General features: G+C 69.1%; 52 protein-coding genes and 1 tRNA gene (2 of these 53 only partly in view). 37 read left to right on the top strand and 16 right to left on the bottom strand.

Features of this window, described 5'->3' with window-relative positions; genetic code table 11:
- The 5 genes from cmk to ACIBG5_RS07465 all read left to right on the top strand — a co-directional run.
- On the top strand, positions 1–158 hold the end of the coding sequence (gene cmk / locus ACIBG5_RS07485) for a (d)CMP kinase (protein WP_396390689.1). It extends 523 nt beyond the left edge of the window; only the last 158 of its 681 coding nucleotides appear in the window; its start codon lies off the left edge, out of view; its stop codon occupies positions 156–158.
- The gene (locus tag ACIBG5_RS07480; protein ID WP_396390688.1) at positions 155–883 is read left to right on the top strand and encodes a lysophospholipid acyltransferase family protein; all 729 of its coding nucleotides are present in this window, start codon (positions 155–157) and stop codon (positions 881–883) included. Before cmk ends, ACIBG5_RS07480 begins: the two co-directional genes overlap by 4 nt.
- Entirely contained in the window at positions 876–2,255 is a 1,380-nt protein-coding gene (der, locus tag ACIBG5_RS07475) for a ribosome biogenesis GTPase Der (protein WP_396390687.1), read from the top strand. Before ACIBG5_RS07480 ends, der begins: the two co-directional genes overlap by 8 nt.
- 81 nt (positions 2,256–2,336) lie before the next feature.
- A tRNA-Pro gene (locus ACIBG5_RS07470) sits at positions 2,337–2,410 on the top strand.
- 4 nt (positions 2,411–2,414) lie between these two features.
- Positions 2,415–3,230 (top strand): group I intron-associated PD-(D/E)XK endonuclease, encoded by an 816-nt coding sequence (locus ACIBG5_RS07465; protein WP_396390686.1) that lies wholly within the window; start codon positions 2,415–2,417, stop codon positions 3,228–3,230.
- Positions 3,231–3,269: 39 nt separating this feature from the next.
- Here the strand turns inward: ACIBG5_RS07465 and ACIBG5_RS07460 are convergent, their stop codons facing one another.
- Entirely contained in the window at positions 3,270–5,441 is a 2,172-nt protein-coding gene (locus ACIBG5_RS07460; protein WP_396390685.1) for an MMPL family transporter, read from the bottom strand.
- A gap of 82 nt (positions 5,442–5,523) precedes the next feature.
- Positions 5,524–6,069 (bottom strand): TetR/AcrR family transcriptional regulator, encoded by a 546-nt coding sequence (locus ACIBG5_RS07455; RefSeq protein ID WP_396390684.1) that lies wholly within the window; start codon positions 6,067–6,069, stop codon positions 5,524–5,526.
- Between the two features lie 118 nt (positions 6,070–6,187).
- On the opposite strand from ACIBG5_RS07455, the gene ACIBG5_RS07450 reads away from it, so the two are divergent.
- The gene (locus ACIBG5_RS07450; protein WP_396390683.1) at positions 6,188–7,120 is read left to right on the top strand and encodes a S1C family serine protease; all 933 of its coding nucleotides are present in this window, start codon (positions 6,188–6,190) and stop codon (positions 7,118–7,120) included.
- A gap of 77 nt (positions 7,121–7,197) precedes the next feature.
- Here ACIBG5_RS07450 and ACIBG5_RS07445 read toward each other — a convergent pair whose 3' ends face one another.
- Positions 7,198–7,743 (bottom strand): GNAT family N-acetyltransferase, encoded by a 546-nt coding sequence (locus ACIBG5_RS07445; RefSeq protein WP_396390682.1) that lies wholly within the window; start codon positions 7,741–7,743, stop codon positions 7,198–7,200.
- A 22-nt stretch (positions 7,744–7,765) separates the two neighbouring features.
- On the opposite strand from ACIBG5_RS07445, the gene ACIBG5_RS07440 reads away from it, so the two are divergent.
- Positions 7,766–8,401 (top strand): tetratricopeptide repeat protein, encoded by a 636-nt coding sequence (locus ACIBG5_RS07440; protein WP_396390681.1) that lies wholly within the window; start codon positions 7,766–7,768, stop codon positions 8,399–8,401.
- A gap of 53 nt (positions 8,402–8,454) precedes the next feature.
- On the opposite strand, the gene ACIBG5_RS07435 is transcribed toward ACIBG5_RS07440, so the two are convergent.
- The 3 genes from ACIBG5_RS07435 to ACIBG5_RS07425 all read right to left on the bottom strand — a co-directional run bounded on the left by ACIBG5_RS07435 (position 8,455) and on the right by ACIBG5_RS07425 (position 11,031).
- The gene (locus ACIBG5_RS07435) at positions 8,455–9,480 is read right to left on the bottom strand and encodes an NAD(P)/FAD-dependent oxidoreductase (protein WP_396390680.1); all 1,026 of its coding nucleotides are present in this window, start codon (positions 9,478–9,480) and stop codon (positions 8,455–8,457) included.
- A gap of 155 nt (positions 9,481–9,635) precedes the next feature.
- The gene (locus ACIBG5_RS07430) at positions 9,636–10,235 is read right to left on the bottom strand and encodes a hypothetical protein (RefSeq protein WP_396390679.1); all 600 of its coding nucleotides are present in this window, start codon (positions 10,233–10,235) and stop codon (positions 9,636–9,638) included.
- A 136-nt stretch (positions 10,236–10,371) separates the two neighbouring features.
- The gene (locus ACIBG5_RS07425) at positions 10,372–11,031 is read right to left on the bottom strand and encodes an MBL fold metallo-hydrolase (RefSeq protein ID WP_396390678.1); all 660 of its coding nucleotides are present in this window, start codon (positions 11,029–11,031) and stop codon (positions 10,372–10,374) included.
- Positions 11,032–11,280: 249 nt separating this feature from the next.
- Here ACIBG5_RS07425 and uvrA point away from each other — a divergent pair, with 249 nt between their 5' ends.
- From uvrA to ACIBG5_RS07385, 8 genes are all read left to right on the top strand, one after another.
- Positions 11,281–14,295 carry an excinuclease ABC subunit UvrA gene (gene uvrA, locus ACIBG5_RS07420; protein ID WP_396390677.1) on the top strand — a complete coding sequence of 1,005 codons (3,015 nt, stop codon included), beginning with the start codon at positions 11,281–11,283 and terminating at the stop codon, positions 14,293–14,295.
- 211 nt (positions 14,296–14,506) lie between these two features.
- Positions 14,507–14,845, top strand: a complete 339-nt coding sequence (locus ACIBG5_RS07415) for a hypothetical protein (RefSeq protein WP_360446933.1) — start codon at positions 14,507–14,509, stop codon at positions 14,843–14,845.
- A 14-nt stretch (positions 14,846–14,859) separates the two neighbouring features.
- Complete coding sequence (locus ACIBG5_RS07410; RefSeq protein ID WP_131356880.1) at positions 14,860–15,162, top strand: hypothetical protein; 303 nt, start codon at positions 14,860–14,862, stop codon at positions 15,160–15,162.
- A 103-nt stretch (positions 15,163–15,265) separates the two neighbouring features.
- Positions 15,266–15,634 (top strand): DUF6507 family protein, encoded by a 369-nt coding sequence (locus tag ACIBG5_RS07405; protein WP_396390676.1) that lies wholly within the window; start codon positions 15,266–15,268, stop codon positions 15,632–15,634.
- Positions 15,631–15,912 (top strand): hypothetical protein, encoded by a 282-nt coding sequence (locus ACIBG5_RS07400; protein WP_360446937.1) that lies wholly within the window; start codon positions 15,631–15,633, stop codon positions 15,910–15,912. Before ACIBG5_RS07405 ends, ACIBG5_RS07400 begins: the two co-directional genes overlap by 4 nt.
- An 80-nt stretch (positions 15,913–15,992) precedes the next feature.
- Positions 15,993–22,958, top strand: a complete 6,966-nt coding sequence (locus ACIBG5_RS07395; RefSeq protein ID WP_396390675.1) for a toxin glutamine deamidase domain-containing protein — start codon at positions 15,993–15,995, stop codon at positions 22,956–22,958.
- A complete protein-coding gene (locus tag ACIBG5_RS07390) occupies positions 22,955–23,479 on the top strand; it encodes a hypothetical protein (protein WP_396390674.1) in 525 nt (174 codons plus the stop codon). The genes ACIBG5_RS07395 and ACIBG5_RS07390 overlap by 4 nt, the downstream gene beginning before the upstream one ends.
- A 1-nt stretch (position 23,480) precedes the next feature.
- The gene (locus ACIBG5_RS07385) at positions 23,481–23,762 is read left to right on the top strand and encodes a hypothetical protein (protein ID WP_131356895.1); all 282 of its coding nucleotides are present in this window, start codon (positions 23,481–23,483) and stop codon (positions 23,760–23,762) included.
- A gap of 6 nt (positions 23,763–23,768) precedes the next feature.
- Here the strand turns inward: ACIBG5_RS07385 and ACIBG5_RS07380 are convergent, their stop codons facing one another.
- Positions 23,769–24,617: a hypothetical protein gene (locus ACIBG5_RS07380; RefSeq protein WP_396390673.1), complete on the bottom strand. Its 849-nt coding sequence runs from the start codon at positions 24,615–24,617 to the stop codon at positions 23,769–23,771.
- 134 nt (positions 24,618–24,751) lie between these two features.
- Here ACIBG5_RS07380 and eccCa point away from each other — a divergent pair, with 134 nt between their 5' ends.
- The 6 genes from eccCa to ACIBG5_RS07350 all read left to right on the top strand — a co-directional run bounded on the left by eccCa (position 24,752) and on the right by ACIBG5_RS07350 (position 33,580).
- Positions 24,752–28,771, top strand: a complete 4,020-nt coding sequence (eccCa, locus tag ACIBG5_RS07375; protein WP_396390672.1) for a type VII secretion protein EccCa — start codon at positions 24,752–24,754, stop codon at positions 28,769–28,771.
- The gene (locus ACIBG5_RS07370; protein ID WP_396390671.1) at positions 28,768–29,151 is read left to right on the top strand and encodes a hypothetical protein; all 384 of its coding nucleotides are present in this window, start codon (positions 28,768–28,770) and stop codon (positions 29,149–29,151) included. Before eccCa ends, ACIBG5_RS07370 begins: the two co-directional genes overlap by 4 nt.
- A gap of 1 nt (position 29,152) precedes the next feature.
- The gene (locus ACIBG5_RS07365; protein ID WP_396390670.1) at positions 29,153–30,202 is read left to right on the top strand and encodes a DUF6177 family protein; all 1,050 of its coding nucleotides are present in this window, start codon (positions 29,153–29,155) and stop codon (positions 30,200–30,202) included.
- 28 nt (positions 30,203–30,230) lie between these two features.
- Positions 30,231–31,553: an EsaB/YukD family protein gene (locus ACIBG5_RS07360; protein WP_360446951.1), complete on the top strand. Its 1,323-nt coding sequence runs from the start codon at positions 30,231–30,233 to the stop codon at positions 31,551–31,553.
- A gap of 12 nt (positions 31,554–31,565) precedes the next feature.
- Complete coding sequence (locus tag ACIBG5_RS07355) at positions 31,566–32,840, top strand: MinD/ParA family protein (protein WP_396390669.1); 1,275 nt, start codon at positions 31,566–31,568, stop codon at positions 32,838–32,840.
- A gap of 164 nt (positions 32,841–33,004) precedes the next feature.
- The gene (locus ACIBG5_RS07350) at positions 33,005–33,580 is read left to right on the top strand and encodes a Rieske (2Fe-2S) protein (RefSeq protein WP_360446955.1); all 576 of its coding nucleotides are present in this window, start codon (positions 33,005–33,007) and stop codon (positions 33,578–33,580) included.
- 54 nt (positions 33,581–33,634) lie between these two features.
- Here ACIBG5_RS07350 and ACIBG5_RS07345 read toward each other — a convergent pair whose 3' ends face one another.
- Both ACIBG5_RS07345 and ACIBG5_RS07340 read right to left on the bottom strand, forming a co-directional pair.
- Positions 33,635–34,858 (bottom strand): S8 family peptidase, encoded by a 1,224-nt coding sequence (locus ACIBG5_RS07345; RefSeq protein ID WP_396390668.1) that lies wholly within the window; start codon positions 34,856–34,858, stop codon positions 33,635–33,637.
- A gap of 149 nt (positions 34,859–35,007) precedes the next feature.
- Positions 35,008–35,463: a DUF6194 family protein gene (locus ACIBG5_RS07340; protein ID WP_396390667.1), complete on the bottom strand. Its 456-nt coding sequence runs from the start codon at positions 35,461–35,463 to the stop codon at positions 35,008–35,010.
- An 82-nt stretch (positions 35,464–35,545) separates the two neighbouring features.
- Between ACIBG5_RS07340 and uvrC the strand changes: the two genes are divergently transcribed.
- The 3 genes from uvrC to yvcK are packed head-to-tail and all read left to right on the top strand — an operon-like array spanning position 35,546 to position 39,467.
- Positions 35,546–37,576, top strand: a complete 2,031-nt coding sequence (gene uvrC / locus ACIBG5_RS07335) for an excinuclease ABC subunit UvrC (protein WP_396390666.1) — start codon at positions 35,546–35,548, stop codon at positions 37,574–37,576.
- Positions 37,576–38,442 carry an RNase adapter RapZ gene (gene rapZ, locus ACIBG5_RS07330; RefSeq protein ID WP_131515931.1) on the top strand — a complete coding sequence of 289 codons (867 nt, stop codon included), beginning with the start codon at positions 37,576–37,578 and terminating at the stop codon, positions 38,440–38,442. The genes uvrC and rapZ overlap by 1 nt, the downstream gene beginning before the upstream one ends.
- Positions 38,443–38,498: 56 nt before the next feature.
- Positions 38,499–39,467, top strand: a complete 969-nt coding sequence (gene yvcK / locus ACIBG5_RS07325) for a uridine diphosphate-N-acetylglucosamine-binding protein YvcK (protein WP_396390665.1) — start codon at positions 38,499–38,501, stop codon at positions 39,465–39,467.
- A gap of 1 nt (position 39,468) precedes the next feature.
- On the opposite strand, the gene ACIBG5_RS07320 is transcribed toward yvcK, so the two are convergent.
- Both ACIBG5_RS07320 and ACIBG5_RS07315 read right to left on the bottom strand, forming a co-directional pair.
- Positions 39,469–40,254, bottom strand: a complete 786-nt coding sequence (locus ACIBG5_RS07320; protein ID WP_396390664.1) for a hypothetical protein — start codon at positions 40,252–40,254, stop codon at positions 39,469–39,471.
- On the bottom strand, positions 40,251–40,760 hold the full coding sequence (locus ACIBG5_RS07315; RefSeq protein WP_396390663.1) for a SigE family RNA polymerase sigma factor: 510 nt from the start codon (positions 40,758–40,760) through the stop codon (positions 40,251–40,253). The genes ACIBG5_RS07320 and ACIBG5_RS07315 overlap by 4 nt, the downstream gene beginning before the upstream one ends.
- Before the next feature lie 134 nt (positions 40,761–40,894).
- On the opposite strand from ACIBG5_RS07315, the gene whiA reads away from it, so the two are divergent.
- The 8 genes from whiA to ACIBG5_RS07275 all read left to right on the top strand — a co-directional run bounded on the left by whiA (position 40,895) and on the right by ACIBG5_RS07275 (position 47,804).
- Positions 40,895–41,878, top strand: coding sequence for a DNA-binding protein WhiA (gene whiA, locus ACIBG5_RS07310; RefSeq protein ID WP_131515928.1), 984 nt, complete (start codon positions 40,895–40,897; stop codon positions 41,876–41,878).
- 206 nt (positions 41,879–42,084) lie between these two features.
- Positions 42,085–43,092: a type I glyceraldehyde-3-phosphate dehydrogenase gene (gap, locus tag ACIBG5_RS07305; RefSeq protein WP_396390661.1), complete on the top strand. Its 1,008-nt coding sequence runs from the start codon at positions 42,085–42,087 to the stop codon at positions 43,090–43,092.
- Between the two features lie 87 nt (positions 43,093–43,179).
- Positions 43,180–44,382, top strand: a complete 1,203-nt coding sequence (locus tag ACIBG5_RS07300; RefSeq protein WP_396390659.1) for a phosphoglycerate kinase — start codon at positions 43,180–43,182, stop codon at positions 44,380–44,382.
- Positions 44,383–44,387: 5 nt separating this feature from the next.
- Positions 44,388–45,194: a triose-phosphate isomerase gene (gene tpiA / locus ACIBG5_RS07295; RefSeq protein WP_360446973.1), complete on the top strand. Its 807-nt coding sequence runs from the start codon at positions 44,388–44,390 to the stop codon at positions 45,192–45,194.
- Positions 45,191–45,424, top strand: a complete 234-nt coding sequence (gene secG / locus ACIBG5_RS07290; protein WP_131356951.1) for a preprotein translocase subunit SecG — start codon at positions 45,191–45,193, stop codon at positions 45,422–45,424. The genes tpiA and secG overlap by 4 nt, the downstream gene beginning before the upstream one ends.
- A 16-nt stretch (positions 45,425–45,440) precedes the next feature.
- Positions 45,441–45,800 (top strand): RNA polymerase-binding protein RbpA, encoded by a 360-nt coding sequence (locus ACIBG5_RS07285; RefSeq protein WP_131356954.1) that lies wholly within the window; start codon positions 45,441–45,443, stop codon positions 45,798–45,800.
- A gap of 102 nt (positions 45,801–45,902) precedes the next feature.
- The gene (locus tag ACIBG5_RS07280) at positions 45,903–46,883 is read left to right on the top strand and encodes an SMP-30/gluconolactonase/LRE family protein (protein ID WP_396390655.1); all 981 of its coding nucleotides are present in this window, start codon (positions 45,903–45,905) and stop codon (positions 46,881–46,883) included.
- Between the two features lie 66 nt (positions 46,884–46,949).
- Entirely contained in the window at positions 46,950–47,804 is an 855-nt protein-coding gene (locus tag ACIBG5_RS07275; RefSeq protein WP_396390653.1) for an LLM class flavin-dependent oxidoreductase, read from the top strand.
- A gap of 80 nt (positions 47,805–47,884) precedes the next feature.
- Here ACIBG5_RS07275 and ACIBG5_RS07270 read toward each other — a convergent pair whose 3' ends face one another.
- A complete protein-coding gene (locus ACIBG5_RS07270) occupies positions 47,885–48,088 on the bottom strand; it encodes a cold-shock protein (protein ID WP_012921273.1) in 204 nt (67 codons plus the stop codon).
- 436 nt (positions 48,089–48,524) lie between these two features.
- Between ACIBG5_RS07270 and ACIBG5_RS07265 the strand changes: the two genes are divergently transcribed.
- Positions 48,525–48,800 carry a protealysin inhibitor emfourin gene (locus ACIBG5_RS07265; RefSeq protein WP_396390651.1) on the top strand — a complete coding sequence of 92 codons (276 nt, stop codon included), beginning with the start codon at positions 48,525–48,527 and terminating at the stop codon, positions 48,798–48,800.
- 18 nt (positions 48,801–48,818) lie between these two features.
- Here ACIBG5_RS07265 and ACIBG5_RS07260 read toward each other — a convergent pair whose 3' ends face one another.
- The 3 genes from ACIBG5_RS07260 to ACIBG5_RS07250 are packed head-to-tail and all read right to left on the bottom strand — an operon-like array spanning position 48,819 to position 52,269.
- Positions 48,819–50,276, bottom strand: a complete 1,458-nt coding sequence (locus tag ACIBG5_RS07260) for a beta-N-acetylhexosaminidase (protein WP_396390770.1) — start codon at positions 50,274–50,276, stop codon at positions 48,819–48,821.
- A gap of 42 nt (positions 50,277–50,318) precedes the next feature.
- Positions 50,319–51,092: a fructosamine kinase family protein gene (locus ACIBG5_RS07255; RefSeq protein ID WP_396390650.1), complete on the bottom strand. Its 774-nt coding sequence runs from the start codon at positions 51,090–51,092 to the stop codon at positions 50,319–50,321.
- Positions 51,052–52,269 carry an MFS transporter gene (locus ACIBG5_RS07250; protein WP_396390648.1) on the bottom strand — a complete coding sequence of 406 codons (1,218 nt, stop codon included), beginning with the start codon at positions 52,267–52,269 and terminating at the stop codon, positions 51,052–51,054. The genes ACIBG5_RS07255 and ACIBG5_RS07250 overlap by 41 nt, the downstream gene beginning before the upstream one ends.
- Before the next feature lie 51 nt (positions 52,270–52,320).
- On the opposite strand from ACIBG5_RS07250, the gene ACIBG5_RS07245 reads away from it, so the two are divergent.
- Together ACIBG5_RS07245 and ACIBG5_RS07240 are read left to right on the top strand one after the other, a co-directional pair.
- Positions 52,321–52,977, top strand: a complete 657-nt coding sequence (locus tag ACIBG5_RS07245) for a CGNR zinc finger domain-containing protein (protein WP_396390647.1) — start codon at positions 52,321–52,323, stop codon at positions 52,975–52,977.
- A 191-nt stretch (positions 52,978–53,168) separates the two neighbouring features.
- A complete protein-coding gene (locus ACIBG5_RS07240) occupies positions 53,169–53,585 on the top strand; it encodes a VOC family protein (protein WP_396390646.1) in 417 nt (138 codons plus the stop codon).
- Positions 53,586–53,638: 53 nt separating this feature from the next.
- On the opposite strand, the gene ACIBG5_RS07235 is transcribed toward ACIBG5_RS07240, so the two are convergent.
- Entirely contained in the window at positions 53,639–54,385 is a 747-nt protein-coding gene (locus ACIBG5_RS07235; protein WP_396390644.1) for a phytanoyl-CoA dioxygenase family protein, read from the bottom strand.
- A gap of 69 nt (positions 54,386–54,454) precedes the next feature.
- On the opposite strand from ACIBG5_RS07235, the gene ACIBG5_RS07230 reads away from it, so the two are divergent.
- A complete protein-coding gene (locus ACIBG5_RS07230; RefSeq protein ID WP_396390643.1) occupies positions 54,455–55,297 on the top strand; it encodes an AraC family transcriptional regulator in 843 nt (280 codons plus the stop codon).
- A gap of 58 nt (positions 55,298–55,355) precedes the next feature.
- On the top strand, positions 55,356–57,059 hold the 5' portion of the coding sequence (locus tag ACIBG5_RS07225; RefSeq protein ID WP_396390641.1) for a BTAD domain-containing putative transcriptional regulator. Its footprint extends 1,119 nt past the window's final position; the window shows 1,704 of its 2,823 coding nt (coding positions 1–1,704); it begins with the start codon at positions 55,356–55,358; its stop codon lies off the right edge, out of view.

Below are 57,059 nucleotides of genomic sequence, written 5' to 3'. Positions count from 1 at the left end.
TCGTCCGCCGGGACGCCGACGACGCGACCGTGTCGGAGTTCCAGGTCGCCTCCGACGGCGCGGTCACCATCGACTCGACGCACCTCTCCCTGGAGGAGGTCATCGACGTGATCAGCCGGCTCGCGAAGGAGGCCGAGGCCGCGCGCCGGGAGTCATGACAGCCGAAGTCACCGGGCACCTGGAGTTGCCCAGCACCGCAGACCTGCGCCCGTTGCCGTACCGGCTCGCGTCGCCGCTGCGCAAGGTCGCCAGGCCCTACTTCCGGCGCAAGTACAAGCTGACCGTCCACCACGAGGACCGGTTCCCGCTGACGGGGCCGGTGCTGATGACTCCGAACCACCTCAGCCTGCTGGACGCACCACTGCTCGGGGCGATGGCGCCCCGGATGCTGCACCAGCTCGGCAAGATCGAGGTGTTCGGTGGCCTGCAGGGCTGGTTGCTGCGCCGGATCGGGCAGATCCCCGTCGACAGGTCGTCGTACGACCCGCTCGCGGTGCGGAAGTCGATCCAGGTACTGCGAGACGGTCGGGTGCTGAACATCTATCCAGAGGGGACCCGTGGGGCGGGCGACTTCGGCCGGATCCGGGGCGGGGTGGCGTATCTGGCCATGGTGACGGGGGCGCCGATCCTGCCGGTGGCGCTGCTCGGGACCCGGCTGCCGCACGGCGATGTGGAGGGCTTCCCACCGGCCGGGAGCCGGATCGATGTCGTCTATGGCGAGGTGTTCGCGGTTGACCGCGTACCATTTCCCCGGAGGCACTCCGACGTACGAGCGGTTGCCGACCAGATCGGCGACGTGCTGCGAGCCCATATGAAGGCGGCCGTCGAAGCCACCGGCCACCCCCTCCCGGGCGAGCCAGACAAGAAGGACCCTGATGAGTGACCTGCCCACCGGCTACGACTTCGCCGAGCCAACGCACGAGCGCGAGGACACCGGCCCGCTGCCGGTCCTCGCGATCGTCGGCCGGCCGAACGTGGGCAAGTCCACGCTGGTGAACCGCATCATCGGCCGCCGCGAGGCCGTCGTCGAGGACACCCCGGGTGTCACCCGCGACCGCGTCTCGTACGACGCGAACTGGGCCGGCCGGGGCTTCACCGTCGTCGACACCGGCGGCTGGGACCCGGACGCGGTCGGGATGGCCGCGCTGGTCGCCGCCCAGGCCGAGGTGGCCATCAACGCCGCCGACGCGGTCCTGTTCGTGGTGGACGCGACGGTCGGAATCACCGACGCCGACGAAGCGGTCGTCCGGGTACTGCGCAAGTCCGGCAAGCCGGTCGTGCTGGCCGCGAACAAGGTCGACGACCAGCGGATCGAGTCCGAGGCGATGAACTTGTGGAGCCTCGGCATCGGCGAGCCGTTCCCGGTCTCGGGTATGCACGGCCGCGGCACCGGCGACATGCTCGACGCCGTCCTCGCGGCGTTGCCCGAGGCGCCGCCGGAGCGGGACGGCGAGGCCGGCGGACCGCGCCGGATCGCGATCGTCGGCAAGCCGAACGTGGGCAAGTCCTCGCTGCTGAACAAGGTGGCCAAGGAGGACCGGGTCGTCGTCAGCGACATTGCCGGTACGACGGTCGACCCGGTGGACGAGCTGATCACGCTGGCGGGCAAGGAGTGGCGGTTCATCGACACCGCCGGCATCCGGCGCAAGGTGAAGAACGCCCAGGGCCACGAGTACTACGCCTCGCTGCGGACCAACGCGGCGATCGAGCGGGCCGAGGTCGTCGTGGTCGTGGTGGACGCGTCGGAGACGATGTCGGAGCAGGACATCCGGATCATGAACGCGGTCGAGGAGGCCGGCAAGGCACTCGTGATCGCGTACAACAAGTGGGACCTGGTCGACGAGGACCGGCGCTACTACCTGGAGCGCGAGATCGACCGCGACCTGGTGCAGTTCCGCTGGGCGCCGCGGGTGAACATCAGCGCGCTGACCGGCCGGCACATGGAGAAGCTCGTCCCGGCCATCGAGGCGGCGCTCGAGGGCTGGCAGACCCGCGTCCCGACCGGCCAACTGAACGCCTTCCTCGGCCGGCTGGTGGCGGCGCACCCGCACCCGGTCCGGTCCGGCAAGCAGCCGAAGATCCTGTTCGGCACCCAGGCCACGACGATGCCGCCGACGTTCGCGATCTTCACCTCCGGCCAGATCGAGCCGTCGTACCAGCGCTTCATCGAGCGCCGCCTCCGCGAGGACTTCGGCTTCGTCGGCAGCCCCGTCCACGTCCAGATCCGAGCCCGCCAGAAGAAGTCCAAGCGCTGAACCCAGCTCCGACAAACCCGGTAAGAACCACCCCCACGAATGGGGTAAGGTTTACCCCGGCTCGCTCCTAGGAGCGACTCGCGGGCTGTGGCCTAGTCAGGTAAGGCGCTTGTCTGGGGGACAAGAGATCCCGAGTTCAAATCTCGGCAGCCCGACCCCATGAGGGGCACCGACATTGTCGGTGCCCCTCATTACGTTGACACCATGGGGGATCGACGAAGCTGGAACGACAACCAACTGCGTGAGGCAGTCGAGAGCAGCAGCTCCTGGCGTGCTGTTGCCCGCGCCCTTGGACTGAAGGGCACGTCCGCGGGAGTCATCCGAACGGTGCAGCGGCACGTTGCACGTCTCGAACTGGACACATCGCACTTCACCGGGCAGCGCCGCTGGTCCGACCAACTGCTACGTGAGACGGTCATCGGGGCGAGCTGTTGGGCCGATGTGCTTGCTGGCCTCGGGGTCATCGACAACGGTGAGAATCGGGTTCGGGTCAAGGGACATGCGGTCCGGTTGGGTCTGGATTGCATGCACTTGAAGAAGCTGGACCTCTCGGCGACAGCAGAAGACGTCTTCGTCGAGCCGGTCCGGCTGGAGTCGCTCCGTACTGCGGCATCGGCGCTGGCGATGGCCTGGTTCACCTTGCGCGGATGTGCGGTTGCGCTGCCCGTCGAGCCTCAGGAATATGACCTGCTGGTGACGACCTCCAAGGGTATTCAGCGGGTACAGGTGAAGACCTGTGCCTCACGCAACGGCAGGGGTTACTGGTATGTCGGGGTCGGACGCCGCCCGTACGTGCTCGACAAGTCCGCCGGCAAGATGCCTTACGATCCCGAGTCGATCGACCTGTTCTTCATCGTTCTCGGCGACGGCAGCATCTACGTCATTCCGAGCAGTGTCCTGGCCGGCCGGGTAGGCATCTCCGCGGAAAGCTACGCCGCCTACCGGGTCGGGGATGCGTCGAGTTTGTTGCGGTGAGGGGCATCGGGGTTGGGTCGGCCGATGCCCTCAGGGTGTTCAGTGGATGCCGGCGAGTTTCTTGGGGTCGGGGTTTTCGTCGATGCGGAGGGACTCGCCTTCGATGTCGACCTTCGGGGTGATGCGGTCGAGCCACTTCGGGAACCACCAGGCGCGGTCGCCGAGCAGGCTGAGTACGGCCGGCACCAGCGTCATCCGGACCACGAAGGCGTCGATCAGTACGCCGATCGTCAGGCCGAAGCCGATCGCCTTGATGATCGGGTCGTGGACCAGGATGAACCCGGCGAACACCGACGCCATGATGAGCGCAGCCGCGGACACCACCCGAGCGCCGTGCCCGATACCTTCGATCGTGGCGTCGGTCGCGTGCCGCCCGTGCACGAACTCCTCCCGCACCCGGGACACGATGAAGACTTCGTAGTCCATCGCCAGCCCGAACAGCACGCCCATCATGATGATCGGCAGGAAGCTGACCAGCGGTCCGGGGGAGTCCACCCCGACCAGGCCGGCCGCCCAGCCCTGCTGGAACACGGCGACGGTGATGCCGAACGTCGCCCCGATCGTCAGCACGAATCCGAGCGTCGCCTTCAGCGGCACCAGCAGCGACCGGAACGCCAGCAGCAACAGCAGGAACGAGAGCCCGATGACCACGAACAGGTACGTCGGCAATGCGTCGGACAGCTTGTTCGACACGTCGACCCCGACGGCCGTGTTGCCGGTCACCGAGATACTCGCGTCGCCGGTGGCGAGCGGCTTGACCGCAGACCGCAGGTCCTTCACCAGGTCCGCGGTCGCTTCGGTGGCCGGTCCGCTCTGCGGGATGATCTGCAGCAACCGAGTCGATCCGTCCTGGCTCGCCGGGCCGGGCTGCGCCGCGACCACATCATGCATGCCCTGCGTCTTCGCGAGCACCTGCTGGACCAGCGCGCCGGACCGCGCCGGGTCGTTGCTCTTCACAACCACGACGAGCGGACCATTGGCGCCTGCTCCGAATACCTCAGCGGTCAGGTCGTACGCAACCCGCTGGTTCGACCCGGCCGCGGCCGATGCACCGTCGGGCAGCGCGAGCCGCATGTCCTTGGCCGGAATCGCCAGCAGTCCCAATCCGATGATGCCGATGGCAACGATCGGAACGCGGAACCGGGTGACCAGCCGCCCCCAGCGGAAGCCGGCGCCCTCGACCGGCGCAGTCGCCGGCGCCTTGCGGATCTTGCGGGGGAGGATCCGGTTTCCGACGAACCCGAGCATCGCGGGCAGCAGCGTGAGCGCGACCAGTACGGCGGTCAGCACCGTCGCGGCAGCCGCGAATCCCATGGCCGTGAGGAACGGAACGCCGACCACGGACAGACCGGCCAGCGCGATCACGACGGTCGCACCCGCGAACAGCACCGCCGATCCGGCGGTCGCCGCCGCCCGGGCAACGGACTCCTCGGGATCCATCCCCTCGGCGAGCTGGCTGCGGTGCCGTGAGCTGATGAACAACGCGTAGTCGATACCGACAGCGAGCCCGAGCATCAGTGCCAGGATCGGTGCCGTCGACGACACGTCGGTGAACGCGGTCACGATGAACAGGCCGGCCATCCCGGCCAGCACCCCGAGCAGCGCCGTCAGCAGGGTCATCCCGGCCGCGACCAGCGAACCGAACGTGACGACCAGGACGATGCCCGCGACGACCACGCCGATCACCTCGGTCGCGCCGATCTCGGGTACGCCGCCGACGACCTGGCCGCCCGGGACGACCTTGAGGTCTCCGGAGCTGAGTCCGCTCAGGCCGTCGTACGCCTCGGTGCTCTGTTTGGAGAGCTCATCGGCCGGCTTGCTGAACTGGACGCTGATGAGGCCGGTGGTGCCGTCCGGGCTGATCGCCTTGCTGGTGAACGGGTCGATCGCGCCGATGACCTCAGGCACCTTCGCGACCTTGGCGACGGTCGTGCCGACGGCGGCCTTCACGGTCGGGTCGGCGAGGGTCTTGCCGTCGGGTGCCTTCACCACGACCGTGGCCGACGCGCCGCTGGCCGCAGGCAACTCCTGCTTGAGAGCGTCGAGCGCTCGCTGCGACTCGGTGCCGGGGATCGAGAACGTGTTCGCGGTCTTGCCGCCGAGAGTCAGCGCAGCGACCCCCAGCGCAACGAGGAAGACCGCCCAGACGGCGGCGACGAGCCGCCGGTGCTGGTAGGAGAACCGGCCGAGCCGGTACAGCAGATTGGCCATCGGGTAGGCGTCCGTTCGGGTCGTACGGGCGGGCAGAGGAGCGCGGCGTCCGGGGCGGAGGCCGGGGCGATCGGAGTCGAGGTCAGGCGGATCTGAGGATTCTGCGGAGGGCGATGTCGCAGAGCTTGCGGAGTTCGTCGTCGGTGCGTTCACCGGGATGGCGGCACTCGCCGAGCAGGCCGTTGATGGCGAACTTGGCCAGATCCCGCTCGAGGGGGTCGTCGCTCCCGGCCAGCAGGTCGGTCAGCCTGATGCCGTCAGCAACCAACTGGGCGATCTCGGGCACCTCGTCGATCACCGGCAGGATGTCCTGCAGTACGTCGATCACACCGCGGTACCGGACCGCGAGGTCGGTGAACTGCTGGATCGCGAACTCCTGGGCGTCGGTTTGCGACAGCCCGGCGGCGGAGTCCATCAGCCCGGCCAGGTCCGCGGCGGCCGGCTCGAGCACGGCGGCGAGGACGGCGGGCTTGCCGTTGAAGTGGTACAGCACCGTCGCCTTGGAACAACCGGCGGCGGAGGCGATGTCCTGCAGGGATGTGGCGTTGTAGCCCCTGTCCTGGAACAGGTGCATCGCCTGCCGGACGATCTCGTGCCGGGTGCGCTCCCGGACCGGGGTGGCTGCCATGAAAGCCATCTTTCCTGACCGATCGGCCAGTTTTCAACCGATCGGTCAGATCTGTGCTGCGGCTCACGTCTGGTGCGCTGGGTTGATTGCGGTGTAATGCTGTAATCAGGAGGCGGAGATGGCGGAGGACGACGTACTGGACGCGTACTCCCGGGTGGTCTCGGGAGTGGCGGAACACTTGATCCCGCGGGTCGCGAGCCTGCGGATCCGGAGCCGGCGGGGCGACTCGTCCGGATCGGCAGTGGTACTGACCGAGGACGGGCACCTGCTGACGAACGCCCACGTGGTCGGCGAGGGCGAGCACGCGACCGCGGAGTTCGCCGACGGGACCTCGGCCGAAGCCCGGGTGATCGGCGTCGACCGGTTGTCGGACCTCGCCGTACTGCGCGCCGACCGCGACATCCCGGACCCGCCGGAGTACGGCGACGCGGACGGCCTGAAGGTCGGGAACCTGGTGGTTGCCGTCGGCAACCCACTGGGCCTGGCTGGCAGCGTCACCGCCGGCGTGGTCAGCGCACTCGGCCGGTCACTGCCGGTACGCAGTGGGTCCGCGCAACGGATCATCGAGGACGTCATCCAGACCGACGCCGCGCTGAACCCCGGCAACTCCGGCGGAGCCCTTGCCGACGGCAACGGACGGGTCATCGGCATCAACACGGCCGTCGCCGGCATCGGTCTCGGTCTCGCCGTCCCCGTCAACCCGACGACTCGCCGGATCATCTACTCGCTGTTGCATGACGGGCGGGTACGCCGTGCGTACCTGGGGCTGGTAACGACGCCCGCACCCCTGCGGCCCCAGTTGGCTGAACGCTTCGACCAACGCAGTGCGCTGCGCGTCGTCGAGGTCATTGCGGGCAGCCCCGCCGCACAAGCCGGCCTCCGTCAAGGTGACCTCGTCCTGGCCGTCGACGGCGCACCCCTCCGCGACGCCCAATCCCTCCAACGCCAACTCTTCGCCGACGCCATCGGACGACGTACCGAGATCACAGCCATCCGCAACAACGCCCTGGTAGACGTAGTAGCCCACCCAACCGAACTAACCGACAGATAGCGTCACCAGTGCCGAGTCGTGGATCCGGGTTCGGGAAACCGCTCGGGGCCGACGTTTGTTCACGACTGAGTGACAGCTCAGTGGTCCTTCGTGAGTGGGGCTCGAAGTAGTACGCCGGTGCCGGGTTTCAGGGGGTTGCCGGGGAAGGTGAAGTCTCGGGTCAGCTCCGTGAAGCCGAGGCGGGCGTGGAGGTCCAGGGTGGGGCCGTTTGCGAGGTTGGCGAAGTAGTGGATGGTGTCGGCGCGCTCTGCAGTCCACCGCATGCGCTCGATTGTCAGGAGTTCGCCGATACCGTGCCGGCGCCAGGCCGGTGACACGATCAGGCCGACCAGGTAGTACCCGGTCGGTGCCGTCGTCGGTGGATCGGCGGAGGTGGTCTCATGCCAGATCACACCGCCGTAGCCGACCACCTCGTCACTCACGCACGCGACCGCGGAGTACCGACGTGGATCCTGCAGATCGCCGAGTAACCGTCGGCGGCGGCCGTCGACCGACCCGCCCGTGCGGGCCACGATCAGCCGCGCGCAGGCATCGAGATCGGCCTCCTTCGCCGGTCGTGTCTGTACCTCGGCACCTAACGCCCGGCGGTCAGTCTCCGGCTCGTAGTCCGCGAACCCGCTCATTACGTCAGCCTAGAATCCACCGATGGACGAGCGAATGGTGCGTGCCGCGGAGCTTTGCGAGCGAGCGATCTTCAACGGGGAGTTCGAGGAGCTGACCGCGGCCGAGCGGGAGCTCGATGGTGTGCGGGCGGATCTCGCACTCGCTCGCGGGAAGGTGTTGCATGCGCGGTTCCTGGACAACCGCGTTGAGGACGCGCAGGAGCTCACGCTGTTCGAGCAGGCGGCCGAGTTCTGCAAGGCGCTGGGTGACCGCCGCGGCGAGGCAGAGGCGCAGTTCTGGATCGGGTGCTTCCACCAGGTCGTGCGCGACGACATCGCGGCCTCGATTCAGCCGCTGACGACGTCGCGGGACCTGGCGAGGGCGGCCGGGGACGACATGACGCTGTCCTATGCCCTCCGGCACCTCGGCATCGCGGCGCACATCTCCGGCGATCTCGACGGCGCCCGTGCGCTCCTCGAGGAGTCGACAGCACTCCGTCGTACCCTCGGCTTCACCGCAGGTGTCGCCGCCAACCTCGTCGGCCTCATCTACGTAGCCATCGCCCAGGACCGCCCAGGCGACGCCTGTGCCTTGGCCGACGAGGCGCAGGAGCTAGCGGCGTCAGCCGGAGCCGCCAAGGTCAGCGAGCAGATCGAGGCTGCCCGTTCCGGCATCTAGTGTCCCGCGTCTGAATCTCGTTCACGGATGGCGTCGGACAGGACGCACAACCATCAGAAGCGGCCCGGGCGGCAACCTGACAGGGCCGACTCGACGGTTCCCTCGACCAACTCCCGCGCGATCAGGCGGCCCACGGCCGCGGCGAGCGTGACCGCCGAGTGCATCACTGCCACGTAGAGGCCGGGGACCTCGGCGACCGGGCCGACGATCGGGTCACCGTCGGCCGGCATCGGACGCACTCCGAGTCGGGTGCTGAGCAGCTCGACGCTCCCGGCGCCACGGAAAGTGGACCGGACGGCGGCAAGGGTCCGTTCGGGCGAGTCCGCGGCGGCTATCAGCCGGTCCGCGGCGACCTGCCGAAGATCGAAGTCCTCGGTGTTGACCACGCCGCGGACCAGACCGGCCGGGGCGCGGAGCCGGAACAGCGGGCACGGCGACGGTTCGACCGGGACGTGCACGCCGAGCGGCGCGGCCAGCGCAGCCGTGGCAACTCCGGCCGCCAGCACCACCGTCGCACCGGAGAGGGGTCCGGCTGCCGTCTCAACCCCAGCAATCCGGCCGGCCGTATCCCGGCGGACCGCGGTAACCGGCGTGTCCAGGTGTACCCGAGCTCCATGGGTGCGAGCGCCCGCGACCAGCCGCTCGGTCACGCCCACCGAGTCAACAGCGCCATCAGCCGGCGCCCAGACTGCCCACTCCGGAGGCTGCCGAACGGTGGGCTCGAGCGTCGCCACGGTGGCCGCGTCCACGATCGTCTGCCCAGGCCGGGCGTCCGGCGCACTGTCCTCCCTGGTCCAGCTCAGCGAACCGGACCAGCTCACCGGGAGTCCCGGCAACTCGACGCCGAGTCGGTGGTACTCCGCCGTCGCGGTGGCCCGCAGCCCGGCGGCCGGACCCTTGTGCACGCCAGACGCTCCGCTCGGCCCGGCGAGCGTGACCCAGGCGAACGAGTCCGCCGTCACGCCGGCGCCTGGCCTCCCGGCGTCGACCAACGTCACGCTGGCGCCCGCCCGGGCGGCGTGATAGGCCACCGATGCGCCGACAATGCCGGCGCCGACGACGACCACGTCCCTACTCACCGGTGAGCTCGACACGTTCACGACCCTAGCGTCCGCACCGACCACCCGCGCGGCCTTTTGGCCAACGCCCGCTGACCGACGGCGGCCTGGAGGAACCGTTCCGCAAGCTGGCCGGGACCTGGCGCTACACCATCGTGTCCCGTTCTGAGGTTGTCTCAGGTCGTGACGGGCGGTGAGACCCCGGCGGCGTTCGCCTGCTCCGCTGCCGCGGCCCGGCGGGCATGGCGCAGGCCCAGCACGCCGAGAACCAGCAGGATGATGGCGACGATGTACGCACCGATTGCCGCGATGCCGGCGATGGTGCCCATCGTCGCGAACGCGTAGCCGTAGAGGAGCAGGCCGCGCAGCGTGTTGCCTTGGAACAAGGTCTCGCGCAGTCCGGCGAGCGCCTGACCCTGCGGGGAAACCTTCTCTGCGGGGCTCATGGCCAGGTACGCGCCGCTGACCTCCTGGTAGGTGCGGCCGTTGGAGGCGGCGTTCATGTGCACGAGGATGTAGTGGTCGGCGTAGGCCTTGGCCTCGGGGCCGGTGTCCATGGGGCTGCCGGCGTACTGGTCGAGCGCGTCGCGGTCGTCAGGGGGCAGCGACTCCAGCGCCTGACCCTCAGGCATCGTGATGCCCTGGATGGACAGCTGACCCTCGACCTCGTTGTTGATGAAAACGTACGCCCAGGTCAGCAGACCGCCCGCCAGCAAGAGTGTGGCGGCGAGCAACAAGCCGGTCCACGAGATGAGTTTGTCGAACGAGGAACGCATCCGAGGCTCCCTTTCCCGTGCGCGGCCATCGCGCCATTGCCTCGACGATAGGATCCTCCGCACCGGCGCGCATGATCCGCTGTGGGTGATTTCACGGCGACGCGCCGTCACGCAGGATCGTCAACGCCGAACCCTCTCACCAACCGCGTGCTCGCCACTCGCCTAGCTTCGGGCGCTCGGCGCCGAGAGTGGTGTCGGCACCGTGGCCCGGGTAGACCCAGGTCTCGTCGGGGAGCGTGCCGAAGAGTTTGGTCTCGACGTCGTTGATGAGCGAGGTGAAGCGCTCCGCGTCGCCCTGCGTATTGCCGACGCCACCGGGGAACAAGCAGTCGCCGGTGAACAGGTGAGGTGGGCCGTCCGGGTCGTCGTACACGAGGGCGATGGAGCCGGGCGTGTGGCCGACCAGGTGGATGACGCGCAGGCTGCAGTTGCCGACAGAGATGTGGTCGCCCTCGTCGACGAGTTGGTCGGTGGGGACCTCGATGCCTTCGGCGTCGTACCGGCCGGCCACCGTGGTGGCGCTGGTCCGGGCGACGACCTCGGCGAGGGCCTGCCAGTGGTCCTGGTGGCGGTGGGTGGTGACGATGCGGGCCAGGCCGCCGTCGCCGATCAGCTTCAGCAGCGTGCCGGCCTCGTTGGCGGCGTCGATCAGCACCTGTTCGTCGGTCTGCCGGCAACGCAGCAGGTAGGCGTTGTTGTCCATCGGCCCGACCGCGACCTTGGTGATCATCAACTGGGCCAGCTCGTGCGTCTGCGCTGGTCCGCCGACCTTGACGTTTCCGTGGTACTCCGGCATGCGCCCTCTCCCTGGATGTCGGTGATACCGCCGATCCTCGCACCCCGGAGGCGTTCCGGTCATGTCCGGCCCGGGTTGCGCGAACCACCCGTCACGATCGAATATACTTTCGAAGCGGCCGGGGGACAGCACCGGTGTCCCGGCCCTTCCGGTGCCTCCGCCACAGCGCCGGAAGTTTTTGTCGGTGGGCCTCGTTAGCATGACGGGGCATGTCCCCGGTAACCCTCGAGAACGGCTGAGAGTGAGCTTGTGTCTGACCGTCTGATCGTGCGCGGAGCACGCGAGCACAACCTGAAGGACGTCTCGGTCGACCTGCCTCGGGACTCCATGATCGTCTTCACCGGACTCTCGGGGTCCGGTAAGTCCAGTCTCGCCTTCGACACGATCTTCGCCGAGGGCCAGCGGCGGTACGTCGAGTCACTGTCGGCGTACGCGCGGCAGTTCCTCGGCCAGATGGACAAGCCCGACGTCGACTTCATCGAGGGGCTGTCGCCGGCCGTTTCGATCGATCAGAAGTCGACTTCGCGCAACCCGCGGTCGACCGTCGGCACGATCACCGAGGTGTACGACTACCTCCGTCTGCTGTTCGCCCGCGCCGGTCGGCCGCACTGTCCGGAGTGTGGCGAGCCGATCGCGCGGCAGACGCCGCAGCAGATCGTCGACCGCGTGCTGGAGCTCGAGGAGGGCACCCGGTTCCAGGTGCTCGCGCCGGTCGTCCGCGGCCGCAAGGGGGAGTACCTCGATCTGTTCCGCCAGCTGAGCGGTCAGGGGTTGTCGCGGGCCCGGGTGGACGGCGAGACGATCCAGCTCACCGACCCGCCGAAGCTCGACAAGCAGAAGAAGCACGACATCGATGTGGTCGTCGACCGGCTCGCGGTGAAGAGCTCGGCGAAGCAGCGTCTGACCGACTCGGTCGAGACCGCGCTCGGCCTGGCCAGCGGTCTGCTGGTGCTGGACTTCGTCGACCTGCCGGAGGACGACCCGCATCGCGAGCGCCGCTTCTCCGAGAAGCTCGCCTGCCCGAACGATCACCCCCTGGCGATCGACGAGCTCGAGCCACGGTCGTTCTCGTTCAACTCGCCGTACGGCGCCTGCCCGGTGTGCACCGGTCTGGGCACCCGGATGGAGGTCGACCCGGAGCTGCTGGTCCCGGACCCGTCGAAGTCACTCGACGAGGGAGCGATCCAGCCGTGGTCCGGAGCGAACGTCTCGCAGTACTTCGAGAGACTGCTCGCGGCGCTGGCCAAGGACCTGAAGATCAAGACCACCACGCCGTTCGGCGAGCTGCCGGCGAAGGCGAAGAAGTCGCTGCTGACCGGGCACGACAAGCAGGTCCACGTCTCCTACAAGAACCGGTACGGTCGCGAGCGGTCGTACTACACCACCTTCGAGGGCGTGATCCCGTACGTCGAGCGCCGGCACGCCGAGGCGTCCAGCGACACCGGGCGGGAGCGCTTCGAGGAGTACATGCGCGAGGTGCCGTGCCTGGCCTGCAACGGCGCTCGGCTGAAGCCGATCTCGCTCGCCGTGACGATGGGTGGCAAGAACATCGCCGAGGTCAGCGCGATGTCGATCGACGAGGTGCACGCGTTCCTCGTGGACATGGAGCTGAGCCCGCGGGAGAAGCAGATCGCGGAGCGGGTGGTCAAGGAGATCGGCGAGCGGCTGCGGTTCCTGCTCGACGTCGGTCTGGACTACCTGGCGCTGAACCGCCCGGCCGGCTCGCTGTCCGGCGGCGAGGCGCAGCGGATCCGGCTCGCGACGCAGATCGGCTCCGGCCTGGTCGGCGTGCTGTACGTGCTGGACGAGCCGTCGATCGGTCTGCACCAGCGCGACAACCGGCGGCTGATCGACACCCTCGTGCGCCTGAAGAACCTGGGCAACACGTTGATCGTCGTCGAGCACGACGAGGACACCATCGACCACGCCGACTGGGTGGTCGACATCGGCCCCGGCGCCGGCGAGCACGGCGGCCAGGTCGTCGTCTCCGGCACGGTCGACGACCTGCGCAACCACCCGGACTCGATCACCGGCGCGTACATCTCCGGCCGCCGGGAGATCCCGATGCCGGCGGTCCGCCGGCCGCTGACCGAGGGCCGCGAGCTGACCGTGTACGGCGCCCGGCAGAACAACCTCAAGGACATCGACGTGACGATCCCGCTCGGGGTCTTCGTCGCAGTCACCGGGGTGTCCGGCTCGGGCAAGTCGACGCTGGTCAACGACATCCTCTACACGTCGCTGGCGCGGCACATCTACGGCGCCCGCACGGTGCCGGGGCGGCACACGAAGATCTCCGGCATGGAGTTGGTCGACAAGGTCATCCATGTGGACCAGTCGCCGATCGGCCGGACGCCGCGATCCAACCCGGCGACGTACACCGGGGTTTGGGACCACATCCGCAAGCTGTTCGCGGACACCCCGGAGGCGAAGGTCCGCGGATACCAGCAGGGCCGGTTCTCGTTCAACGTCAAGGGCGGCCGGTGCGAGGCGTGCTCGGGTGACGGCACGCTGAAGATCGAGATGAACTTCCTCCCGGACGTCTACGTGCCCTGCGAGGTGTGCCACGGCGCGCGGTACAACCGCGAGACGCTCGAGGTGCACTACAAGAGCAAGACTGTCGCCGACGTACTGGACATGCCGATCGAGGAGGCGTCGGAGTTCTTCGCTGCGATCCCGGCGATCTCGCGACACCTGAAGACTCTGGTCGAGGTCGGCCTCGGGTACGTCCGGCTCGGGCAGCCGGCGCCGACGCTGTCCGGTGGTGAGGCGCAGCGGGTGAAGCTGGCGTCGGAGCTGCAGCGGCGTTCCACCGGCCGGACCGTGTACGTGCTGGACGAGCCGACGACGGGTCTGCACTTCGAGGACATCCGCAAGTTGCTGGGCGTCCTCGGCGGCCTGGTGGACAAGGGCAACTCGGTCCTGGTCATCGAGCACAACCTCGACGTGATCAAGACCGCGGACTGGATCATCGACCTCGGACCCGATGGTGGGCGTCGCGGCGGGACGCTGGTCGCTGAAGGTACGCCGGAGGAGGTCTCGGAGAACCCGGCGTCGTACACGGGGGAGTTCCTGAAGGAGATCCTGGCCGGTCGCGCGGCCAAGCCGAATGTGAAGCAGGCGGCCGCAGTGAAGAAGGTGCCCGCCAAGAAGGCGGTCGCCGCGAAGAAGACGGCAGCCAAGAAGACGGCGGCGGCGAGGTCCAGCGCGGCGAAGAAGGCGACGGCTGTGAAGAAGACCGCGGCAAGGAAGCGCGTCGCGAGCTAGTTCCTGCGGCCGGCCGGCCCTCAGCTCATATCGGGCTGGGGGCCTCGGCGTTCCCGGAGACAAGTTGGCTAAGGCAACGAGTTCCGGGCGTTGCGCGATCGCTCTGGTCGACGTGAGCCGAAAGTGACGGTCTGCCGACAAGGTTCGCCGAGTGACCCGCTCCGACCACTAACCTGACGGTGCGGCGCAACGACACTGCGAAGGAGAGACTGTGAGCGGACGCTGGGACATGGGCCAGGACACCCTGGGCCAACTGGCCAAGAAGACCACGACCGGAACGCAGGACCTCGGCGGCTTGGTGAAGCAACTGGTCGCCGCGGCGCAACCGCTGGAAGGCAAGATGAACGGCTCCGGCAAGCAGGCGTTCATGGCCTTCAAGGCCAACGTCGACAGCATTGCGGGCGACCTGAATGCGGGCCTCGCGGCGATCAACCAGGGCCAGTCGGGGATGGACACCGCCTTCCGCGGCGGTGACACGGAGATGGCCGACACCGCGAAGAAGAACCAGGGCGGCGCGGACTTCAACGCCGCCAAGTTCGGCAAGCGCTGAGAGAGGAACTGACGATGGCGAACCGCAACAGCTACGACACTGCCGCCTCCGGCGAGGTGCAGACGACCATCAAGAACCTCTCCGGCCAGATCGAGGGTCTGATCGCGGCGCACAAGAAGAACGTCGCCGCCGCGCTCGGGGACGCCTCGGCCACCGACGTGACCGAGAAGTACCGCGGTGTCGAGGCGCGCTTCGACAAGGCGGCCGCGTCGACGCTGGCGATCATCAAGTCGCTGCAGGACACCATGTCGGCGAACGACGCCACCGCCGCCGCGACGCTGAAGAAGGCGTCCGCCGCGGTCGACGGTATCGGCTGACGCACCGTCGGATCCGCACGGTCCCGGACGCCGGCCAGCGACTGGCTGCGTCCGGGCCGGTTTGTGAGCCCAAGTTGGCCCCCGACCCCTCGGAGGAGCAAGAGTGGACTGGGATATCGATGTCGCCGGCACCAGCAAGGTCCTCACGGACACACAGACGGCGGCCGAGCCGTTCAACAAGCTGTCGAAGGACTACGGCGACAAGCTGACCAACCTGATCACCCCGTTGAAGTACGACGCCTTCGCGGTCGTCGCGGTCGCGATCGGGGAGTACGCCCAGCACTGGCAGCCGACGATCGAGGCCGCCGCCAAGCAGGTCGGCTCCTCACTGACCGGCGCGTCGAACGCGGTCAAGGCCTACATGAACGGCCAGCACGACATGGTCCTGAACGCGCAACAGGCCGCGGGGCGGGGCGAGATCCCGAAGCCGCCCGGCTCGACCCGGCGGACCGCAGGGAGCAGGGCGGAATGAGTGAGCAGCAGCCGGCCGAGGTGCCGGCCGAGGTGATCGAGGCGGGCCGGGTCCGGCTGGCCGAGTGGCTGACCGCGCAGGCGCCGTCGCCGGATCTGGGCGCGACGCCGGAGGATCTGGCCGACTGGCAGGCGCGACCCGCCGAGGAGTTCCTGGTCTTCGTGCCGCCGGGCTACGCCAACCAGGTGTTCCTGGTGGCCGAGCACGGTGTCAGCTCGTTCGCCCCGAGCGAGCAGTCGCTCGAAGAGGCGATGGCCGCGGCTCGGCCACGGGCCTGAGCGTACGTCGCCGTACCCGGTAGGCCCCCCGGCGGAACCAGCATCCTGTTGACCCAGCGCGACCGAGGAATTGAACCGACATGATCGAACCGAACGGCATCCCGATCGAGAAGATCTCGACCGTGGTCACGGCGCTCGAGCAGAACGTGCCAGGACTCAGCGGCCTCGGGCAGAAGTTCACCGACCTGGGCAACAACGTCCACAACACGTTCCAGCGCCTGAACGGCGTGTACCACGCGCCTGAGCGTGAGGTCCTGGTCAACTCGACGAAGAAGATCCAGACGAACCTGACCGAGTTCGGTCCGAGTCTGCCGGCCATGTCGCGGCATCTGACCAACCTGACCGGCGACGTCCGGGGCAAGCTCGGCACGCTGAAGGACATCCGGGAAGAGGCCTACGAGTGGCATCGGCGGAAGAACCGCAACCCGGAGTGGAAAAACGATCAGGACATGATCGACGACAACAACCGGATGGTCGAGGACGTCCGCCGGATCGTCCGGGAGGAGATTCCGAACCTCTGTTTCTCCGCCGCCAACGAGATCGTCAAGCTGCACGGCGGTAAGCCCTGGGACTCGAAGACCGGTGTGCGCGAGGGCGAGAAGCCGCCGGAGCAGAAGGAGCAGGACGGCGATCCGCCGCCGGAGGCATGGGGAACGTCCGAGGAGCGGGACAAGCCGCTGTGGCAGGACTGCCTCGAGTTCCCGGTGAACTTCGTCGTCGGTGTCGCCACCGTGGTCGGTGAGACGCTCGAGGGTCTGCTGACCCTGATCCCGGTGCTGCCCGCGATCGCCAGCATCCCCGGTGTCCGGGACTGGGCGAAGGACAAGCTCGGGTGGGACATGCCCACCTGGGAGGATGCGGGCAACGCCTGGAAGGGCCTGGGCCTGATGGTCGCCCATCTTGCGACCGCGCCCATCGAGCTCGCCTGGTGGGGCTTCGATCAGCTCACCGGCCTGGACACCCGGCCTGACGCGGTCAAGTCGTACAGCGAGCAGGGCGCCCAGATGGGTCTGGGCATGGTCAAGGGCTTCGTCGCTTGGGACGAGTGGGCGAAGAACCCGGGCAAGGCGTTCGGCATGGCGCTCACCAACGTGGTCGCGACCGTGGCCAGCGGTGGTAGTGCCGGTGCGATCAAGACCGCGGCGATGGCCGGCAAGTTCGGCGCGGCGAGCATGGCGGTGGCGAAGGTCGCCAAGGTGGCCGAGTTCGCGCAGGGGACCAGGATCGCCATGCACGACGGCGTCCTCGGCGCGGTGACGAAGATCCCGAAGGTCGGCGACGTGGTCGGCGGCCTGTCGAAGATCCCGATCGTCGGCGACACCTTCAAGCTGCAGGGCGTCCCGAACATCGACGTACCGTCGACGCACACTCCGGACGTCAGTTCGTCGGACACCCCGGACGTCAGCACGCCGACGCACACCCCGGATGTCAGCACGCCGGCGGCCCATGCGAATGCACCGACGGTCGACAGTCCATCGGTGGACACGCCTGCGGTACACGACACAGGCGGCACGCCGCAGAGTCCGGTCAGCGATGCCCCGTCGGCTCCGCTGTCTCACGCCGACCCGAGTACGACGTCGCCCGCCGCGCACTCCGGCCCCGGCACCACCACACCCGGCGGCAACTCCCCGGCCCCGACAACCCAAATGTCGGCGCCAACCACTCACGCCCCGGACACCCAGCCCACGCCGGGCACCTCGCGCGCACCGGAGTCCGGTACGCCGAGCACATCGCGCGGCCCGGAGTCGAACACGCCGTCTACGTCGCGTGCACCGGAGTCGACCACGCCGGGGACGACGCGCACTCCTGACGGGCAGACGACGCCGGGCACGTCCCGCGGGCCGGAGTCCTCGGCACCTGGTTCGACCCGCGCGCCCGACTCGACCACGCCCAGCGGCACCCGCACGCCGGATTCCACGTCGCCGAGCACCACGCGTACCCCGGACTCCACCACGACCCCGGGAACCACACGCACGCCCGAGCCGTCTACGACAAGCTCGCACACGCCGGGGACCAGCCACACGCCGGACTCACCCGGCACGCACACCCCGGAGTCAGGGACGCCAGGCCCGACCCGCACGCCGGAGTCGACCACTCCAGGCCGCACGCCCGAGCCGTCTACGCCGAGCACGCACACGCCGGGGACCAGCCACACGCCGGACTCACCCGGCACGCACACCCCGGAGACCCCCGGTACACGCTCCCCGGAGACCCCCGGCACGCACACTCCGCGCATGCCGGAAAGTGGGACTCCGCATACGCCGGAATCGACCACCCCGGGTCGCACACCTGAGTCGACGACACCGAGCACGCACACCCCGGAGACGCCTGGCACACGCTCCCCGGAGACCCCCGGCACACGCTCCCCGGAGATCCCCGGTACGCACACGCCGGAGACGCCCCGCACGCCTGAGCCGGGGCCGGCGCGGGCGCCGGACGTGGCACCTGCGGCGAGGAACGCCGACCCCATGGTCCAGCCGTTCATGCCGGTGCACCCCGGCATACCAGGGCACGTCGGCGCACCGCACGGCACACCGAACGCCCCGCACTCCAACACCCCCGGCACGCCGAATGCCCCGCATTCCAACGCCCCGGGCACGCCGAATGCCCCGCATTCCAACGCCCCGGGCACGCCGAACGCGCCGCACTCCAACGCGCCGGGTGCGCCGAATCGGCCGCATGACGCGGCGAACGATCCGAAGTGGGACGACCCGCTGCGCCGGCAGGTCGAGCTCGACCGGTTGAAGCCGGACTATCTGCGTCCGGAGCCGGGAAAGCCGCGCTCGATGGTCGACCCGCACCAGCACATTCCGGCGCGGCGGGAGGACCCGCGCTGGGGCGAGCTGAACGATTCGGTCGGCGACCCGCCGGTGAGCAACGTGCCGGACTGGGTGGGCCGGGTCAATCCGGACCATGACCTGAGCCCGCACTACCGGATGAACTGCCCGGACATCTCGCGGAACGTCGCCGACATCCTGAACGGCGGTGAGCCGCGGCTGGCGTCCGGGAACGCGTTCAAGAGCGGCGAGGATCCCGAGGGGACCCTCGAGTGGATGGACCTGGACGACTTCCGGCCGGAGCACAAGATGGCGGCGCCGCAGGGCCCGCACAACCCGGCGGACTTCACGAATGCGGCGTACCGCCGGGTGTACGACGCGCTGACCGGTAAGCCGCCGGGCACGCACGCGAACATCTTCGTGACCTGGAAGGGCGGTACCGGCGGGCACGTCTTCAACGCCTTCGTCGACGAGGGCGGCCGGGTCAAGTTCCTGGACGCGCAGCCTCCGGGCGGCAGGCTGGTGGACTCGTTCCCACCCGGCCACACGTCCCCGCACCCGGTGAACCCGTACCACGACGCCAACGGCCGGCCGGTGGATATCGACTCCATTATGTTCGCCACCCGTGAACCAGGCGGACGCTGGGACGGCATCCCGCGCTCGCCGAACACCCCGCCGGCGTCCCAGCTGCGCTTCCAGCGCGACGTACGTCCCGTCTCGGGCGCTCCCGACGTACCCAACGCGCCCACGTCCATCGCGGACCGCCTCAACCCACCAGACGCGCCAGCCCGCACCCCGGACCCGGCGTCACCAACAGCCTCACGCCCCGAGGGGCGTGCACCAGAGTCCGGTACGCCGAGCTCGCGGTCCGACGCTCCGCAGTCCGAGACGCCCCGTCACATGGATCAACCGGAATCCCGCACTCCGGAGCAGCCACACCACGCCCCGGACACGCATGCACCGAACGCCCACACGCCAGACCCGCACGCGCCGGAGGGGCGTACCCCGGCGGGGCGTCCCCCGGGGGCCGACGGGCGTACGCCGGATGGGCACACTCCGGAGACGCGTGCGCCGGCGGGTCGTGCGCCGGATCGGCACGCGCCGGAGGGTCGTACGCCGGAAAGGCACACCCCGGCGGCGCGTACGTCGGGGGCCGACGGCCGTACGCCGGATGGGTACACTCCGGAGACGCATGCGCCGGAGGGTCGTACGCCGGAGCCGCGTGCGCCGGAGGGTCGAGCGCCGGAGACGCATGCGCCTGGCGGGCGTACCGCGGAAACGCACACCCCGGCGGGGCGTACCCCGAGGGTCGACGGGCGTACTCCGGGGGTCGACGGGCGTACGCCGGATGGGCGCACTCCGGACGCGCGCACGCCGGATACGCATGCGGCAGAGACGCGTGTGCCGGCGGGGCGTACTCCGGGTACGCATGCGGCAGAGACGCGTGTCCCGGACACGCACACTTCCGGCACGCATGCGCCGGAGGGGCGTGGGGCTCAGCAGTTCGGGGCTGGGCGGGCGGACGATGGCGGACCGTTTGCGGGATCGGAGTTGGCTGATCGGGGGTTCCGGGCTTCGGCGCAGGACGAGGCGGCGTACCGAGCCACGTTGCGGTCGATCGACCGGGCCAAGATGGCCGAGCACCGGGGGCGTGGGCGAGCACAGCTCGGGGATCAGATCGACGATCTGTCGGACGTCGAGCTCAATGCCATGGAAGAGATGCTCGGGATGCCCCATCAGGACATCAACCGAGCGTTCCGTGCAGGCGACCCGAATGTCGAGCGGATGCCGCTCGTCCGTGTGGCGACGTCGGCGATGAACAGACTGCCGGACCACGTGGGGGAGATCCATCGAGGGATCACATTCGACACACCCGGCGAACTGCAGGCGTTCCTGGACCGGTACACACCGGGCAGCACCGTCCGGGAGCCGGCGTTCACGCACTCGGACAAGGATCCAGCCGGCGCCGAGATCTTCAGCGGCGGGCGGTACGCGCCGGCTCGGGTGGTCATGCACATCGATGCTCACCACGGCAAGGACATGTCGTTCCTGCGTGATCCGCACCTTGGTGTGGACGAGGTCATCCACCCGCCGCACACATCGTTCTACCCGACGAAGCTGGAGTTCGATCCGGAGACCAAGACGTGGCACGTGCATGTGCGTGACCACGGCGGGCCAGCCGACGCGCCCGTCGGCGAAGCGCCGCGGGTTGCGGTGGAGCCTGACAACACGAGTTCGTACTGGCGGCAGCAGGCGGAGAGCCGCTACCCGTCGCCGCAGCACCCGCCGCAGCCTCCGGTAGACCTGTCCGTTCCCGGCCAGCCTGTGCACCCGACGGCACCGTTCGGCCCGGGCCAGCCGCACCAGCCAGCCGACCCGTTCGCCCCGAGCCAGCACCAGCAGCCCTACGGCCCAGGCCAGCCGAACTACGGCCCGCCCCAGCCCGGGCAGTCGTTCGGTCCGGGTCAGCCGGACTATGGGCCGCCTCAGCCGGGGCCGTCGTTCGGTCCGGGCCAGCACCAGCCGGGTGAGTCGTACGGACCTGGGCAGTCGCATCAGCCGGGTGAGTCGTTTGGGCCTGGGCAGCACCAGCAGCCTGACTACGGTCCGCCCCATCTGGAGCCGGACTACGGGCCGCAGCAGCCGGGGCAGCCGCATCAGCCGTACGGGCCACCGCATCAGCAGCCGCATACGCCGAACCAGCCGGGCCAGCCGGAGTTTGGTCCAGGGCATCGGCAACCGGAGCAGCCGGGCTACCCGGGGCATCAGCAGCCGAACGGGCCGCAGCGGCCGGGAGAGCCGGGGTACCCGGGGCAGCAGCCCCATCAGCCGTACCCGGGGCATCAGCAGCCGGGGCAGCCGCACCAGCCGTACGGGCCACCGCATCAGCAGCCGCATGCGCCGAACCAGCCGGGCCAACCCGGGCAGCCGGGGTTTGGTCCAGGACATCGGCAACCGGGGGAGCCGGGGTTCGGTCCGGGGCATCGGGAGCCGGAGCAGCCGGGGTACCCGGGCCAGCAGCCGCACCAGCCGTACCCGGGGCATCAGCAGCCGGGCCAGCCGCACCAGCCGTACGGGCCACCGCATCAGCGGCCGCCGTACGGGCCGGGCCATCAGCAGCCGCATGCGCCGAACCAGCCTGGGCAGCCGCATCCGCCGCAGCCGGGCCGGCCCCCGCACCACCCAGGGCAGCCGCCGGGGCAGCCGCCGTATCACCCAGGGGAGCAGCCGGGGCAGCCGCCGTATCACCCGGGGCAGGAGCCGTTTGGGCCGGCGGGGCATGATCCGTATGGGCCTCCGCGTCAGCCGGAGTCGCCGTACGGGCCGCCGCAGCAACCGCATCAGCAGCCCTACAACCCGCAGCAGCCGCACAACCCGCAGCAGCGGCCGGGGTACTCGCCGCAGGAACACGGGCCGTACGCCCGCCACGACCAGCCGCCGCGGCAGAGCGGATACGGATCCGCGCCGGACGGTCCGCAGCCGGACTACTCGTCACACGCCGGCCACGGCGAGCAGCCGACGCACGGCGAGCAGCCGACGCACGGCGAGCAGCCGGCGCACGGTGAGCGGCCGGCGCACGGTGAGCGGCCGGCGCACGGTGAACGGCCGACGCACAGTGAACAGCCGGCGCACGGGACCGCGCCGGAGGGTGCCTCGCCGGCGGCCCAGCGGAACGCGGAGTATCCGGTGCGCGACCCGGACCACAACGAGTTCGTCGAGAACGACACCCCGAAGGCGGAGGCCGGGTTCCGCGACATCCGGAACATGACGGATGACGTTCCGAACGTCGCCGCGGCGGCGAACCTCGATCCGTCGCTGGTGGACACAGCGAGGCGGAACCTCTTCGTGAACACCCACGATGTCGCGATCGGCCCTGGCGATGTCCGGCACGGGAACTTCAGAGCGGACGAGGTGATCGCCGACCTGTGGAAGGAAGCGGCGTCGGGGAAGCAGTTGTCCCGCGACAAGGTCAACATGCTGCGGTCACTGATCGCCCACGAGGTCGTGGAAGCCAAGCTGATCGAGGCCGGGGTACCGTACAACTTCGCCGAACCGAAGCTGTGGGGACCGGACAAGTACTACGACTTCAGTCGCGAGCACGCGGGCGCGCATCAGGTGGCACCCCGGTCGTTGCAGAGCTGGGACGAGGCGGACTTGCTGAAACACTGGAGAACGCTCGGGCTGACCCCTCCTCCCGGTGGGATCGCGCCTGATCTGTCGAACCTGGACGAGGTCGTCCGAGCTGCGATCGAGGGGATGGGATGGTGACCGACACGACCGCCGCGGAGCGCATGGTCGACCGCCTCCTCGCCGTGAAGTGGGACGACGACATCGCCTATCAGCGGCGCCGCTCCCGCGCACGGCTGGCGAGCGAGTTCCTGCGACGGACGGCGCAGTGGGCGCTGGCCGTCGGAGCGATCGAGAGTTGGCCGTTCGGCGATCTGGCCGGCGCCGTGGATCCGGCGGTCGCTGTCGACCCGGCGCTGCAGGCCAGGCTCGCGCTCGACGCGGCGACCGCGGGCGAGTTTCCGGTCCGTCCGACGGATGCCGCGGTGATCGTGCGGTGGGCAGCGCTCGGGAGCCTCCCGCGGCAACGGTTCCCAGAGCTGGCTGATCCGTACGAGCCGTTGCTGGTGATGTTCGGCCGTGGCGGTGCGTACACGGTGGCCAACGGCGCGATCGAGCTGGGCTACGGCACGCTCCCGATCCTGTCGGTGGCAGAGCGGGCTTCGCTTGCGCCGCAACCGATCGACGCGGCGTCGTTGGACGCGTTGGACCGGGAGGGCTGAGATGTCCGGGAACTACGGTACGCAGGTCATCGAGTCGGTCGCGGTCCGGCGGCGGCGGTTGCGGGAGGCCTGGTTGTTCGGGGCCGAACGGGCCAGGAACACGCTGACCGAGCAGACCGGGAAGGTGTTCGCCAGCGTGATGATCGGGGCGGTCGCCTGTGCCGGGTGTGCCGGAGTCTCGTACTTCAAGACCTCGATGGCCAAGGAGAACGAGAAGAACCAGCAGCCGGTGCCGACGGCAACGACCTCCGGCCCGGTCAGTCCGTCACCGTCGAAGAAGTAGCCGGCCTCAGCGACCGAACAGGTGCCGAAGCCAGGTCCGCCGCGGTTGTGGCTTGACCGCGGCCGGGAGTACTGCGGTCGGCGGTGTCTCCAGCGTCACGGGAACCTGGACCATCTGGTCGCCCTGCAACCAGAAGAGATCCGGCGAGCATCGGTCCGGCGCGCCCTGGTAGCTCTCGGCGACCCACCGGGCGAGCGCGTCGGCGCGCGCCTGCCCGGCGTCGGCGGGGCAGTACGCGAGCGTGCTCAATCGGGGTACGCCGATCAACAGGCCCGCTCCCATCGATGCCTGTGGCAACAAGTTTTCCCGGTCCACGATCGCCATCGAGACCAGCGGGTCGTCGTCGCGGCCGAGAACGGTGAATCCATCGTTCTGCTGCGGCTCCAGGTCCTTGATCTCGGCCAGGGACAACTGCACCGGTGACGGTACGCCGGGATCGGCGAGGCCGAGCATCGCGCGCCGGACCACGGTCAGCCGGCGCAGTTCGTCGCCGGTACGGACGAAGACGACGACCTCGAAGTGGTCCCCGAACGGGATCAACGCGTCGGCGACCGGGCCTGCCGTCCGGGCGGACCAGCCGCGCTGCACCAGCAGGGCACGCTGACGTTCGCCGACGTCGCCGTAGCGGTGCTCCTCGGTGGCGAGCTCACCCTCCGCGACGACGGCCCGCAGCCAGGCCTCGATCTGCTCCGGCCAGCGCGGCTGTGGTAGCTGGAGGCAACGATTGACGATCTCGCCGACGCCGACCACCGCGGACATCTGCAGTGCACCCCGGCCCCAGCCGACCTCCACGGTCCGCTCGTCGGCGTCCACCACGCAACCCGGTAACCAGATCGGTGCGAGATCCGAAATCATTTCCACCACGGTGGAATCGTTCGCGCCCGTCATCCCTTGACCTCACCCACCACTAGAGTGTCTCGCACGTCCGTCGGTAAGAAGTACGAAGTCCCCCGCGCAACCGCGGGCTGGTCCAGCGGAGGAAAACCTTAGTGGCAAGCCGGATCGTGCACCGCCCGGCGCGGCGTACACCTGCCCCCGGGGTGCAGCAGCAGCGAGTGATCGAGGTCGCACCGAGTCTTGGCGGTGCCGGCGGCGGTGGAGGCGGCGGCGCCATGCAGATGCTGCTGCCGATGGTCGGCAGCATCGGTTCGGTCGCGATGATGACGATGGGCCGCTCCGGTCCGATGGTCATGGTCGGCGTCGGGCTGCTCGCGCTCACCATGGTCGGTTCCATCGGCGGCATGGTCGCGTCCCGGGGCAAGGGTGGCAAGGACCGCAAGGAGCAGCGCACCCGCTACCTGGACTACCTGGAGCGGATGCGGGACGACTTCTCGAAAGAGGAGCGGAAGGCCCGGGACCAGGCGCTCGAGCTGAACCCGCCACCGGACGCGCTGCTCGACTGCGTCGTGGATGTGTCACGGCTGTGGGAGCGGCGCCGTACCGACAGTGACTTCCTGCAGCCGCGCTGCGGTAGCGGCCGGGTGCCGGTGGTCCCGGCGTCGGTAGGCCAGGGCGGTTCCGCGATGGAGCCCCCGGACCAGTTCATGATGGCGGAGGCCAACGCGCTGGTCCGGCGGTTCACGCTGATGCCGGACATGCCGCTGACGGTCCCGCTGGACCATGTCGGCAATGTCAGCATCATCGGTGACCGCGAGGGCGTCGTCCGGGTGGCTCGGTCACTGCTCGTGCAGACGGCGGTGTTCCACGCACCGGAGGACGTGATCCTGGCGGCCGCGTATCCGCGGGCCGCGCTCCCGGACTGGCAGTGGCTGAGCTGGCTGCCGCATGTCCAGGACCCGGAGCGCGCGGACGGCCCGACGCCGTTCCGCCGGATCGCCGACACGCCGCAGAAGCTGTCGCAACTGCTCTCGGACGACCTGTCCGAGCGGGTCCAGTGGGCGACCGAGTCGCGCCGAGGCTCGGTGAGCTTCGAGGACCGCCGCAAGCTGACCCAGCGGATCCTGGTCCTGCACGACACGTACGGCGACGTCGCGGCGGAGGTCCGCCCGCAGGCAGACGACTCCCTCGTCCCCGGCGAGCTCGGTGTCACCGTGCTGCACCTGGTCGCCGACCGCGTCCAGGAGCCGAGCTCGGTGACGATGCGCATCACCGTGTACGGCGACGACGTCCGCATCGAGGACCTGCGCGGGCAGTACCCGATGGTCGCCAGCGGCCAGGTCGACCGCCTGGACGCCGCGGTGGCCGAGGGCGTGGCCCGCGAGCTCGCGCCGCTGCGGCTGTCGGTGGAGTCTCTGGAGGAGGACGCCCAGCTCGACGACGTCGACTTCATGGGCCTGATCGGCATCGGGGACGTCGGCGAGCTGGACTTCAGCCAGCTGTGGAAGCCGCGGTCCGATCGGCAGTTCCTGCGGGTCCCGCTGGGGGTCGACGACAACGGCGCCGTCGTCCTGGTCGACCTGAAGGAATCCGCCCAGCTCGGTATGGGCCCGCACGGCCTGTGCATCGGCGCGACCGGTTCGGGCAAGTCCGAGGTACTGCGGACCATGGTGCTGGCTCTGCTGGCCACGCACAGTCCGGAGGATCTCGCGCTGGTTCTGGTCGACTTCAAGGGTGGTGCGTCGTTCGCGCCGTTCGCCGGTGTGCCGCACGTGGCCGGCATCATCACCAACCTGCGTGACGACGCCAGTCTGATCGAGCGCGCGTACAAGAGCCTGGAAGGCGAGGTGCTGCGCCGCCAGCAGGTGCTGAAGGACGCGGGCAACATCGCCAACATCACCGACTACCGGCTGCACCGCGAGCAGAACCCGGACCTGCCGGCGCTGCCGCACCTGTTCGTGATCATCGACGAGTTCGGCGAGTTGCTGAACGAGCGGCCGGACTTCATCGATCTGTTCCTCTCGATCGGCCGGATCGGCCGGTCGATCGGTGTACACCTGCTGCTGTCCAGCCAGCGGATCGAGTCCGGCAAGCTGCGCGGGCTCGAGACCTACCTGTCGTACCGGCTCGGTCTGCGGACGTTCTCCGAGGAAGAGAGCCGGACGGTGCTGGACACCACCGACGCGTTCCACCTGCCGCCGCTGCCGGGCTTCGGGTTCCTGAAGGTCGACACGAGCGTCTACCAGCGGTTCCGGGCGGCGTACATCTCCGGCCCGTACGTCAGGCCGGCTGACGAGGTCGTCGAGAACCAGGGCGAGTACGTCCAGCCGCACGAGCTGACGCCGTACCAGCAGTCCGAGGCGGAGCTGGAGGCCCGCATGCCGGTCGCGGAGAAGGCGACCGAGCGGACGACCGGTCCGACGGTGCTGAACGTGTTCGTCGACCAGGTACGCCGTACCGCTCAGCCGGTGCTGAAGATCTGGCTGCCGCCGCTGCCGGCCTCGTGCACGCTGGACGGTCTGGCCGGCCGTGCGGACTACGTCGACGGCCGTGGGCTGCAGCTGGCGGTCCGCTCGCCGCAGATGTGCCCGCCGGTGGGCGTGGTCGACGACCCGGCCAACCAGCGTCAGGAGGTCCTCCGGCTGGACCTGACCCGGGCCGGTGGTCACGCCGCGATCGTCGGCGGCCCGCAGTCCGGCAAGACGACTGCGCTGCGGACGCTGGTGACCTCGCTGGCGCACACCCACACCCCGCAAGAGGTCGCGATCTACGCGCTCGATCTCGCCGGTGGCGGTATGCAGGCGCTGTCCGAGCTTCCGCACGTCGGCGGTGTCGCGCTGCGCACCGACCGGGAGCGGATCCGGCGGACGGTCGAAGAGATCCGCGGCATGATCGACCAGCGCGAGCGGGTGTTCCGCAACCACGCCATCGACACGATGGAGGCGCTGCGCGCGGACCACGCGGCCGGCAGCCTCCCGGAGCTGCCGACGGCGGACGTTGTCCTCGTGATCGACAACTTCGGCGCGATCCGGACGACGTTCGACGAACTGGACGAGCCGATCACCGACATCCTCCAGCGGGGCAGCAGCTACGGCGTGCACGTGGTCACGGCGATGATGCGGTGGAACGACATCCGGATGCAGAACCAGTCGATGTTCGGGACGATGCTCGAGCTCCGGCTGAACGACCCGTCGGACTCCAATATCGACCGGCGCCTGCAGGACGTGCTGCGCAAGGCAGGCCCGGGCCGGATGCTGATCCCAGGCAGCAAGCTGTACGCCCAGTTCGCACTGCCCCGGATCGACGGTGCGGCCGACGACACGAACCTGACCGACGTACTCGAGGCCCAGGCGGTGGCGGCGCGGTCCACCTGGCAGGGTCCGCGGGCACCGCAGATCCGGATCCTGCCGCTGCAGCTGCCGCGCAACCAGGTGGCCGACGAGGTCCGGCAGCCGGCCGTTGTCCCGATCGGTGTGGACGAGCGGGCGCTGGCACCGGTGCATCTCGACCTGGCCGGCCGGGACACCAACCTGGTCGTCTTCGGCGACAGCGGTTCCGGCAAGACGAACATCGTCCGGCTGGTCGTGCAGCAGCTGCTCGACCAGCACACCTCGGACCAGCTCGTGTTCGCGGTGATGGACCCGCGACGCGGCTTGCGCGAGTTCGTGCCGGAGGCGTACGTCGGTGGCTATGCGCCGACGGGCCGGGTCGCCGCCGGGCTCGCCAACGGGGTGTCGGAGGAGCTGGCGAAGCGGATGCCGGACGACACCGGCGCGATCCCCGAGGCAGGGCAGGGCGGCCCGCGGATCGTCGTGCTGGCCGACGACTACGATCTGCTGACATCGGGCGGCCAGTCGCCGATGGACGCGTTCCTGCCGTACGTCGCGTCGGGCCGCGACATCAAGCTGCACTTCATCGTCACCAGGCGCGCCTCGGGTGCGTCGCGGCAGATGTACGAGCCGTTCATGTCCGCGGTGCTCGAGTCCGGAGCGGCCGGTCTGGTCCTGTCCGGCGACCGCAGCGAGGGACAGCTCTTCACCGGGGCCTACCCGGGCGACTACCCGCCCGGCCGCGGTTTGTTCGTACGACGGGGAGACGGGCCGGAGCTGGTCCAGACGGCGATGGCGGACCCGGCACCGGCCGTCGCCCAGAGCAGCGGAGGAACGACATGACCTACGACCTGGTGGCGCTCGTGGACGGGCGGCCGTCGAGCGACGACATCCTGGCGGGCCTGCAGGCCGCGGGGGAAGAGCTCGGTGTACGCGCGGTCAGCGACGGGGCCGTCGTCCAGCTCTGCGACGCCGACGACCTGCCGCTGGTGTCGGTCGAGCTGCCGTTGCTGATCCAGGTGCCGGGCGAGGTCGAGCGGATGCTCGGTCCCGGCGTCGGTCCGGTGCAGACGCCGGCGTGGTGGGTGGAGATCCGCGCGTCGGCGACCAAGGGTGGCCGCGAAGTGGCGGAGAAGTACGCGAACTCGCTGATCGACCGGCTCGGCGGCAAGCTCTGGACGTCCGCGGGCGTCGGGGCACCCGAGACCGAAGGGACGAACTGAGATGCCGAACGACCTGACCTTCAGCCCGGGCGTCGACCTGATCACGGACAAGGTCGCCGTCGTCATGCAGGACCGCCCGGTGATCGGCATGTCGGCCTGGCTCAGCGACGCGCTGACGTCGGCCAAGGCGGCCGGGCGCGACGTCCAGCTGATCACGCCGAAGGCGTCCCGGCTGACCTGGCCGGTCCGCTCGACGCTGTTCGGCGGCCTGAACGCGAAGTGGGTCGTCACCGCCGACGACGGGGAGTACTTCGACGGCCTCAACGGGGTCCGGCTGAAGTGGAACGGCGAGCAGTTCCTGGCCCGGTCGACGGCCAGGCCAGGGGAGCAGACGTCGGACCTGCATCCTGACTTCGCCGTCCAGGAGGACTTGTTCGGCCAGTTGCAGTTCACCGTGCGGGTCCGGCACAAGCCGGTTGCGAGCCTGGTGCTGGGCCGCGTCGCCGAACGGCTGTTCACCGCGACCACCGGCACCGGACCGGCAGGCTGGTCGACGTCCGAGCCTGTCACCCAGCCCTGGAGCCCGGAGGCGCTGACCGAGTACTGCCGTGGCCGGGCGCCGGATCCGACCTGGTTGATCCTCGCGGGGCAGCCCGGCGCGGAGTTCCGGCCCGCGGTCGGCACATTGGAGGCTCGCCGGACCCAGTCCGGCCTGGACGAGACGGTGACGCTGGCGGTCGCCCAGCCCGGGATGGACTTCCCCGACGTGAACAAGGTCGGCGACTGGATCGACGAGATCGCCGACAATTTCGAGCTGATCTCGGCGATGGTGATGGGGTCGTACGGCGCCGCCGACGGGACCTACCAGCCGCGGTTCGTCGCGATGGCGAGCCCGATCGGGATCGCGGCCGGCCACGAGGCGGTCGAGGGTTCCAGCGTGGCGGAGATGGTGAAGGTCGAGGGGATCAGCAAGGCGCTGGCCATCGGCCCGGCGCACGCGCCCGCGATCTGGTACCCGATCGGGAACGGCCGGGATCCGCGCGACTGGGAGAAGTACGCGGCGCTGATGAAGAAGCTCATCCCGACCGAGGCGCTGGCCGGCCGGAAGTGACGAACGAGTACGACGGGAGTAGACAAGGATGAGCGTGTACAGCCGGGTGACGGTGATCGGTCAGCGCCGTCGGCTGGATGCGGTGCTGCCCGCCGACGAACCGCTCGGCGTACTGCTGCCGGACCTTCTGCGGATGCTGGACGAGCCGCTCCAGCAGACACCTCAGCGGCGCTTCCTCACCACCGCGGCCGGTGCGTTGGTTCCACCGGAGGGCACGCTCGCGTCCGCGCAGATCATCGACGGCACGGTGCTGCGGCTCGCGGCCGAGGGTGAGCTGCCTCCGCCTCCGACCGTGTACGACGTCACCGAGGAAGCCGTCGAGGACCTCAAGCGCCGCGGTACGACGTTCAAGCCCGCGCACCGGCGGATCCTGGCCGGAGCCGGGCTGGTGTTCTCGATCATCGCCGGCGCGATCTCGCTGCTGGTGGCCGCGCCGAACGCGCTGACCGCGGCGATCCTGGTGGTGCTGGCCGCGATCTGTGCCTTCATCGGCATCGCCCTCGGTCGCGGCGGCAGCAAGGTGGTCGCGATCCCGCTGGTCACGGTCGCGACGGTGCTGCTGGCGCTGTCGGTGGGCTTCTGGGCGCTCGACGCGGGATGGGATCTCGGGCTCGTCATCACGCTCGGCGCACTCTGCCTTGCCTTCGGACCGTTGCTGTACGCCGCCGCGGGCGTGGCCGGTGGTGGCGCGGTCGCTTCCGCGACGTCGATCCTGTTCGTCGCGGTCTGGATGATCGGTGTCGGCACCGGACTGGCCACCGAGCGGGTCGGTGCGCTCGCGGCACTGCTCGCCGTACTGCTGCTCGGACTGCTGCCGCGGATGGCGCTGGCGCTGTCCGGACTGTCCAACCTGGACGACCGTCGCGCGTCCGGCCAGGAGATCATGCGCGGCGACGTACAGAGTGCGCTGAACGCGGCGCACCTGGGTCTCGCGTTGGCGACCGTGCCGATCGCAGTGTCGTCGGCGGTCGCCGGGATCATGCTGCTCCGGCAGGGCGGTGCATGGGCGGTCGCACTTGCGCTGGTGCTGGCGTTCCTGCTGGCGTCGCGGTCGCGGTTGTACCCGCTGGTGAGTGAGGTGGCCGTTCTGTTCGCGGCCGCGTTCACGATCGTGACAGGGTGCGTGCTGATCGCGGCGCTGAACGGTCAGGGTGGTGCGTTCATCGCGCTCGGGTTGCTGGTGCTGGTGGCGATGTTCTGCGCCTTCGGTCTCGGTTTCGCACCGGCGGAGCATGTCCGCGCGCGGCTCACGCAACTGCTCGACTATCTTGAGGTCGGGGCGATCATCGTGACGGTCCCCCTGGCGCTGGGTGTGTTCGGCGTCTACTCCAAACTGCTGCACGCGTTCTGACGACCGGATGGAATGACTGAATCGAACTGGCAGGGTGACATGCTGCGCCAGATGGCGGAGCAGCCACCGGCCGAAGAACAGGCCCGCACCGACAACCCGCCGGCTCCCGCGGAACCGGGTCCGGAAGCACCGCCTGCCCCGGCGCCACCGCAACAGCAGTACCCGCCCCAGCCCTACCCCCAGGAGCAGTACCCGCCGCAGCAGTACGACCAGCAGCCGTACACGCCGCAGCAGTACGACCAGCAGCCGTACCCGCCGCAGCAGTACTACCCGCCACAGCAGCCGTACGAGCAGTACCCGCCGCAGCCGTATCCGCAGGAGCAATACCCACCACAGCAGTACCCTCAGCAGCAGTACGGCCAGGGCCAGTACCCGTCGCCGCAGCCAGATCCGTATCAGTACATGCCGCCGCCACAGCACTACGCACCGCAGCAGCCGCCGCCTCAACCTCAGCAGGACGGGTGGGGAGCGCCGCAGCCGCAGCAGGAGGGGGACGAGGGCGACTCGGTGTTCCGGCACTTCCGCCGGATCGCGTCCGAGGCGGCGTACCTGATCGGCGCGTCCGGACGGATGCAGCGCGACGTCGACCACATCGCGACCATCCGCCGTCCGATCGCGATCATGCGTCGCGTCGGCGTGCTGAGTCCGGTCACCGACGGCGGTACGTCGACTGTCACCGCGCTGCTCGCCACCATGCTTGCGGCGCAACGCAGCGACCGCGTGGTCGCGGTGGACGTCGACCCGGCCGGTGCGGAGCTGTCGCGACGGCTCGAGCTGTCGCTGGGCGCCGGTCCGATCGAGGGCGTCAGTCTGGTCCGAAGCGACGCCAGCGCCGACGCGGTCCGTACGACGCTCGCCGAGGTGCAGGGTCAAGGCGCGCGGGACGTCGGTCTGGCTGTGGTGGACTGCCCCGGGACCATGTTCGACGAGATCGCCACCGTGATGGCGTCCTCGGGGCACTGCGCGGTGCTCGTGGTGCCGTCCGCGCAGCAGGTGGCGAACTACTGCCTGACGCAGCTCGACCAGCTGACGCCGGACGGACAGGACGTGCTGCTGAGCCGCGGCGTCGTCGTCATCACCATGGTCGAGAACGTCCACCCGGGCTCGATCAACTGGCTGGTCGAGGCCTTCCGGCAACGCGGTCTGGAGCCGATCGTGCTGCCGTACGACGTCCACATCGCGCAGGCCTGGCCGATGCATACCGAGGAGCTCCAGGCCGAGACGCGGCGCGCTGTGCTGGACCTGGCCGCCCGGGTGGTCGACACCGTCACCCGCACTGCCAGCTGATTCTCAGCAAACTCTCAAATCGCGGTTGAATCCCGTAGCGGTTGAACCGTTCGCCTCAGCTGGTCGTTTGACTCGGTATCCGCCCGTTTGGAGGGGTCGGGTAGACAGCAAAGAAGCAGAGCATTCAATTACTTCGACCAGCAAGCTCCTGGAGGTCCAGATTCATGAGCGATGACACCATGGCACCACCCACCCCGCAGTCGACCGAGGCGACCCCTGCGCCCGAGGACGTGCGCGACCGGAGGACGGTGTTGCGCTGTGCGGCCATGGCTGCACTCGTAGGTGCCAGCGCCCCGATTCTCGCGGCCTGTGGTGGTGGCAACGACACGGCGGGAGGCGGCACCAGCAGCTCCGCGCCGACGACCGGCACCAGCTCAGCACCGACGACGGGCACCAGCTCGGCACCGACCAGCGGGACCAGCTCGGCGCCGCCGTCCAGTGCGAGCGGAGGCACAGTCCTCGGCCCGGTGTCCGACGTACCGGTCGGCGGCGGCAAGATCTTCACCGACGCGAAGGTGGTCGTGACGCAGCCGGCCGCGGGCCAGTTCAAGGGCTTCTCCGCGGTCTGCACCCACCAGGGCAACCCGGTGGGCTCGATCGAGAGCGGACAGATCGTCTGCCCGTTCCACGGCAGCCACTTCAGCATCAGCGACGGCAGCCCGACCAGTGGTCCGGCGCAGCGCCCGCTCCCGGCGGTCAACGTGGCCGTCGAGGGCAGCAACATCGTGCAGTCCGCCTGACAAACAGCGAAAGGCCCGGCCACTCCCAGAGAGCAGCCGGGCCTTTCACACCAGTCAGCCCTGTGCCGGGTCGGCCTTCCCGACGAACAGGAGCTTGTTGGGCGAACCGGTGCCCGGGTCTCCGACCTTGTCCGGCGTCGTCGAGGCGCCGACCAGGGCGGTGGCGACGTCAGCCGGCGTCGCGTCCGGGTGGTCGGCCAGATAGAGCGCGACCCCACCGGCCACGTGCGGCGTGGCCATCGACGTACCGCTCATCTTGGCGGTCGCGTCCGGGTCGGTGATGCCGACCGACGTGATGTCGACACCAGGCGCGAACAGGTCGACGCACGTGCCCCAGTTCGAGAACGTCGCCTTCTGGTCCTGGTCGTCGGTCGCGCCGACCGTGATCGCGGACGGCTCCTTGGCCGGCGAGCCACCGCACGCGTCCGAACTCTCGTTGCCCGCGGCAACGGCGTACGTGACGCCGGAGTCGACCGACGCCTTCACCGCCGCGTCGAGCGCGTCGTCCGCGCCGCCGCCCAGGCTCATGTTCGCCACCGCGGGCTTCTTCGCGTTCTTGGTCACCCAGTCGATCCCCGCCACCACGGACTCGGTCGAACCCGAGCCGCTGCAGTCGAGCACCCGGACGCCGAACACCTTGGCGCCCTTGGCGAGACCGTACGTCGTACCGGCGATGGTGCCGGCCACGTGGCTGCCGTGCCCCATGCAGTCGACGCCGTTCTGACCGTCGCCGACGGTGTCGGTGCCGACCGACGCGCGGCCGCCGAAGTCCTTGTGCTGGGGGTAGATGCCGGTATCGATCACGTAGACGTTCACGTTGTCGGCGGTGGTGGCTGCCTCGTACTTCTTGTCCAGCGGCAGATCGCGCTGGTCGGCCCGGTCCAGGCCCCACGGCGGGTCGTCCTGGCTGACCGTGATCTTCTGGTTCTGCTGTACGTAGGCGACTCGTTCGTCGCCGGCCAGCTTCTTCGCCTGCTCCTCACTCATGCTCGCCGAGAAGCCCTTGATCGACACGTCGTACTGGTCGCGGACCTTCACGTCGTAGCTGCTCGCCAGGCTCTGGTTGGTGGCCCGGGTCTGGGCCTGCGAGCGCTGGCCCGCGAGGACGACGATGTAGCTGCCTGGGATCGCGTCTGCGGTGCCGGCGCCGCGGATCGTCACGTCGGCCTGCTGTGCGGCATCACTGCCGGCAGCGGTGGCGACGATGACTGTGGCGGCGAGCGCGGCCGCTGCCACGGCGCCGAGAACGGCACGTGGCCTGCGTACGGATAGGGACATGGGCGGAACTCCCTCGAGTCAGCGCAAGGCCTTGTTGCCTCACGCAAAGGACCTGCCTGTCTACCCTGAGTCACAGGCTAGAGAGCCCGCTCATCCCAACCGGGGGTCAGACCGGCCTTATGGGACAACCCGCAACACGATCGCAATGTTCACTTGGTTTGCCGGGCCCGATGCCGGTCGTACTTGCGGACCGCGAACTCGTAGGCCTCGGTCAGCAACGGCTTCAACGGGTCGAGTTCGGTGGGGGAGACGATGCAGACCCAGTACTGCGAGGCGTAGAAGGGATGCGGCATCAGCTTGTCGCGTTGGGTGTAGTCGTGGCCCGAGTCGAGCACCCAGTCGGCATCCCGCTCGGTCGGCACGGGTCCGAAGAGTGAGGTGTACGTCGCCTTCGTCAGGCCGATGTTGAGTCGCCACGCCCCGGGCTCGTCCAGCCGGGAGACCTTCTCGTAGTGGTCGCCGGTGACGATCGTGGCGAAGGGTTGCTGCCGCTCCGGCGGCAGGTCCGCGGCCGGGTCGTACAGGTAGAACAGGTCGTCCTGGGCCTCGAGTACCCGCAGGCCGTCGTCCGCGCGGATCAGCCGATCCAGTTCGTCGACGTTCATGCTTTCAAGTGTGTCATTGAAGTTGCAGTAGAGACTTTTGCGGAATTCCGGATTTGTCGGCGAACCGAACTAGGGTGGTTGGGTGGCTGATCCGTCCTCGTACCGTCCCGCTCCAGGGTCGATCCCCGACTCACCCGGTGTCTACCGCTTCAGTGATGCTGCCGGACGGGTGATCTACGTCGGCAAGGCGAAGAACCTGCGGGCCCGGTTGTCGTCGTACTTCCAGGACCTGATCAACCTGCATCCGCGCACCCAGGCGATGGTCACGACGGCCTCGAAGGTCGAGTGGACCGTGGTCGGCAGCGAGGTCGAGTCGCTGCAGCTCGAATACTCCTGGATCAAGGAGTACGACCCGCGCTTCAACGTGAAGTACCGCGACGACAAGTCGTACCCGTGGCTCGCCATCACCCTCAACGAGGACTACCCGCGGGTGATGGTCGGCCGGGGCCAGAAGAAGAAGGGCGTCCGGTACTTCGGTCCGTACAGCCACGCCTGGGCGATCCGCGAGACCGTCGACCTGCTGCTGCGGGTGTTCCCGATGCGCTCGTGCAGCAAGGGCGTGTTCAACCGGCACCGCCAGATCGGCCGTCCGTGCCTGCTCGGCTACATCGGCAAGTGCGCCGCGCCCTGCACCGGTCAGGTGAGCCAGGAGGAGCACCGCAAGATCGTCGACGACTTCGCGGCCTTCCTTTCCGGCCAGACCGCGACGTACGTGCGCCGGCTGGAGAAGGAGATGAAGGCCGCGGCGGCCGAGCTGGAGTACGAGCGGGCCGCGAAGATCCGCGACGACCTGGCCGCGCTGGAGAAGGCGCTGGCAAAAAACGCGGTGGTCCTCGGCGACGGGACCGACACCGACGTGATCGCCCTCAGCGAGGATCCGCTCGAGGTCGCGGTGCAGATCTTCTACGTGCGGGGCGGCCGGATCCGCGGTGAGCGCGGCTGGATCGCCGACAAGGCAGACGGTACGGCGACCACCGGCGACCTGGTGTCGCGGTTCATCCAGCAGACGTACGCCGGTGACTCGGGCGACGTGATCCCGCGCGAGATCCTGGTCCCGACCGAGCCGGACGACGCCGAGGCGCTGACCGAGTGGCTGTCCGAGCTGCGCGGCTCGAAGGTGTTCATCCGGGTCCCGCAGCGCGGTGACAAGAAGGCGCTGATGGAGACGGTCGGGCGGAACGCGCTGCAGACGCTGACCATGCACAAGACCAAGCGGGCCAGCGATCTGACCACTCGCAACCTGGCGCTGGAGGAGATCCAGGCCGCGCTCGATCTGCCGGAGGCGCCGCTGCGGCTGGAGTGCTACGACGTCTCGAACCTGCAGGGCACCGAGGTGGTCGCCTCGATGGTCGTCTTCGAGGACGGCCTGCCCCGCAAGAGCGAGTACCGGCGGTTCGTCATCAAGGGCGTCGACGGGCAGAACGACGTCGCGTCGATCGCCGAGGTGCTGACCCGGAGGTTCAAGCGGCTGCTGGACGAGCGGGCCACGTTGCAGGAGGACGAGGACCCGGTTGCCGGCCTGATCGACCCGGAGACCGGTCGCGCGCGGAAGTTCTCCTACGCGCCCGGTCTGGTCGTGGTCGACGGCGGTCCGCCGCAGGTCGCGGCCGCGCGGCAGGCGATGGACGAGCTCGGCCTCGGCGACATTCCGGTCGTTGGCCTGGCCAAGCGGCTCGAGGAGGTCTGGGTCCCGGACGAGGAGGACCCGGTCATCTTCTCCCGCACGTCCGAAGGGCTGTATCTCCTGCAGAGACTGCGCGACGAGGCGCACCGGTTCGCCATCACCCATCACCGCAGCCGGCGGTCGAAGTCGATGGTGGAGAGCGTCCTCGACGAGGTCTCCGGCCTGGGCGAGGTGCGGCGCAAGACGCTGCTGCGGCATTTCGGGTCCCTGAAGAAGCTGCGCCAGGCGACCGTGGACGAGGTCGCCGACCTGCCCGGGTTCGGTCGTCGGACGGCGGAGTCCGTCGTACTCGCGGTGAACGCTGCGGCAACGAAGGCCGATACCGGCCGGGCGCCGTCGGTGAACACCGCCACAGGCGAGATACTGGATGACGACGTCCCGGCGCCGGCCGGGGCGCCCGACGGGGACCCAAGGAGAACTGAGAGCTGATGGACGACTCGGGCGGCAATCTCATCATCGTGTCCGGTATGTCCGGCGCGGGACGGAGCTCGGTCGCGGACGTACTGGAGGACCTCGGCTGGTTCGTGGTCGACAACCTGCCACCGATGTTCCTGACGACCCTCGTCGAGCAGGTCGTCGGCACCGGCGCGGCGCCCCGGCTCGCGATCGTCGTCGACGTCCGGACCGGGCTGTTCTTCGACGAGCTGAGCTCGGCGATCCACGACCTGCGGCTGAAGGGGTACCGGCCGCTGACGCTGTTCCTCGAGGCCTCCGACGACGTGATCGTGCGCCGGCAGGAGAGCGTCCGCCGGCCGCACCCGCTGCAGGGCGAGGGCCGGCTGCTGACCGGGATCCAGCGCGAGCGTGAACTGCTCGGCGACATCCGGGCCGGCGCGGACCTGGTCATCGACACCTCGAACATGAACATCCACCAGCTCGCCGCGAAGATCGTGAACGCCTTCGGCGACGAGGAGAACGCCGAGCTGCGGGCGACCGTGGTGTCGTTCGGGTTCAAGTACGGCATCCCGGTGGACGCCGACGTGGTGGCCGACATGCGGTTCATCCCGAACCCGTACTGGCAGCCGGATCTGCGGCCGATGACCGGGCAGGACAAGCCTGTGTCAGACTTCGTCCTCGGCCATCCGCTGGCCCAGCAGTTCCTGCAGAACTACGTGGACGTGCTGGACACCCTGCGGACCGGCTACCTGAACGAGGGCAAGCGCTTCGTCACCGTCGCGATCGGATGCACCGGGGGTAAGCACCGCAGTGTCGCGATGGCCGAGGAGATCGCCCGCAGGCTGCGCGAGAGAGGGTCACCGACGTTGGTCGTACACCGGGATCTGGGGCGGGAGTGAGCCAGGGCGTCTGGGACGACTCTGCCCGCGGAGAGCACGGGCCGGGGCGCTCTGACGTGCCGGCTGGGGGGCGACCCACAGACCCCCGCTCAGCCCCCCGGGTCGTCGCCTTAGGTGGGGGGCATGGCTTGGCAGCCTCTCTGTCCGCACTCCGTCATGTCACCGACCAGCTGACCGCGGTCGTCACGGTCGCCGACAACGGTGGCTCGTCCGGACGGTTGCGTCGCGAGCTCGGTGTGCTGCCGCCTGGTGATCTGCGGATGGCGCTGGCCGCGCTGTGCCGCGACGACGAGTGGGGCCGGACGTGGGCCGACGTACTGCAGCACAGGTTCCGCAGCAACGGTGAGCTGCACGATCACGCGGTCGGCAACCTGTTGATCGTCGCGTTGTGGGAGTTGCTCGGCGAAGCAGTCGACGGACTCGACTGGGTGGCCCGGCTACTCGGCGCACAAGGCCGCGTCCTGCCGATGTCCGCCGTACCGCTGGACATCACCGCGCGCGTGCTCGGGCTGGATCCGGAGCATCCGGAGGCGATCGCGGAGATCCGCGGCCAGGCCGAGGTGGCGACGACCGAGGGTCACGTCGTCGATGTCACACTCGACCCGGCCGACCCGCCGGCCTGTCCCGAGGCTTTGGTGGCCATCGCGGAGGCCGACTGGGTCGTGGTCGGCCCGGGCTCGTGGTTCACGTCAGTGATCCCGAACTTGCTGGTTCCCGAACTGTCTCGCGGCCTCCAGGAAACGAGCGCTCGCCGGTTGCTCACCCTGAACCTCGGTGAACAGAAGGGCGAGACCGACGGTTTCTCGCCGGAAACGCACCTCGAAGTGCTGGCGGCTCATGCGCCGGATCTGCGCATCGATGTCGTCCTCGCCGACGAACAACATGTCCCCGACCCGGAGTCGCTGCGCCGTACTGCGCAAGCCCTCGGCGCCGACCTGGTGATCGCCGACATCGCCGCCGAGGACCGCCAGCTCCACCACGACCCAGGCAAACTGGCCAAGATCTACCGCGAACTCTTCGAGTGACTCACCGTGGGTAGACAGGTTTGCGGTGCGAGCTTTCCCCCTCCCACGGGTTGTAGATGTTCGTGTCGAACCGCGCGATCTCCCGGCCGTTCTTGTCGTAGTAGATCGCCCAGATCGGCTTGTCCCGCACCTTGAGGGGGGTGAGATCGGCGTACCAGAGCATGAAGCCGTTCTTCACCGCCGCCTCGCTGGTGACGCCGTCGATCTGGATCTCGACCGAGGCGATGTTCTTGGGCACGGGTCCTTCCGTGCCGTTGTTGTCGGTCCAGTTCACGAAGGCCTCCTGGAACTTGAGGTCCTCGCGCAGGTAGTAGTCGGTGGGGGCGCCGGCGCTGGAGTTCTCCTGGCAGATCGCCCACTTCTTCTTGTCGGGGGACACCAGGATCGCCCGGATCCAGGTGTCGGCCGCCTGGCTGATGGCGACCTTCCAGCCGGCGATCGATCCTGTGCCGCCACCGGCCTTGTGGTTGCCGAGCTGCCATTGGTCGTCGAGAGGTCTGCAGCGACTGACGATCTGCGCGTCGGTGAGATGGCTGGCTGCCGGCTGGAGCGTCGGCCCGGCACCCGGGACGCCGGCCGGCCGGACGCCGTCGGGGCGGTGTCCGGTCCACGCGGTGATACCTGCGACCACCGCGGCGGTGGTGACAAGCGTGGTGGCGACGGTCGCGGCCCGAGTGATCCGCGTCGTCCGGCGACCGCGGCGAACGATGTCGCCGACGGACGTCTGCAGTGGATGATCGGTGTCGTCGGCGGCCTGGATCATCAGCTGTTCGAGGTCGGTGCTCACGGTGTGCTCCTCACGGTCTGGTCGAGTAGTTCGCGGAGGCGGGCCAGGCCGCGAGAGGTCTGGCTCTTCACTCCGCCGATGCCGACACCGAGGACTTCGGCGGTCTGTTCGAGGCTCAGGTCCGCGTAGTGCCGCAGGACGACGCAGGCCCGCTGACTCGGCGGCAGTGCGGCGAGTGCCCGCACCACGAGCAGACGGTCGTCAACGGCCGCGGCGGCATCCGGCAGGGGTGCGGTGCTCTCGTCGGTGATGTTGTCGAGGCGTTCGCGGCGCCAGGGACGGCGGGCCTGCGTCAGTACGGCGTTCACCACGCAGCGGTGGGCGTATCCCAGGAGACCGTCCCCGCGCTCGATCCGGTTCCACCGCCGGTAGACACTCACGAGTGCATCCTGGGCGGCGTCCTCGGCGCGATGCCAGTCGCCGCACATCAGGTACGCCGTACGGCGCAGCCTGGGCATGGTCACCGCGGCGAACTCGGTGAACTCGTCCTCGTCGCGTCGTCTCATCCAGCCTCCTCACAGGTGTCGATGAGGGAATGCGGCGAGTTGTTCGGAAGGTTGCACCGCCCGTAACAGATCGGCCGGGTGGCCGTTGGAGTTGCAGCCCGAGGGTCTTTGACAGCGGTGGGAGGATGGCGTTCATGGCGATGACAGCACAGGTGAAGTCCGAGTTGACCAGTATTCAGGTCACGAAACCCTGTTGCCGCAAGGCCGAGGTGTCCTCCGTCCTACGCTTCGCGGGCGGTCTGCACCTGGTGTCCGGGCGGATCGTCATCGAAGCCGAACTGGACAGTGGCGCTGCCGCTCGCCGGCTGCGCAAGGACATCGCCGAGATCTTCGGCCACCCGTCGGACGTCGTCGTGATCTCCCCGTCCGGAATCCGGAAGCAGACGAAGTACGTCGTCCGCGTGGTGCGCGACGGCGACGCGCTGGCCCGCCAGACCGGGCTGGTCGACAACCGCGGCCGTCCGGTCCGCGGCCTTCCGCCGGCAGTCGTGTCGGGCGCCTCCTGCGATGCAGTGGCCGCGTGGCGTGGTGCCTTCCTCGCGCACGGCTCGCTGACCGAGCCCGGCCGGTCGTCCTCGCTCGAGGTGACCTGCCCCGGTCCCGAGGCTGCTCTGGCGCTGGTCGGCGCGGCCCGGCGACTCGGCATCGGTTCGAAGGCCCGCGAAGTACGCAACGTCGACCGCGTGGTGATCCGCGACGGCGACGCGATCGGGGCACTGCTGACCCGCCTCGGTGCGCATGAGTCCGTGCTGGCGTGGGAGGAGCGGCGGATGCGCCGCGAGGTCCGCGCGACAGCGAACCGGCTGGCCAACTTCGACGACGCGAACCTGCGCCGCTCCGCGCGTGCAGCGGTTGCTGCCGGTGCACGTGTCGAGCGTGCGCTGGAGATCCTGGGCGACGACGTACCCGACCATCTGCAGGTGGCGGGCAAGCTGCGGCTCGAGCACAAGCAGGCGAGTCTGGAGGAGCTCGGGCAGCTGCACGAGCCGGCCCTCACCAAGGACGCGGTCGCCGGCCGCATCCGCCGCCTGCTGGCGATGGCGGACAAGCGCGCCGCCGACCTCGGCATCCCGAACACCGAGGCGAACCTGACGCCGGAGATGCTCGACCCGGCCTGATCCAGTACCAGCCAGTCAACTGGTATTCACATGGCGGCCCCGGAAGGTTTCCGGGGCCGTTGTGCGTGCCGCCGGCCCGCCCGGCGGGCCGTCGCGAGCGGCGGTGGTCTGCTGTGGACGCTACCAGTTGGCCGAGTGGGCTCTTGGGCTAGTGTTCGGGGTGAAGCGGCAGTGCTCGAAAGCTAGTTCTGAGGAGACGCAGTCCCGTGACCGTACGCGTAGGTATCAACGGCTTCGGCCGGATCGGCCGTAACTTCTTCCGCGCCGCGCAGGCGTCCGGTGCCGACATCGAGGTCGTCGCCGTCAACGACCTGACCGACAACCAGACCCTCGCTCACCTGCTGAAGTACGACTCGATCCTGGGCCGCTTCCCTGGTGAGGTCTCCGCGACCGACGACGACATCACCGTCTCCGGTCACAGCTTCAAGGCGTTCGCCGAGCGCGACCCCTCGAACCTGAAGTGGGCCGACGTCGGCGCCGACGTCGTGATCGAGTCGACCGGTTTCTTCACCGACGCCACCAAGGCCAAGACGCATGCCGACAACGGCGCCAAGAAGGTCATCATCTCCGCCCCGGCGAAGAACGAGGACCTGACCGTGGTGATGGGCGTGAACCACGACCTGTACGACGCCGAGAAGCACACCGTGATCTCGAACGCGTCCTGCACCACCAACTGCATCGCCCCGCTGGCCAAGGTCCTGCACGACGCGTTCACGATCGAGAAGGGTCTGATGACCACGATCCACGCGTACACGCAGGACCAGAACCTGCAGGACGGCCCGCACAAGGACCTGCGCCGCGCCCGCGCCGCCGCGCTGAACATCGTGCCGACCTCCACCGGCGCCGCGAAGGCGATCGGCCTGGTGCTGCCCGAGCTCAAGGGCAAGCTGGACGGCTACGCGCTGCGCGTCCCGGTCCCGACCGGCTCGGCCACCGACCTCACCGTCACCGTCGGCCGCGAGGTCACCGCCGACGAGGTCAAGGAGGCCTACAAGGCGGCCGCCGCCGAGGGCAGCCTGAAGGGCTACCTGACCTACACCGAGGACGAGATCGTCTCCACCGACATCGTCACCGACCCGGCGTCCTGCATCTTCGACGCGGGCCTGACCAAGGTGATCGGCAACCAGGTCAAGGTCGTCGGCTGGTACGACAACGAGTGGGGCTACTCGAACCGCCTCGTCGACCTGGTCAACCACGTCGGCGCCTCGCTCTGACGCGTCCCGTTCACGTTGCGTCCGGAGAACTGTGGCTTCCTGCCACAGTTCTCCGGACGTTAGCCGTTTCTTCGAAGGAAGCTGACAGTGAAGACGATTGAAGAACTGGGCGACGTGGCCGGCCTGCGGGTGCTGGTCCGCTCCGACCTGAACGTGCCGATCGACGGCGACACGATCGGCGACGACGGCCGGATCCGTGCGTCGTTGCCGACGCTGGTCCAGCTGGCCAGGGCCGGCGCCAAGGTGATCGTCACCGCGCACCTCGGCCGCCCGAAGGGCACGCCGGACCCGAAGTTCACCCTGGCCCCGGTGGCCAAGCGGCTCGGCGAGCTGCTGCAGCCCGAGGGCATCACCGTGCGCTTCGCGGCCGACGTCACCGGTGACAGCGCGCAGGAAGCCGTCCAGGAGCTGGACGAGGGCGAGGTGCTGCTGCTCGAGAACGTGCGGTACGACCCGCGCGAGGAGAGCAAGGACGAGACGCAGCGGGGTGCGCTGGCCGAAGAGCTGGCCGCGCTGGCCGATGTGTTCGTCAGCGACGGCTTCGGTGTGGTGCACCGCAAGCAGGCCAGTGTGTACGACGTCGCACGCCAGCTGCCGCACGCCGCGGGCGGCCTGGTGCTGGCCGAGGTCGACGTACTGAAGAAGCTGACCGAGAGCCCGCAGCGCCCGTACGTCGTCGTGCTCGGCGGCGCGAAGGTGTCGGACAAGCTCGCGGTGATCGACAACCTGCTGGCCAAGGCCGACAAGCTGCTGATCGGTGGCGGCATGGTCTTCACCTTCCTGAAGGCGCAGGGGCACGAGGTCGGCAAGAGCCTGCTCGAGGACGACCAGCTGGACACGGTCAAGGGCTACCTGGAGACCGCGAAGGCCAAGGGCGTCGAGATCGTGCTGCCGACCGACATCGTGGTCGCGCCCGAGTTCAAGGCCGATTCGCCGGCGACTGTCGTGGCCGCGGACGCGATCCCGGCCGACCAGCTCGGCCTCGACATCGGCCCGGAGTCCGCCAAGGCGTTCGCCGCCGAGATCGCCGGAGCGAAGACGGTGTTCTGGAACGGTCCGATGGGCGTCTTCGAGATGGAGGCGTTCGCGGGCGGAACGAAGGCCGTCGCGCAGGCGTTGACCGAGGTGGACGGGCTGAGCGTGGTGGGTGGCGGTGACTCCGCCGCGGCCGTGCGCCAGCTAGGCTTCGCGGACGACGCGTTCGGGCACATCTCCACCGGTGGTGGGGCGTCGCTCGAATATCTGGAGGGCAAGGAGCTCCCGGGTCTCGCAGTACTGGAAGAGGACTGAGCACGATGGCAGATGCTGCCCGTACGCCACTCATGGCGGGCAACTGGAAGATGAACCTCAACCATGTTGAGGCCGTGCACCTGCTACAGAAGCTGTCGTGGACGCTGCAGGACAAGAAGCACGACTTCGAGCGGGTCGAGGTCGCGGTGCTGCCACCGTTCACCGACATCCGCAGCGTGCAGACGCTGGTCGACGGTGACCGGATGAAGATCAAGTACGGTGCCCAGGACGTGTCGCTGCATGACGCGGGCGCCTACACCGGTGAGATCTCGGCGGCGATGCTGTCCAAGCTCGGCTGCACCTACGTGCTGGCCGGGCACTCCGAGCGCAGGCAGTACCACCACGAGACCGATGCGGTGGTGAACGCCAAGGCAGCCAAGGTGCTCGAGGCCGGACTGATCCCGATCGTCTGTGTCGGCGAGGGCCTCGAGGTCCGGCAGGCCGACGGTCACGTCGAGCACTGCGTGAACCAGATCGACGGCGCGCTCGCCGGGCTGAAGGCGGACGACGTTCGCAAGCTCGTCATCGCCTACGAGCCGGTCTGGGCGATCGGCACCGGCGAGGTGGCCACCCCGGAGGACGCGCAGGAGGTCATCGCGGGGATCCGCGGCCGGCTGGAGGAGACGTTCTCACCCTCGGTGGCCGACTCGGTACGGATTCTTTACGGCGGATCGGTGAAGATGGCCAGCGCAGGTGGCATCATGGCCCAACCGGACGTGGACGGTTGCCTGGTGGGCGGTGCCAGCCTGCAGGTCGACGAGTTCGCCGGAATCTGCCGTTACCTGGACCTTCAGTTAGGCTACTCCTCGTGATTCTCGCTTTCTCGATCGTCGTGATCATCTGCAGCCTGATCCTCACGCTGCTCGTGCTGCTGCACAAAGGCCGCGGTGGCGGTCTGTCCGACCTGTTCGGTGGCGGTGTGTCGTCCAGCCTGGGCGGCTCATCGGTCGCGGAGCGGAACCTGGACCGGATCACGATCGGCATCGGTCTGGTCTGGTTCGCTGCCATCGTGGCGCTCGGCCTGCTCTACAAGCTCGGCTGAGGGGGAGTAGGTTCCCGTGGCTGGTGGTGGTAGTGCGATTCGTGGCAGCCGGGTCGGTGCGGGCCCGATGGGCGAGGCGGAGCGTGGCGACAGCGCGCCCCGGCAGCGCATCGTGTTCTTCTGTGCGAACGGGCACGAGACCGCGACGGTGTTCGCCGTCGAGGCAGCGATCCCGGAGGCGTGGGATTGTCCGCGGTGCGGTCTGCCGACCAGCACCGATGTGAACAATCCGCCCCCGCCGCCGAAGATCGAGCCCTACAAGACGCACCTGGCCTACGTGAAGGAACGGCGCAGCGAGCAGGAGGCCGCCGAGATCCTCGAAGAGGCCCTCGAAAAACTCCGCGCCCGCCGCGCCCGCGGCGAGGTCATCTTCTGATCTGCAACGCCCAGCCCGGACCGATCGCCGATCGGCCCGGGCTGTCGCGTTTCGTGCTGACCCACTGACAGGCAGTGCGACATACGCGTTAAGGTCGGCGGCATGAAGTCTTCGATCTCGCCGGTGCGTTGGACGCCGCCGCCGGCTGCCGCGGCTCGTCACCCGAAGAACGTCGCTGTGGAGACGGTGGCGATGCCGGGGAAGGGGCCGGAGGACACGCTGATCGATGACGACGGGAGTGTGCTGACCGGTCTGTTCGACGGGCGGATCCTGCGGGTCAGCGGGGACGGCAAGACGATCACCACGGTGGCGGACACCGGTGGGCGGCCACTCGGTCTCGAGTGGTTGCCGGACGGCAAGGTGCTGGTCTGCGACGCGAACCGCGGTCTGCTGACGCTGGACAAGGACGGCCGGATCGCGACGCTGCTGGCCGAGATCGACGGCCGCCCGATGCGTTTCTGCAACAACGCGGACGTGATGCCGGACGGCACGATCTACTTCACCGACTCGTCCACGCGCTTCGGCGTCGACGAGTGGATGGCCGACCTGCTGGAGCATTCCTCGACGGGCAGTGTGTACCGGCTGACCCCGGACGGTCAGGTCACCCAGCTGGCCACTGGCCGTTCGTTCCCCAACGGCGTGGCGCTCAGCGGTGATCGCCGTACGCTCTTCTGGGCCGAGACCGCGACGTACGGGCTGTTCAAGCTCGACCTCGCGGATCCTGAAGCCGATCCGGTGCAGGTGGCCGCGATCCCAGGGCTTCCGGACAACATCGCGCGTGGCTCGGACGGCCTGATCTGGGTGGCGATCGGCTCGCCTCGCAACGCGCTCCTCGACCTGCTGCTGCCGAAGCAGCCCGTCTTCCGCAAGCTCGTCTGGCAGTTGCCCGAAGCCCTCAAACCGAAGGCCGCCGACATCATCGAGATCCAGGCGTACGACGACAACGGCACGCTGGTGCACGACCTTCGCGCCAAACACCCGGACTTCCACATGCCCACCGGGGTGCGCGAGCGGGACGGCAAGGTCTGGCTGGGCAGCATCGGCACGAGCTCGCTGGCCAGCTTCCCGACCCCGGTGCGCTAGCAGAAGACGCAGCCATTGGATGCCGTTGGCAAACTCGGGAAACAGCCGGCGTACTAGGGTGCGGGCATGCGATTCGGGATCACGATCCTGCCGGAGTACCGGTGGAAGGACGCGGCGCCGCGGTGGCGGCGGGCGGAGGAGCTCGGCTTCGACCATGTCTGGACCTACGACCACCTGACCTGGGGCGGCCTGCAGGACTCGCCGTGGTACGGCACGACGCCGACGCTGACCGCGGCGGCGCTGGTGACGTCGACGATCCGGCTGGGCACGTTCGTGACGTCGCCGAACTTCCGTCATCCACTCGCGCTGACCCGCGACATCCTGGCCCTCGACGACGTGTCCGACGGGCGCTTCCTGTGCGGCATCGGGTCGGGCGGCGGCATCGACGCGACGATCCAGGGTGGTCCGGAGCTGACCGCGCGGGAGAAGGTGGACCGGCTGACGGAGTTCGTCGAGTTGCTGGACAAACTGCTGACGAACGACGGTGTCGACTACCTCGGCGAGTACTTCGAGACGCGCAACGGCCGCACTCTGCCGGGATGCGTGCAGCAGCCGCGGGTGCCGTTCATCATGGCCGCGAACGGACCACGGTCGCTCCGGCTCGCCACGAAGTACGGCACCGGCTGGGTAACGACGGGCCTGAAGTCGCCGGACTTCGACACCTGGTTCGCGTCCGTCGTCGACCTCAGCCACCGGCTGGACGACGTACTCCAGGGCAAGTCGTTCGACCGCTACCTGGCCTTGGACTCGGCTCGCTACTCACTGTCCAGCGTGGCGGCCTTCGAGGACGTCGTCGGCCGTGCGGGGGAGCTGGGCTTCACCGACGTCATCACTCATTGGCCCCGCTCCGAAGGCGTCTACGCGGGCAGCGAGGACGTCCTGGAGCAGGTTGTCGCCGAGGTCGTTCCCCGCTACCGCTAGGGCGCCGGGGTGGCGAAAGAGCCGCACACCGGGTGGTGTGCGGCTCTTTCATTTCAGTTTCGAGAAGGGTGATCCAGAGATCAGATCGGGCGGATGTTCTCCGCCTGCAGGCCCTTCTGGCCCTGGGTGATCTCGAACTCGACGCGCTGGTTCTCGTCCAGCGAGCGGAAGCCCGAGGTCTGGATGGCCGAGTAGTGCGCGAACACGTCCGCGCCACCGTCATCCGGGGTGATGAAGCCGAAGCCCTTGTCAGCGTTGAACCACTTGACAGTACCGACAGCCATTTGTGTCTATCTCCTTGATGGCTTGTAACAAACCGCGACCCACACCTCATGAGCCACGTGTCGCCGAAAGGCCCCAGAAGACAGAACCGGCCATGCAGCACAGCGAAAGTCAGTGGGAGTCCAAAAGTGCAACGCGACAACTGTAGCCGATCTGGGGCCGCGTGGAAGGGGTGACCACGAACACGTGTCGCTAATAGTCGCCGCCTGCGACGCTGTGTGTGCGTCCGATCCAGCCTCTCCGGGACCCCGGCGTACGCCGAATCCCGCGCCGACCTGCTGATTCGCGGCCGGCGCCGGGTCCGGCCCGATGGCAACGAAGGACATTTCGCCGGTACGCCGGGTGATGGTCGCGCGAACCTGATCGGGTTTCCCGGCGTGTCGCGCGGCTCTGGACATTCGTTGCGCGGCACGCAATGGTGTGCCCGAGGAGGCACTCTTGATCGTCAAAGTGACCCGCAGTGGCGGTTTCGCCGGCCTGATGGCACACGGTGAACTCGACACGAGCGCCGAACCGGACGCCGGCGAACTGGAGGCCGCGGTGCGTGCGCTCGACCAGGACAAGCTCGGCACCGGCCGTCCGCAACCGGACCGGTACGTCTACCGGCTCGAGGTGCGTGACACCACAGGAGCGGATGCCACGCACCTCACCGTCGCCGAACAGGACGTGGACCAGACCACCGCGTGGCTGCTGGACCGCGTCCTGGGGCACTAAGGGCGTGTCTGACAACCCCTAGCTCCAGTCGACCTCAGGAGCGCGGTAGTAGTTCACGTTCAGCACGTCCCAGCGCGCCGCCTGTCCGGCCAGCCGTGCCCTGTACGACTCCCAGTCCAGCGCGGACGCCCGCGACCACCCGAGCTCGGCGATGCCCGGCAGCCGCGGGAACGCCATGTACTCGATCTTCGACATGTCGTCGAAGGTCTCCGACCACAGCGGCGCCTCCACGCCGATCACGGCGCTCTCCGGCAGGTTCGGGATCAGCGTCGCGGGGTCCCAGCGATAGGCCTTCTCCACACTCACCAGACCGGCCCAGTCGAGGCCGTACGGCGTGTCCTGGTCGTACTTCATGTCCAGGTACGCCCGGTTGGCCGGTGACATCACCACCTCGGCGCCGTTGGCGGCCGCGTTGCGGGTCAGCTCCCGCGACCGGTCGTCGTCGGTACCCCAGTACTGCACGATGCTTCCGGCCGGCAGCGGTGCATCGGCGATCTCGTGCCAGCCCATCACCCGCTTGCCGTGCTTGACGACCAGTTCGGCCGCCTTCGGCACGAACGTGAGGTAGTCCGAGTGCGGAGTCGAGTGCGCCTCGTCCCCACCGAGGTGGATGACGTCGCCCGGCGTCTGCTCGGCCACCTCCCGGAAGACATCGTCCAGGAAGTCGTAGGTGACGTCCTTGTGTACGGCGAGCGAGCTGAATCCGACCTCGGTGCCGGTGAAGTACTCCGTCGCCTCGCCGTCGGCGTTCAGCTCGGGGTACGACGTCAGCGCCGCGTTGGTGTGTCCCGGGGTGTCGATCTCCGGGACCACGGTGACGAACCGCTCCGCGGCGTACAGGACGATCTCGGCAAAGTCGGCCTTGGTGTAGTGGCCACCTGGGCCGCCACCGACCTCGGAGCTCGCTCCGTGCTTGGTCAGCTCCGGCCAGGAATCCACCTGGATCCGCCAGCCCTGGTCGTCGGATAGATGCAGGTGGAGCCGGTTGAGCTTGTAGAGCGACGCGAGATCGATGCACCGCTTGACCTCGGCGACCGAGCGGAAGTGCCGGGACACGTCGAGCATGACGCCGCGGTACGGGTAGCGCGGTGCGTCGGCGATCGTCGTACCGGCGATCTCCCAGGGGCCGGACTGCTCGGTGCCCGCATCCGCAGTGGCCGGAAGCAGCTGGCGGAGCGTGGTCACGGCGCGGAAGAGGCCCTCGGCCGTGGCCGCGGTGAGCGTCACCGCCGAGCTGTCCACGCGGAGCTCGTAGCCCTCCGTGCCGAGCGAGCTCGGCCCGTCGGTCGAGAGCGTGACGGTGCCGGTGCCCGGCTCCACAGGCAGGGCGAAGCCGGTGGACAGGCGGAGCTGGGCGGCGAGCTGGTCAGCCACCGAGGTGGCCGCCTCGTCGGTGCTGAGTACGCCGACAGTCGCCGAGGACTGCAGCGTGAAGGTCTGGTCGGGCAGGGGGGTCTGGGTGACAGGCTGCGGAATCAGGGTGGGCTCCGGTGATCGCGTGGGTTGTTTGGAAGAGTCTTATCCATATTTGTGCGCGATGGCGATCGCCTGCGCGACATAGCTCCCGCCGAACATCACCACGTGGGTCAGCAAGGGGTGCAGCCGGTGCAGTCCGACCCGGTCACGCCAACCCTCCGCAAGCGGATGCACCTCGTCGTACGCACGCAGCACTCGCTCGAGCTGTGACATGCCGAAGAGGCCGAGCATGGCCAGGTCCGTCTCGCGGTGACCCCCGTGCGCGGCCGGGTCGATCAGGTGTACGCCGTCCGCACTCCAGAGGACGTTGCCCGACCAGAGGTCACCGTGGATCCGGCTCGGCGGCTCCGACGGGTCGTCGTACTGGCAGGCCGCCAGCCGCCTGCACACCAGCTCGAACACCTCCAGTTGGTGCCCGTCGATCGTGCCTCGGTCGTACGCCGCCCGCAGGTACGGCCGGAGCCGGAGGTTGGCGAAGAACTCACCCCACGACTTCAGCGGCTCCAGCGCGTGCGGCAACCTGATCGTGCCGATGTAGCCGTCGCCGTCCCACCCATCCGGCGGTACGCCGAAGTGCCGCGCGCCGACGTCGTGGGTGACCGCAAGCCGCCGGCCGAACTCGTCCGCGGCCGCTCCGGTCGGCGGAACGAGGTCGAGCCGGACAGTGCTCAGGTGGTCGCTGGAGACATCGACCGGCGTGGCCACCGGCACGCCGCCCGGTACGGCGAGCCAGTGCAGGCCGGCGGCCTCGACCTCGAAGAACCCGTGGGGCGCGTCATGCCGCCTCTTCACAAACCTGTCGCTCAGGACGGTCATGTTCGCACTCTGCCACCCGGACCGGGCGCCGAGCCAGCACCGGCTCGGCCAGCAACGTCAGAACCGCTGCGGCGGCCAGCAGGGCGCCGACCAGGGCCACGCTGCGCACTCCGACACCGTCGACCAGGCCACCACCGATGAACGCACCCGCAGCGATGCCCACGTTGAACGCGGAGCTCGTGCCGGCCGAGGCGAGGTCGGTGCTGCCTGGAGCGACCTGCAGTGTGCGGTTCTGCACTGCGACGGCCATCCCCATGAAGGCGAGGCCGGTGACAGCGATCAGGGCGACTGTGGCCACCAGGTGACTGCCGAAGACGTAGAGGCCCGCGAGCGCAGAGCTGAGGAGCGCATAGGAGACGACCACCGATCCCCACGGAAATCGATCAAGGATCCGGCCCACGATCAGCGTCCCGGCCAGGCCACCCAGTCCACTCGCGAACAGCATCGGGCCAAGGGCATCCCGGGGCAGGCCGGTGATGTCCAGCAGGAAGGGCGTGACGTAGGTGTTGAACGTCAGGAAGCCGGTTACCCCGATCGCCGAGCTGGCGAGGACCACGCCGTACCGCCGGAAGTCGGGCGAACTGCCGCGACCGGTTGCTCTGTTGCGACCCTCGACGGCCGGAAGCAGCAAGAGGATGCCGGCGCACGCGATGGCGCCGAGAACGGCCATCACGGCGAGTGGGACCCGCCAGCCGGCCTGCTCGCCGAGCCAGGTGCCGAGTGGGATGCCGAGGACCGGCGCGAGCGCCGTGCCGATCGCCAGCCTGGCCACCACCCGGCCGCGGACCTGCGGTGGGAACAGGCTGGTCGCGATCGGCGGCGCGATCGCCCAGAACAGTGCCTGGGAGAGCGCGGTGAGCAGCCGGCTGGCGAAGAGGATCTGGTACGTCGGCGCGGCGGCGGAGAGCGCAGTCGACACCGCCAGGACGCCGAGCGTGCTGCCCAGTACAAGGCGGCGGGGCAGCCGCAGCGTCAGACGGGCGAGCGGGATCGAGGCCACCACCACGACGGCGGCGTACCCGGTCACCAGGAGGCCGACCTCGGACCGGGATCGATCGAGGTCGCCGGCGATCACGGTCAGGAGGCCGATCGGGAGAACTTCGATCGTCACGTACGAGAAGGTGCTGACGGCGAGCATGAGCAGGGCCGCGTTGGCCCGGCGGGATGTGATGGGCATGACTTCACCTGTGATTCCACTGAAGGACTGTATGGTGGTAGCATCTCACCCATGACCGACAGTTTTCGCGACGAGCTCAGGATTGTCGGTGGGCATCCGGCCCTGGACCTCGTGAACACGGTAACGCCCCGGATTCCGGGCCGTCCCGACCTGCACGACTATCTGAGACGGCCGACGGATCTGCTCGACTGGAGTCGCCGGATCGAGCTCGTCGACCCGGCCGAGGGTGAGGCGATCGCGGCGGTCTGGGAGGGTGCCCCGGACCTGGCCGAGAAGGCTCTCCGGGCGACGGACGAGATCCGCGAGGCAACGTACGCCGTTCTGGCTCCGCGCGCGGGCGGGGCTCCTGCGCTGCCGGCGGAAACCTCGCAGGAGCCCGTCTACGAACGGTTGATGCTGCGCTGGGCCGCGGCGGCCGCGCGCTCGATGCTGGTCGCGCGGACCGACGGTTCCGGGGTCGTCGACCTGCGCGTCGGCACCGCGCCGGCGTTGATGATCCCGGACCGGTTGGTGGCCGCCGCGATCGAGCTGCTCCGGACCGTCGAGCTGCGGCAGTTGCGCGCCTGCCCGATCGACGAGGGTGGGTGCGGCTGGCTGTTCCTCGACCGGAGCCGGAACGGATCGCGCCGCTGGTGCTCGATGGAGGACTGCGGCACCCGCGCGAAGATCCGCAAGCTGTCCGAGCGGCGGCGCGCTACCACTGTCTAGGAGTTATGCCGGTAGTTCTGGCGGCTGCTCACTGTCCGCGACCGGCTGACCTGTCAAGAAGGCGTGTCGAAAGATGCGAAGTGTCCGTCGGACCTGTCATCGTAGGCGGCCGGGCCTTCCGACCACGACGGGCCTGGCCGGTCCTGCCCCAGACAGGGGCGGGCAGTTGGTGAACAGAAGCTGGAGGACAGATGACGCAGGTGGCAGAGCAGCCGGGCAGTACTGCCGGGCGGCTCGGCTCGGTGGTGCTGGATTGCCCGGACCCACTCGAGCTCGCCCAGTTCTACTCAGCGCTGCTGGGGCTGGACATCGACGAGAACGGTGACGACGACTGGCGGAGCCTGACCGGCCCCGGTTCGTCACTGGGCAACTCGGTGCTGGCCTTCCGCCGCTCGGAGGAGTACGTGCCGGCCACCTGGCCCGGCACCGACGCGCAGGATCTCCATCTCGACCTGATCGTCGAGGACATTTCCAGCGGCCACGCGACCGTGGTCGCCCTCGGGGCCGAACCGCTCGACCCCCTGGACCCGCCACCGGCCGGCAACGGTCGCGGCTGGCGGATCTACGCCGACCCCGCAGGGCACCCGTTCCGGATCTGCCTCGAGTAAGGCGACCGTCCAGCGCCCGCCCCAGCTATCGGCCGGGGCGGGCGCTCGCTGTGTCAGACCCACGCACTGCTTCCGGTGAACGGGAAATGCGTGCCTTCGACGTACTTCGGCCGTGGCTGGTAGCTGTTGACCCCCGGCTCACCGCGCAGGTGGAAGGCGCTCGGGTACGGGACCTCGGGATCCGTGATCCGCGTCGACGTGGGGATGTAGCGGATCGTCAGTCCGCACCGCCGGTTCGGCGACGTGTTCGCGTTGCTGCCGTGCACGATGTTCGGGTGGTGCACCTCGACGTCACCCGGCGCGAGCACCATGTCGACGGCTGCGGACTCGTCGACCTCGACCGCGATCTCCTTACCGAGAACGCTCTCCACCTCGGTGTTGTCGCGCATCCCGGCCACCCCCGAGCGATGACTGCCCGGGATCACCCGCACGCAGCCGTTCGCCGGCGTGGAGTGGTCGACCGCCAGCCACAGCGTCACGACCTTCATCGGGTCGAGCGGCCAGAACGCCGCGTCCTGGTGCCACAGCACCGGCTGCCCGGAGTACGGCGGCTTGGAGATGTAGTGCGACGCGAACAGCGCGAGATCGGGTCCGACGAACTGCGACGCGATGTCGAGCAGCCGTTCGTCACTCACCAACCGCACCCAGAACGGGTCGTCGCGCAGGTACACGTGCCCGAGTTGTTCCGGCCGTACGTCGGGGTGCCGGGCCTGCAGCCACTCGACATGATCATTCACTTCCTTGATCAGGGCCGGATCGATGACATCGCGGAAGATCACAGAGCCGTCGTCTTCGAACATGTCTCCATGCTGCTGGGTCGAGCCATCGGCTACTAGCAGCAAGCTGACGAGAACTTGTAGCGTGTTGATGTGGATCAGGCGCTGCGCTTCGAGTCGCACGCGTTCGGCCGTCCGTATCACGCGGCCCGCGTCCGGATCGCCGCGCGAGCGCGCGACACCGAACTGCACACCCATGCGGACTTCCATGAGTTGATGGGCGTGGTGTCCGGCAGCGGAGAGCACCTGTTGACCACAGGTACGCAGAGCCTCGTGGCCGGCGACGTCGTACTCGTGCGGCCGCAGGATCGGCACGCGGTCCGCGGTGCGGCACCTGACGGGCTGGAGTTCGTGAACGTCGCCTTCCCGAGTTCGGCCTGGCAAGGCTTCCTCGACCTGACCAGGACCAACCCGACCGGAAGCTGGGCCACCGCGCGTGGGCCGGTGGCCTTCCACACGCCCGCCGCGATCGCCGTGTTCGAACACGCCCTGGACCGTTTCCAGGACGAACCCGGCGCCTACGATCTGATGCGCTTCTGGATCGACCTGCTGCCACTGGTCTCGCCGGGGGAACTCGCCTCACCCGCCGGCACGCCCATTGCACCGGACTGGCTGTCGAAGGCCTGCCGGTCGATGCGGGCCGAGGAGAATCTGCGCGGAGGAGTGCCGCGGCTCCTCGAGCTGTCCGGTGTCAGCCCAGCCCACCTGTCCCGCTCGATGCGGGCGGCCTACGGACGTACGCCGACCACCTTCGTCGCCGACCTCCGCCTGGAACACGCCGCATCGTTGCTCGCAGCAACCAATCACCCGGTCGCCGCGATCGCGGCCCGCTGCGGTTTCACCAGTCAGTCGTACTTCACCCGCTGCTTCACCGCCGCCCACCAGCTCTCGCCCCGGGACTTCCGCCGTCGCTCGCAGCGAGCGTTCGTGCCGTAGCGGGTGAACCCCAGAGGGTGGTCATCCGTTGGTCAGGGTGAGGACGGGAGGGCGCACTGTGCGGTTCAAGGTGCTCGGACCGCTGGAGATTCGCGACGGCCGCGGCGAGCCGGTGCAACTCGGCTCGGCGAAGCTGCGTGCCGTCCTCGCAGTGCTCCTGGTGAGCGCCAACCGGCCCCTGCCCGCCGGCCGGCTGGTCGAGATGGTGTGGCCCGACCGTCGGCCGCCCACTGCGATCGGAGCGCTTCGTACCTACGTCTCGACGCTGCGCCGCGACCTCCAACTGAACGCCGCGCCACCCCGGCTGGTGACCGACGCGGCCGGTTACCGAATGGATGTGACGGCCGCTGACCTCGACCTGCTCGCGTTCGAGGAGTTCACGACCCGCGGCGAGCAGGCACTGCGCGACGGCGACCCACTGGCGGCTACGGAGCTACTGAGCCGGGGACTGGCTCTGTGGCGCGGCCGCCCGCTCGAGGACGTAGCTGTCGACGCGGACCCCAACGGCCGGCTGGTCGTTGCGGAGGAACGGCGCCTGGCCGCCAGCGAGACCCTGGTCGAGGCCCGTCTCGCACTCGGGCAGCACACCGAACTCACCGCCGAGCTGTGCGCTCTGGTCGAGGAGAACCCACTCCGCGAGCGGCTCTGGCACCAGTGGATGCTCGCCCTGTACCGGGCCGGCCGCCAGGCCGATGCACTCGCTGCCTTCCGCCGTCTCCGGGACCGCCTTGCCGGCGAACTCGGGACAGAGCCGGCCCGCGCGGTTCGCGACCTGCACGCGCAGATCCTGGCTGCGGACCCCGAGCTCGATCTGCCCGGCGAGGTGTCGCAAGGAACGCGGACGGTGGTCCCACGTCAACTACCGGCAGACGCCGCGTCCTTCACTGGCCGCAGCACCGAGCTGGGCGAACTCGCGGACCTGTTACGAGGAGACCCGGACGACCGCATTCCGCCGATCGGCGCGGTCGACGGAGTCGCGGGCATCGGCAAGTCCGCGCTCGCCGTACACGCCGCGCATCTCGTCGCGAGTGGCTTCCCGGACGGGCAGTTGTACGCCGACCTGTCCGCGGACAGCACGGCGATCGGCGCACTCGGCCGGTTCCTGCGGGCGCTCGACGTACCCGATGGTGGGCGGTACGACCTGACCGAGGCAGCCGGTCGGTTCCGGGCCGAGACTGCGACCCGGCGCGTGCTCGTCGTACTGGACAACGCGACGGATGCCGCGCAGGTACGGCCGTTGCTGCCGGCCGGGCCCGGTTGTGCGGTGCTGGTCACCAGTCGCCGGGTGCTCGCGACGCTGGACGGCGTACGTCACCTGCACCTTCGCCCGTTGCCTCCTGGCGAGTCGACGGCGCTGCTCGGCCGGTTGGCCGGAGCTGACCGGATCGCCGCGGATCCGGCCGCCGCGCGGAAGCTGGTCGGGTTGTGCGGGGGACTGCCGTTGGCGGTGCGGATTGCCGGCGCCCGGTTGGCGGCACGGCCCACCTGGCCGGTGCGCACCCTGACCGATCGGCTTGCGAATGCCCGCAGCCGCCTCGACGAGCTGCGCGCGGATGATCTCGACGTCCGGGCCTCCCTGCAGGTCGGTCACCGGTTGCTGGAGGCCGGATCGGTGGCGGAGCGTGCAGCTGCATCGGCCTTTGGGTTGCTCGGCCTGCCCGACGCAGCGGACCTGAGTCCGCCGTTCGCCGAACGGTTGCTCGGAGCAGTGGACGCGACGCCGGTGCTGGAGTTGCTCGTCGATGCGCAGTTGCTGGAGAGC

The sequence above is a fragment of the Kribbella sp. NPDC050241 genome (assembly GCF_044459685.1).
Lineage (GTDB): Bacteria > Actinomycetota > Actinomycetes > Propionibacteriales > Kribbellaceae > Kribbella.
This window is presented reverse-complemented; position numbering and strand designations above follow the sequence as displayed.

What these genes read in the sequence shown, in the direction of transcription:
- ACIBG5_RS07345 (WP_396390668.1), bottom strand. Translation starts at nt 34,858, where the DNA reads ATGTCCCTATCCGTACGCAGGCCACGTGCCGTTCTCGGCGCCGTGGCA.
- ACIBG5_RS07445 (WP_396390682.1), bottom strand. Translation starts at nt 7,743, where the DNA reads ATGAGCGGGTTCGCGGACTACGAGCCGGAGACTGACCGCCGGGCGTTA.
- rapZ (WP_131515931.1), top strand. Translation starts at nt 37,576, where the DNA reads ATGGACGACTCGGGCGGCAATCTCATCATCGTGTCCGGTATGTCCGGC.
- ACIBG5_RS07410 (WP_131356880.1), top strand. Translation starts at nt 14,860, where the DNA reads ATGGCGAACCGCAACAGCTACGACACTGCCGCCTCCGGCGAGGTGCAG.
- ACIBG5_RS07270 (WP_012921273.1), bottom strand. Translation starts at nt 48,088, where the DNA reads ATGGCTGTCGGTACTGTCAAGTGGTTCAACGCTGACAAGGGCTTCGGC.
- ACIBG5_RS07240 (WP_396390646.1), top strand. Translation starts at nt 53,169, where the DNA reads ATGACGCAGGTGGCAGAGCAGCCGGGCAGTACTGCCGGGCGGCTCGGC.
- ACIBG5_RS07315 (WP_396390663.1), bottom strand. Translation starts at nt 40,760, where the DNA reads ATGAGACGACGCGACGAGGACGAGTTCACCGAGTTCGCCGCGGTGACC.
- ACIBG5_RS07340 (WP_396390667.1), bottom strand. Translation starts at nt 35,463, where the DNA reads ATGAACGTCGACGAACTGGATCGGCTGATCCGCGCGGACGACGGCCTG.
- ACIBG5_RS07365 (WP_396390670.1), top strand. Translation starts at nt 29,153, where the DNA reads ATGCCGAACGACCTGACCTTCAGCCCGGGCGTCGACCTGATCACGGAC.
- ACIBG5_RS07460 (WP_396390685.1), bottom strand. Translation starts at nt 5,441, where the DNA reads ATGGCCAATCTGCTGTACCGGCTCGGCCGGTTCTCCTACCAGCACCGG.
- ACIBG5_RS07250 (WP_396390648.1), bottom strand. Translation starts at nt 52,269, where the DNA reads ATGCCCATCACATCCCGCCGGGCCAACGCGGCCCTGCTCATGCTCGCC.
- ACIBG5_RS07380 (WP_396390673.1), bottom strand. Translation starts at nt 24,617, where the DNA reads ATGATTTCGGATCTCGCACCGATCTGGTTACCGGGTTGCGTGGTGGAC.
- ACIBG5_RS07395 (WP_396390675.1), top strand. Translation starts at nt 15,993, where the DNA reads ATGATCGAACCGAACGGCATCCCGATCGAGAAGATCTCGACCGTGGTC.
- whiA (WP_131515928.1), top strand. Translation starts at nt 40,895, where the DNA reads ATGGCGATGACAGCACAGGTGAAGTCCGAGTTGACCAGTATTCAGGTC.
- ACIBG5_RS07355 (WP_396390669.1), top strand. Translation starts at nt 31,566, where the DNA reads ATGACTGAATCGAACTGGCAGGGTGACATGCTGCGCCAGATGGCGGAG.
- ACIBG5_RS07455 (WP_396390684.1), bottom strand. Translation starts at nt 6,069, where the DNA reads ATGGCAGCCACCCCGGTCCGGGAGCGCACCCGGCACGAGATCGTCCGG.
- ACIBG5_RS07400 (WP_360446937.1), top strand. Translation starts at nt 15,631, where the DNA reads ATGAGTGAGCAGCAGCCGGCCGAGGTGCCGGCCGAGGTGATCGAGGCG.
- ACIBG5_RS07385 (WP_131356895.1), top strand. Translation starts at nt 23,481, where the DNA reads ATGTCCGGGAACTACGGTACGCAGGTCATCGAGTCGGTCGCGGTCCGG.
- ACIBG5_RS07245 (WP_396390647.1), top strand. Translation starts at nt 52,321, where the DNA reads ATGACCGACAGTTTTCGCGACGAGCTCAGGATTGTCGGTGGGCATCCG.
- ACIBG5_RS07450 (WP_396390683.1), top strand. Translation starts at nt 6,188, where the DNA reads ATGGCGGAGGACGACGTACTGGACGCGTACTCCCGGGTGGTCTCGGGA.
- ACIBG5_RS07275 (WP_396390653.1), top strand. Translation starts at nt 46,950, where the DNA reads ATGCGATTCGGGATCACGATCCTGCCGGAGTACCGGTGGAAGGACGCG.
- ACIBG5_RS07255 (WP_396390650.1), bottom strand. Translation starts at nt 51,092, where the DNA reads ATGACCGTCCTGAGCGACAGGTTTGTGAAGAGGCGGCATGACGCGCCC.
- ACIBG5_RS07235 (WP_396390644.1), bottom strand. Translation starts at nt 54,385, where the DNA reads ATGTTCGAAGACGACGGCTCTGTGATCTTCCGCGATGTCATCGATCCG.
- ACIBG5_RS07370 (WP_396390671.1), top strand. Translation starts at nt 28,768, where the DNA reads ATGACCTACGACCTGGTGGCGCTCGTGGACGGGCGGCCGTCGAGCGAC.
- ACIBG5_RS07430 (WP_396390679.1), bottom strand. Translation starts at nt 10,235, where the DNA reads ATGCGTTCCTCGTTCGACAAACTCATCTCGTGGACCGGCTTGTTGCTC.
- ACIBG5_RS07480 (WP_396390688.1), top strand. Translation starts at nt 155, where the DNA reads ATGACAGCCGAAGTCACCGGGCACCTGGAGTTGCCCAGCACCGCAGAC.
- tpiA (WP_360446973.1), top strand. Translation starts at nt 44,388, where the DNA reads ATGGCAGATGCTGCCCGTACGCCACTCATGGCGGGCAACTGGAAGATG.
- ACIBG5_RS07360 (WP_360446951.1), top strand. Translation starts at nt 30,231, where the DNA reads ATGAGCGTGTACAGCCGGGTGACGGTGATCGGTCAGCGCCGTCGGCTG.
- der (WP_396390687.1), top strand. Translation starts at nt 876, where the DNA reads ATGAGTGACCTGCCCACCGGCTACGACTTCGCCGAGCCAACGCACGAG.
- ACIBG5_RS07350 (WP_360446955.1), top strand. Translation starts at nt 33,005, where the DNA reads ATGAGCGATGACACCATGGCACCACCCACCCCGCAGTCGACCGAGGCG.
- ACIBG5_RS07465 (WP_396390686.1), top strand. Translation starts at nt 2,415, where the DNA reads ATGAGGGGCACCGACATTGTCGGTGCCCCTCATTACGTTGACACCATG.
- ACIBG5_RS07280 (WP_396390655.1), top strand. Translation starts at nt 45,903, where the DNA reads ATGAAGTCTTCGATCTCGCCGGTGCGTTGGACGCCGCCGCCGGCTGCC.
- ACIBG5_RS07440 (WP_396390681.1), top strand. Translation starts at nt 7,766, where the DNA reads ATGGACGAGCGAATGGTGCGTGCCGCGGAGCTTTGCGAGCGAGCGATC.
- ACIBG5_RS07425 (WP_396390678.1), bottom strand. Translation starts at nt 11,031, where the DNA reads ATGCCGGAGTACCACGGAAACGTCAAGGTCGGCGGACCAGCGCAGACG.